Here is a 56508-nt window from a genome sequence, read left to right as displayed (position 1 = left end):
CCAGGTTGATGTGGGCCACACTGCCCCCCTGCAGTGACAGGAACTTATCTATATTCTCGTTGGTAAAAAACTGCTCCATCATCAGATGGGCGATGCCCGCCTTAAACTCCTCGAAGCGCGCCAGCACCACGCCGCTGCCATAGAGGCCTGGCACCTTCTCAAATAACATATGGATCGCCAGCCAGTTGGTGACCGCCCCCGACAGAGCAAACAGGCCGATACTAAAGACGATAGCTTGCTGAAAAAGATAGCCGCAGACTACCAACAGGGCAGCCAGTAAATTAGTGATAAGACTCTTATTCACCGATTTATCTCCAAGGATAAGACAAAAAACGGCGCTATCTTACCACAAGCAAAATCCCTGAAGACAGCCTATTAGTATTGGTTAGCCGCCTGCTCGGCAAACACTGCGCTCGTGTCGCACTCGTCGATGTATATGAAACCGTCACCGCTGAGGTGTTCGCGGCGCACCGCCATCACATTGGTCTCATCGGCCAGCTCCTTGGCTTTCTCAACCAGACGGGTGGCGATACCTTGATGGCGAAAGGCCTCCTCGACATAGAGGTCGTCAAAATACCAAACGGGCTTGAGCAAGCGCGAAGAAAAGGAGGGGTAGAGCTGAATAAAACCGACGATCTCAAGGGCCACCTGAGCAATGAAGATCACCGAATCATTCTCATGCAGACGGGCCTGTAGGAACTCGCCACTGTCGGCCAAGGCAGGCGCTTGCCCCAGGCTCTGACGATAACGATCAAACAGAGGTGTCAGCAGGTTAAAATCATCTTCAATTGCAATTCGTATCAGCATATTCCGTCCTTGAAATCTGTATTCGCCTAGGATGAGGGGCGACAAATACAGTTACATCCTTATGATTTAGTTGATGTTATCATATCAGGATTAAAATAACAGTCCATTGTTACTCCGACCTAAGTCTAGCCTCTGGGACGTTTGCGCAGATCTTTGTACTCGAACGACAGGCTGTGGATACGTTCAATGGGGAATCCATTGAGAAAAGCAATCTCCCGGCTCTCGTTAACCAGGCCCGGCTCGCCGCAAAGAAACAAGTGTTGCTGACGGTCGAATTGGTGACACTTGAGCGCCTCGCTAAAGGGGTTGGCATGGATCACCCGCCGCCCCTTGCTCTCACTCTGCCCTGTGATGCAGGCCTGATAGTGAAACTGACGATGTTCCAACATCATCTTAAGCAGCTTAGGATGCAGATAGAGATCGTTATCATCCCGGGCGCCCACATAGAGGAAGATCTCCCCCTGATGCCCCTGAGCCAGCGCCTGCATCAGCATGGCATGGGCCACACCAAGACCACTGCCGAAGGCGACGATGATCAGCTTGGCATCACGATAGGCGCTGCGGTAATAGCGGCTCCCCAGCGGTCCCTGCACCAGCAATTTCTCTCCTATGCCGGCATGGTGATACAGCCAATCGCTGAACTGCCCATTATATTTGCGCCTCACGTGCAGCTCGAGAAAAGGCTCATCCGGCAGACTGGTAGGCGAATAGCTGCGGGTCAGGCCGTCGAAGCGTCGTAAGTTGATGTACTGCCCCGGGTGGTGCTGCAAGGGTTCGTCTAACGCCAGGCGGACGCGTACCACGGCCTCGTTGATAAACTGCTTCTCCTGGATCTTGGCGCCGACAAAAAGATCCTGCGGCAGGATAGACTTGAGACGCAAGGCTGGGGTGGGCTTACACTGACAGGAGCAGAGATAGTGACGCTGCTTAAGCCCAAGCGTCAGACCACGCTGGGCCCCGATCGCCATTTCGCCATCGACATGTTGCAGCAGACAGGTTTTACACACGCCCTTCTTACAGGAATAATTGACCCGCTGACCATGGCGTATCAGGGTGTCTAATACCGACTCACCGGCCTTAGCCTCAAATGCCTGACCGTCGAGGTAAAATGTTGTCATATATGTCGATTTATCTCGTAGAAATTTAAATAAATTTTATGTTTAGCCGTTCATTATCGATAATAAACCTACTAAAATTATAGCGACTGGTTCACAAACGTGCGGATAGGACTCGCCGTCCCCCCTTCTCTGAATCTTTTCAGTTCGTCTACAACGTCATTAAGGTCATTATGTCTTCCGTCCCATCATTTTTCGCTCAACTCGGACAAAAATACAAACAGCTGCCTAAATATCAAAGGTATATTGGTATCTCAATTACCCTGTATTTAACATGGACCCTGTTACTGGGTCTACTGCTTCCTTACCTGTTAACCCAGCAAATTCCTAAGCAGCTGTCGGATCAGATCTTAAGGCCCGTCTCCCTCGGGGAGGTCAAGATAAACCCCTTTACCCTAGAGGTCGAACTCACTGATTTTGCCATCAAGGAGAAGGACGACCAGGCCTTCGTCGGCTTTAAGCGATTGGGACTCAATATCCAGTTTTGGGACTCACTATTTCAGCAAGGCCTGAGTCTTAGCGACATCACGCTGGAAAATCCCCATGCCGAGGTTAAGCGTCTAAAGAGCGAACAGGCGCTGAGGTTTAATTTCACCGATATCCTGGAGACGCTAGCGAAAAATAGCCCTCAAGCCGAACCAGAAGTCGAAGGCAATGGCACTATTCCCCATTTTATCCTCAAGAACCTGGCAATCGTCGATGCCAACCTGCATCTAGCCGATGAGATCACACGAGGAGAGGTGAGTTACCCCAAGGTCAACCTCAAGGTTGCCAGCTTCGACTCCCATAATCCCATTGTGGCCACCAGAATTAATGACCAAGACCAAGACCAAGACAATGAGAATGACAGCAAAGCCGACAAGGCAGGCACCAACAGCAATGCGGAGGCTAAGGCAAACCGCTACCACATGGAGTTCCATAGCGACCGTGGCGGTAAAATTGCCCTCAAGGGACAGGTACAGCTCACCCCATTCGAGCTTGTTGGCGATATCAGCCTAAATCACATCGATCTGCCCCAACTTTGGGCCTTTGTTGCCGACGCTTTTAATGTCTCGCTGGACAAGGGCTATGTGGATTTCGCCACTGAGTACCGTGTCGCTCAGGAAGGCGACAAGCTAGAGGCCAGCACCAGCGCCGGCGAGCTCAGCTTTAATCAGCTGCAGATCAGCCACGAGCAGCGCGAGCTTATCACCCTTGGGCGTTTTGCCCTCACAGGCATAGAGGCAGATCTGGGCCAACAGCGTGTGGATCTGGCCGCCCTGACCTCGAGCGATCTTACGGTCAACGCCAGACTAGATGATAAGGGCGTAGATCTCGCCGCCCTGTTAACCCCTAAGGCGAGTGCTGTTGAAACGACGTCCTCTGACACAAGCTCTACCGAAACGAGTGCTAACGCAACGAGCACTAGCGAAACCAGTTCCAACGAAACGACAGCCAGCCAGGCCAACAGTGAACAAGTGGCCGAGGCTGAGATTGAGGCTAATGCTGGTGAGCAGACTGCTGAGCAGACGGCTGAGCAGACGGCTGAGCAAGCCGTTGACAGCAATGAGGCGTCAGGCTGGCACGCCAGGCTGGCAAAAATCGAGCTGAGCAACTATCGGCTCAACCTCACCGAGCAGCTGTTTAAAGAGGAGAACCTCTGGCAGATAAGCCAGCTGCAACTTACCACAGGCGCGCTAGATGAGAGCCTGAGTCAACCCATAGACTATCAGCTGGCATTAGCCATCAACCAAAATGCCAAGGTACAGACTAAAGGGCAGATCGATGCCCTGGCCAAGCAGGTCAGCGCCGATCTCTCACTCGAGGGGCTGAGCCTTAACTGGTTCCAGAACTACATTGCGCCTATTGTGAACATCAAGATCGACGATGGCCGCCTGGCGACATCGGGACAACTGCTTGCCGATGCCAACGGCAAACTAAATTATCAGGGCACACTTCAGGTTGACGATCTTCAGGTCAAAGACCTCAAGGCCAACAAGACATTGGTGAAGTGGCAGCAGCTGGATCTCAACCAGCTCGACTTCGATAGAAAGGCCAACAAACTGGCAATCGATCAGGTAACCCTAGACAAGCCCTACGGACGTATACTGATCAACGAAGATCGCACCACCAACTTCCAGGATCTGCTGGTCGCCCAGGCGGCGTCTGAAGATGCGAAATCTGATAAAACAGAACCAGACAGTGCTAAACCAGATAGCGCCAAACCGGCAAAGGCTGAGCAAACGAGTGACAAGATAGGCGATGCGGCCAAGCCGATGGCCCTTAGCATCAACAAGATAGTGTTTAAAGATGGCTCGACCTTCTTTGCCGATAACTCTCTCACTCCTAACTTTGCCGCCAGCATAGAGCAGCTCGAAGGCAATATCGCCAACCTCTCCTCAAGTAGCGACAAGGCCGCCAAGGTCGATATCAAGGGCAAGATAGACAGATACGCCCCGGTCGTCCTCAATGGTGAGATCAATCCCCTGCTGGAGCAGCCTTACCTGGACCTCGATCTCAGCTTCAAGCATGTGGAGCTCACCTCGGTTAACCCCTATTCGGGCACCTACGCGGGTTACTACATAGACAAAGGCCTGATGTCACTGGACCTTAAATATCAGCTGGAGAACAATCAGTTGGTGGGCGACAACCATCTGGTGGTCGATCAACTGCAGCTGGGTAAGAAGAGTAACTCCAGCTTGGCGACCTCCCTACCTGTCACCCTGGCCATCGCCCTGTTACAAGACAGACACGGGGTGATCGACTTAGGCCTGCAGGTCTCTGGCGATCTCAACGAGCCAAGCTTTAGCTTCGGCAGCATTATCGCCACCGCCTTTACCAATGTGATCACTAAGGCGGTGACCGCGCCCTTCAGCCTGTTAGCCGGCCTATTAGGCTCAGACGATGAGCTGGATAAAGTGGCCTTTACCCCAGGTCTGGCGATGCTGCCAGAGGAGAGTCAGACACTACTGAGCAAGCTGGCCAAGGGCTTGGCCGACAGGCCCAAGCTTACCGTCAGCGCCAAGGGCGCCGTGGATCTCATCAACGACAGTCAGGCCTTAATGACGGCCAAGCTGCATCAGGCGCTGGTCGTTGAGGCGCAGCTCGATGATGCCAAGTTTACCGAGGCGCAACTACCGCAGGCACTCACGGCCAGTACCTTCCCCACCACGGGTATATTGTCTGATGCGCTAAAGTCCCTGTACCAGAAGACGCTGCAAAAAGATCCAGACGAAGTACTCAAGGAGATCAAACAGCAACAGGCGCAGCAGGAAATAAACCAAGAGGAGTTACAAACCCGCTGGCATATCACGCTATATAACTACCTGGTCTCGGCGCAGCAGCTTGACGATAACGCCCTGGGTCAGTTGGCGCAGCAGCGAGCGCTGGCGGTTAAGCAATATCTGATCGAACAGGCCAACATCGAAGCGGGCCGGGTATTCGTGCTCGACAGTCAGGCGGCCCTCGACACCAGTGCATCTCAGGCCCTGCTGACCCTGAGCGCCGAATAACCGCGCATAACCCCAAGTCATTTAAGTAAGATAAAAACGGCTAAGCCCAGGCTTAGCCGTTTTTTCTGCCCGCCACTCCTCTAGTTCAAGCTCGAGCCCTAGGGCGTAACCTTGGCTAAATGAGGCGATAGAAATAAAAGGATAAGGTCTCGGTTTGCGGCAAGGCTTTGATCTCCATCACGCTTGCGTTAGAATCCGCCCCATCAAAATTATCTAGGAGTCGTTAATGTTTATTGTTCGCTGGGTATTAGGCCGCATTATCCTGTTTCTGAATTTTGTTTTTACCCCTAAGAAGCGTCAGCGTCCGCTGGCGGAGCAGGCAAGAGTGGACGAGCAGACACAAGGACTTGCGCTATACCAGTACGCGGCCTGTCCCTTCTGTGTAAAGGTGCGCCGCGCCATTCGTCGCCAGGGACTGAATATCGTCACGGTCGATGCCAAGCAGGACGAGCATCAACAGACCTTGGTACAACAAGGCGGCCTGGCTAAGGTCCCTTGCCTGCGTATCGAAGAGGCCGGAGAGACTCAGTGGATGTATGAATCCTCGGATATCATAGACTATCTCAATAAGCGATTCGCCTAAGCTTATGCTTAAGCACTACGGGCACCCTAGGGTGCCCTTTTTATTGGCTGGCTCAAGGCGCTACAGATGGGGCAACATCCCCTTAAGCACTATGTCGTGATAGGTCACCACCCCTAAGATCTTACCCGCCTCGATCACCGGCGCCTTGTTGATGCCGAAGCGTTCGAACAATCTGGCGGTATAACGAATGTCCATGTCGGCGTGTACCGACAGCACAGGTTTAATCATGATCTCATAGACATTGACCCGCTCTGGCGACTTATCTTTGGCCAACACCTTGCGGGCGATATCGCTCATCAGCACCATGCCGTATTCATCGTGTTCATGACGCTTGTTCACCAGCAACATGCTGACATCGTTGCCCACCGCCAGCTTGATCGCCTCGGCCACGGTATGCAGACCATCGACCATCACATAGCTGTCTTTCATGACGTCGCTGTTCTTAATTAGCCTGCTTGGTTTCATAATTGATCCTCAATCTCTTTGCTGAGTTTTTCCACCTGATGGGCGACACCGACGGCGTCTTCCACATCTATCTGTATGGCAATCCCCTGCCCAGGGTTCGTCTCAAACTCCCCTACCCGGCAAATGGTTTCCAAGATGCTGCGGCTCATGTGCTCCTCTACCAACCAGAGGATCACGTCCCGCTGTATATCCAGACCCAGGCCCATGAAGGTCTTCTTCTTCTCCAGCCCTTCACCGCGGGCATGATTAATGACTGTCGCTCCCGTGGCGCCCGCCTCTCTCGCCGCATCGAGCACGGTATCGGTACAGGTTTCATCGACGAAGGCGACGATAAGTTTAAAGCGCATGGTCTCGCTCCTTAGCGGATTTTCGCTGACTTAAGAATTCGACTAACTGGGCGTAGCCCATCACAGTGATCATAGGAAACAGGCTGGCAAAGGCAATCAGGCCGAAGCCGTCGATAAGCGGGTCGCGCCCCGCCACATTGGTGGCCAGCCCCAGGCCAAGCGCCGCCACCAGCGGCACGGTCACGGTGGAGGTGGTCACCCCACCCGAATCGTAGGCCAGAGGCACTATCATCTTCGGGGCATAATAGGTCTGAATCACCACCAGCACATAGCCGGCCATGATGTAGTAATGGATGGGATCGCCCACCACGATGCGAAAACAGCCGAGGGCTATCCCCATGGCCACGCCGATCGCCACCGAGATCCTGAGCCCCTGTATGCCGATGGCGCCACCCGAGACCTCATTGGCCTTAATCGCCACGGCGATAAGCGAGGGCTCGGCAATCGTGGTACTAAAACCAATAGCCGCGGCAAACAGGTAGACCCAGAGATAGTCTTGCCAGATAAAAGGCGTATCGCCGCCCTCAGGGTGGAGAAAATCGGGCGAGGTCAGCTGGCTGGCCATGCTTTGCCCTATGGGAAACAGCGCCAGCTCGAGCCCTACCAAGAACAGGCTGAGCCCTATGATCACATAGACAAACCCCAGCAGCACCCGGCGCCAATTGGCTACGGCTCGCTTGAGTACCCCAAGCTGAAAGCCGAATAAGATGACGGCTATCGGCACCACGTCCCGGGCCGTCAACATCAGGGTATCCAACATCTCGCTCAGATAAGTCATCACAACACCCACATGCCGTAGAGTAAAACGAAGATCATCGGCGTCAGGCTGGCAAAGGCGATCAGCCCAAAACCATCCAACATGGGATTACGCCCCTTGATCACACTGGCCAAGCCTACCCCAAGGGCGGTCACCAAGGGCACGGTAATGGTCGAAGTGGTCACGCCGCCAGAATCATAGGCGATACCTATGATGTTCTCTGGCGCAAAGGCGGTTAACACCATGACACACACATAGCCACCTATGATTAAATAATGAATAGGCCAGCCCTTGAGAATACGGATCACCCCGAGCAGAATCGCCAGCCCCACCGAGATGGCCACCGTCAGCCTGAGCCCCATGGCATAGCGCTCCATGGCATCACTGCTCGACGCTATGGCGCCGGCATTAGCCGCCACCTCGGCGGCCTCATTCGCTACTGCCGTCAAGGCGGGCTCCGCCAGTGTGGTGCCGAAACCCAGCGAGAAGGAGAAAACAACTAACCAGAAAACGCTGCCCTTACGCGCCAGCGCCTGTGCCAGAGACTCACCTATGGGAAACAGGCCCATCTCGAGCCCAAAGACGAAGAAGGTCAAACCGAAGACGATAAATACCAGCCCGAGGAGGATCTCGGCCATATTAGCCGGAGCCTGATGCAGCACGAAGATCTCGAAGAAGGCCACCACACAGATGATGGGCACCAGATCCCGAAAACTGCCGAGTAATGAACGAAACAGGCTGATCAAGGCCGACATGCAAACTCCTTAGCGCAGGGGATCTCCTAACACATTTCCCCTTACCTTGAGTGTGCCAAGACGCTAACAAATAACAACAATTTTCTCACATCTCACCCTATTTACGTGAGCCAGTTCAAGTTACTCAGCCAAAGTCAATTTAGGTAAAGTCATGTAACCTGGGGTGATCTCCCCTGGCAATTGGGTTATGCTCGGCCTGTCACAAATGTTAACCTTCGACGAAAATAAAGATAATAATAAGATGCCGATGCCTTCCCCACTGCTTACCACCACTGTGCTTCTCACCGCTATGCTTAGCCTTGTCGGCTGCGCCAGCAAACGCGATGTCGATGATTTTAAGGTTCGTGTAGAAGATACCTTCCAGACCTCAATCAAGGGCGACGGCATCAAGCTGTTTACCTACAAGGTGAAGTACGCCGAGCTGCCCACCCTGGAACAGCCCCACATGCAGCGAGTGCGTCAGATAGAGAAGATGAAACGCTCGGGGAGCAAGAAACGCTCCATCTATGAGCCAGACCTGAGGAGTTGGACCGAGCAGATAGAACTTGGCCTGGAGAAGACCATCACCATGACAGGCTACTGCCGCGAAGGCTATCTGGAACTGAGCCGTATCATAGAGGTAGGACGCGGAGAGATCCGCGGAGAGTGCAACGATGGCGCCACCGACGCCGACATCAGCAAGTTCGCCGACAAGGGCTAAAAATCTGGCAGAAAAGGGTCAGAGTTCATCCGCAGGCGCTCGAGGCTTAAAGCATCCGTGAGCCAAGAAATGCGCCGTCTGGGCAATCACCCTGGCGTTATTCATCATGAAGGGATGGGTTACCGCCAGGCTAATATGATCCCTCATCCCCTCGAGCCGAGTGCGCGCCACGGTGACCTTGCCATCATTAGGCCCAGGCAATAGGGTCGAGAGCAGCAGGTTAACGCTGCGATTGCCAGCAATCACCCCAAGGTCAAAATCAGCCTTACCGAGACGATTCGGCACGCTACTCGCCTCTGTGCCCAGCTGCATGCCCGCAGGGCCATTAACCAGCATAAATCCAGGCATATTCCTCAGGCGATCCACCACCTCACTGCCGCCATTCGGTGGGCCAAGCATCACCACCCGGCCAAGGGCGGGCAAGGCATGTTGACTCAGGTACTGGCGCACCAGAATGCCGCCCATAGAGTGAGTGACAAAGTGAATTTTCTCTCCACGGCACGCAGACAATGCCTTGTCGATATGCTCCCCGGCCAGCGTCTCGATATCAAACTGAGTCGAGGGATAGCCCAGATTCACGCATTGGTAACCCTTGGCCGACAGAGCATTCGCCATCTTCTCCATCGAGGCCCTGCTGCGCGCCAGTCCATGAAGCAAGACTACAGATTCATTAAGCGACTGCATGTTAATTGGCTGCATGTTATTTGGCTGCATAGTAAAGCGACTCCTTCTCTTCCTTGCCAAGACGGCGCCTACATAGCTGACCTACAGCAAACGATATTCGATAAGGTACAAGGTTTTAATCTCGCCATATATCTCGGTGATTACCGCCTTTAACTGCTCAAGCGTCATGTTCTCTTGCGCGGCATGGCGCTGATTTAAGGCATCGAAGGCGAGCTCTTCGACCCGAACCACCTGAATATCACAAAAATGCCTGTCTGTTTCGAAGGTCGATACCGACAGGCGATCGCCGACGCGAAAGTGCGACTCGCTCTCATCCCTCAAGGTGATAGTTTTGGCGCCACTTAAAATATCGGCCTCGAAGCGCTCAAAGAAGGTGATCTTGGCATCACAGCTTATACGACTCATAATTCCTCTATCTCAACACTCGCCTATAGCCCCAGCGTGCGGATTAGGTTAAAATCCGCCCCTGGTTTGGGTTACCCGACGGGCGACCCCGTAAAGTCCACATATTATCTGAATCAAACACCTGGGTGGAAGTATGAACAAGAAACAAAAGATGCTGAAGAAGACGGCAAAGCGCGCCAAAGCCCGTCACAACAAACATACGCCGCCGACAGTAAAGAAATATATCTCAAAAGGCGATCGCGCCAAGATGCTGGCCCAGGAGCAGGCCGAAGCCGCCGCCAAGGCTAATGCCGCCGAGAAGGCCGCTAAGTCTGAGGACGAACAAGACGTGACAGCTGAGAGCGTCGAACAAGAAGAGGCTCCGGCGCAGCAAGGCTAAGGCTTACGCCTTGTGCCTAATGCATTTAATGTCTAATGCCTAAATGCTAATGGCTATTGCCAATAACTAATGCCTCTACCAAGCGGCGCCACTACGGCGCCGTTTTTGCCTCTATCGCTTTCATAGCCGTTCTAACCATCCCTTGTGTAACAGAAGACAGTTAGTCACGCGTTTCACCTGTAACCAGCTCACTGACGCGATTGCTTGCCTCACAATCTTGCTCCTCACTGATCTGCGCCATCTGGGCACAGGAGGATGACAGTGGATTGGTGCTGCTGGGGCTTAGCTCCTCATCGAGCGCCTCCTGGCTAACGGCTAGCGCCGCACTGGCATGCACCTTGTCAACCAAGCGATAGGCAGTTAATACACCCAGCACGCCGAAGAGGATCGCTCCCAGCACCTGGCCGATCAACACACCTTCGACACCACCCAGTTGGCCGCCATAGTAGACGAAGGGAATGGTGCCCAGGGTTGCCTTACCCACGTTAAACAGGGTCGAGTACTTGGCCTTACCCAGGTTATTGAAGGAGGCGTTTGCCACAAACAGGGCACCGGAGAAGACGAAGAAAACGGCGATGTAGCGACAGAAGAAGCGGATCAGCTCGGCGCTCTCCCCCTGCATGGCAAACAGGGCCACTATCTGCTCCTGCAGCAGCATCAGCAGCAGGGACACAGTCACCACATACAGGGCGCAGAATTGCAGCGCCTTGGTGAGACTCTGGCGCACTCGGGCAAACTCCCGCGCGCCGAAGTTCTGCCCGACTATCGGGCCTATGGCGCCGCTCAGCGCGAAGATCATGCCAAAGGCCACGGGCGTCAACCTGCCCAGCACGGCCCAGGCGGCCACATAACTGTCACCAAACTCGGCGATGGCGCGGGTCACCACGGCGTTGCCTATGGGGGTGGCGATGTTGGTCATCATCGCGGGGCCCGCGATGGCAAAAATTGGCTTGATATCTTCCTTGAAGGCGCTGAGATCGAAACGGCCAAACAGCTTATGCTTGACCACCACGCCCCTTGCGGCCACCAGCAGCACGGCGAGACGCGCCAGCACAGAGGCGAGCGCCGCCCCTTCGATGCCCATGGCAAGCAGGAAGATGAAGATAGGGTCAAACACCAAATTAACCCCGCCCCCTGTCAGGGTCGATACCATGGAGAGTTTGGCATCACCCACCGCCCTGAGCGCGGCTCCAAGGGCCATCGCCAGACAGATGATGGGCATGGAGGGCACCAGAATATAAAGGTAGCCGGCGGCCAGCTCACCGGTGCGGCCCGTAGCCCCCACCAGGGTGAGTAGCTCGGGGATAAAACAGGTGACTATGATGGCGACCAGAGAGGCCACCAGCACTGTCACCACGGCGCTGTTGAGCAGCAAGCGCTTGGCCAGCTCAAACTCTTTGGCGCCCACGGCGCGAGACACCAGGGCGCCGAGGGCGATAGAGAGGCCGATACCAATTGAGGTAGTAAAGAAGGAGATGGTGCCCGCGTAGCCAACGGCCGCGGCCAGCTCCTGCTCCCCCAGCAGACTGAGGAAGAAGATATCGATCAGATCCACCACAAACAGCGCCGAGATGCCGATGGCGGCGGTGGAGCTCATCACCAGTATGTGGCGCATGATAGAACCCTGGACAAACTTAGCCGTGGTCATAACGCTCCCTCATAACCAATCACGCTTACTGCCGAATAGATTGCAAACATAAGGCTCCCTAGAGGTCGGTTTCCAGCTCGTTGCCGCATTTGTCACAGTAGAGCGCCGAGACTTCGTGGCCCATCTTGAGACAGTTGCTGCAGCGGCGCAGATCTTTCTTGCGCACCATCTCCTGGGAGATCTCCGAGGTCAGGATGCCGGTCGGAATGGCGATGATGGAGTAACCTATCAGCATGGTTAGCGCGGCGATCCCCTGCCCTAATGTAGTCTGCGGGGTAATATCGCCATAACCTACCGTGGTGATGGTAACGATTGTCCAGTAGATAGATTTCGGCATGGAGGTGAAACCATGCTCGGGTCCTTCCACCACATACATGATGGCGCTGAGCACCATGACGATCAGGCTGACGGAGAAGAAAAACAGAAACACCTTACGGCTCGACTGCATCATGGCCCGCAGCAGTAAGTTGCCCTCGCTGAGATAACGCAGCAACTTGAGTACCCTGAAGATACGGAACAGTCGCAGCACACGGATCACCAGAGTGAAGTTGGCTCCCGGGAAGATGAGCGCCAGGTAACTGGGCAGAATGGAAAGCAGGTCCACCACACCATAGAAGCTGCGGGCATATTGTGCCGGCTGAGCGGAGCAGTAGAGTCTGAGCATGTACTCTAAGGTAAAGATACCGGTAAAGCACCATTCGGCGATACGGATCCAATCGCCATAACGATTATGTATGCTGTCTATGGTGTCGACAAACACCAGGGCGACACTCAACACGATACAGACGATCAGGCTGATGTCGAAATAACGACCGGCCGGCGTGTCTGTGCCGAAGATAATCTCTCTGAGTTTCTGTTTACGCGCCTCTTGCGGGGTCTCATCCATCTAAATCAACAATCCTTATCTCTCGCCATCGAAGACGTCAATTCCACCCACTATGATGCAACATGGAATTAACCGATCCAGCTTAATCTAAAATAAGGTATGATGAACACCCAAGTAGTGGCTTTATTTTACCGAACCAAGACGATGCAGACATTTTTTAAACAACTCCTGCTGCTTTGCCTGCTCGCCCCGTTAGGGGTTACCTGGGCGCAATCGAGCAGCTTAAGCTCGCCCCATAGCGCCAGCAAGAGCCAGATTGGCAAGGTAGATCTGGTGGTAGTCAATAAGTCTGAGGCCAGCATGCTATTGATGCGCCAAGGTAAAGTATTAAGACGCTACAAGATTGCCCTGGGCGATCGTCCGGTGGGCCACAAGCTGCAAGAGGGCGATCAACGTACCCCAGAGGGGCGCTATATCCTGGATTATAAGAAGGCCGACAGCGCCTACTACCGTGCTATCCATATCTCCTACCCCAACGATGAAGATAAACTCAGGGCCGCCGCACTGGGGATCAATCCCGGCGGACAGATCATGATCCATGGCCAGAACCCCAATTCCTCTCTAACGCCGGATGAAGCCCAGCGCCTCAACTGGACCGACGGCTGTATCGCCATCAAGAACGAAGAGATAGACGAGCTGTGGCGCGCCGTCGATACCGGCACCCCCATAGAGATCTGGCCTTAAGACAAGTGCCGCCCCAGTGCCGAACCCGGGGCCAGCGCCGCTAGCACGGCACTAATACCCAATTTTGAGTCCACACAAGATAATTAAGATGATGACTGAATCTCAAGTTTCCGATGAGCTGACTTTTGACGCGCTCAAGCTGCAGTGGCCTACCTTCAGCCAAGCGATTTTAGATTTCATGAAAGAACTGGGGCTGGATGGCCTGGGCCTTGAGTGCGATCACGCCGCCCTCAGGGTCAACACCAGCCAAGGCGCCGACAGCCTTAGAGAGGCCTTCTGCCGTCAGGGTGAGATCATCTCAAACAATGTGATCAACGGCCGCCCCATACTCATTATCGCCCTCGATACGCCCTGGATGCTGGGCGAGCTGACGATAGAATGTATCGAGCTGCCCTACCCCGGCGATAAACGCTATCCGATCGAGGGCTGGGAACATATCGAGTTGGTGCTGCCGGGCGGCGCGACCACCACAGAGACACTGAGCGAGCAGCTACTCGAGCGGGTGCCGACACTTACCAGAGTGCTGGCTCAGGAAACGGATGTTAAGGTGAAGATGAGTTCGCCCCAGGGGGAACATGAGCGCCTGGCTAACCCTACCATCGCATTCAAGCGGGAAAATCTCTGTATTAAGGTACATCCCCACGGCATTAAGACGGTTATCGCCTCAGAAGCCAAGTAGGCGCTCGCTCTGATACTAAACTAGCACCAGCAAAGTAGACAGGTACCAAACAGTAATCAGCCAAGTGACTATCGAATGATAAGCGACAGTCACTTGGCTTCTGGTTTGCGCCCTAGCTAAGCGGGCTTAATGTTCTGATTGACCCTAAACAGGTTGTTCGGATCGTACTGCTTCTTCAGCTGCCGCAAGCGCCCGTAGGTCTCACCATAGGCTGACTCGGTGCGGTCGGCTTCATCATCGGTCAAGAAATTGATATAGGCGCCGCCACTGGCAAAAGGCTTGGTCTTATCGAAGAACTCCCGCGCCCAGGCGATGCAGCGTTTATCGTCATCGGCAGACTCCCAGCGAACGTGCACATTTAAGACGTACTGGGCATCTCGTGCAGAATACGCCATGGCATCGGCTGCTGGCAGACAAGTGGCGCAACCTATGGACGCGATGAAGATCTCACATTGCTCTGTGGGCAGGGTGCCGGCATATTCGATGGCCGTATCGATAGCCGCTTCAGTCAACTGAGTAAAATTGTGGGATTTCCAGTAGTTACGGGCACCAGGCGTCAATAGTGGATCGAAGGCTTGCTGCCAAGCGGCGAAGGGTTGTACACCGACATGCTCACCCACAGGTGTGCCAAATTGACGAAGCGGTGCAATCAGTTTCTCACCTTCGACAGGATCGCCGGCATAACATATCGCCAGCACTATCACCTCTTTGCCGTGTACCGTTTCGGGTAAAAATGGCAGCGGTGGTGCCTTGCGGGCAACCATCCACACACTCAGTTCATCGGGGGCGTTGGCGGTAAAGTTAACAAACTGACTGATAACAGACTTTGCCTGCTCGAAGGGAAACACTATCAGGCCGCTAAGAACGTCAGGCCCCAGAGGATGGAGTTTAAACTCAAACTGAGTGACTATGCCGAAGTTACCGCCACCGCCACGCAATCCCCAGAATAGCTCTGGCTCACTGGCTTGGCTGGCAACAAGTTGTTTGCCGTCGGCGGTCACCACATTAGCAGAGACCAGGTTATCGATAGTCATGCCAAACTTGCGGCTTAACCAACCAAATCCACCACCCAGGGTTAACCCTGCTATCCCCGTGGTGGAATTGATCCCCACGGGTGTCACCAGGCCATGTTCTTGTGTGGCTGAATCCACATCCTCCAGCGTACAACCGGGCTCGACCCAAGCCATTTGTTTGTCGGGATCCACCCTGACCTGTTTCATCAGTGACAGGTCGATCATCAAGCCATCGTCACAAAGGGCCTTACCCGCGATATTGTGGCCACCGCCACGCACCGAAATCAGTAGTTGATTCTCTCTGCCAAAGTTAACGGCTTTAACTACATCCTCCGCCGAGGTGCACCGGGCAATCATCCCCGGTCTGCGATCTATCATGCCATTCCAGATCTGTCGCACCTCATCGTAGTCGCTGTCTTCGGGCAAAATCACCTCACCACTAAAATCAGCCTTAAAGCTGTCCACCTGAGATTGTTGTAAACCTTTCATATAAGCTGCCTCTTATGCGTCACATCGTCGCGCAAACAATGTATTTGCCAATAAGTGCTATGCTCATTCCCTCAAGTTCAACATCTTTACATCGTGATTCTATTTAGAGTAATACCAATCGTAATAAATAATTAATCATGCTAGCTGGTTAAAGCGCTCGATAACGGTATTAGTATTTTTAATTGTAAAATAATTACTTATCTAAAAATCCTGCTTTGTTCTCAAGCGTTTTTCCTGCGCTATTTGCTATCACATACTTACTGTGATTGGTATAAGGGCTTTCTATAAGGATTAAAATTACTGCATTTCAAAAGAGCATCAGTCTTTATGTTAGTAGAAACTCTCCCGTTTGGATAACCAGACTCATTCGCAAAAACAGCGAGAGCCATTAACGACACCAAACGGGTAAATCCTTTGCCCTTACTGTTTTTCGATATACAAGATGACTTCGCCGACTTTGAAGCCAAACTTGCTCATCTCGGTCTTGTTAAACAAGCGCTTTTCATCGAGCAGAAACATCCAATCATCTAGGGTTACCTCATAGATCTCACCATCGATGGGGATCTCGAGTTGATATTGCCAGAACAGCGCCGCGCCTCGGGTGCGACCGAGGGCGATGCCCACCACATCCTCAGCGCTGCCTTGATAGGAACCATCGCTAAGCTTGGTCAGCTGCCAGGTGCGAGTAGTACGCTCGCCATCGTCGAACACAAACCACTCCTTGATCTCACCGTTATCCCCCTGCCAGTGAGCCAACAAATCGACCTCGAAGCGCCTGATAAGTGTACCCGAGCGGTCAAGCACTATGCCGTAGGCCTTTAGCTTACCGTCGAAAAACTGATCCAGATGCAGCGCCGGGCTGGTATCGCGATAATCCTCGAGTGATGCACTACCACAGCCGCCGAGCAGCAACACAAGACAGGACAAACCTAGTAAAATGATCTTTTTCATTGTCTTAATCCTAATAAGCCTTGCCTGAGCTCAGGCTCAGAGGTGCGCTCAGATAACCAGATAGCCAGAAACGCCTCGCCAAAGGTTTGATCCTGGATCTGTCCCAGCTCCTCGTCACCGAAGTAGAAATGACTGTCGCCCTGTGAGTTCACCCATAGCGTCAGGCTGTCGCCCTGGCGCACGTCGGGCCATAGGTCCTTAATATGTGCCTGCCAAGGCGCTATCTGCTCGTCGGAATACCCCAGGTGACGCCATTGGTCTATGGTCGCCTCAATAAGCGCATCACTGTCGATATCTCGGTAGTAATTAATTCTCAGCGCCTTGTCACCAGCGGCCTGATACTCAGGGGCAGTGCCATACAGCTCGGCGCGATACAAGGTCCAAAATAGATACTGCATCTCGGCGCTACCTATCTTGTGTAACCGGTCGAGATCGGCTGCCTGAACATTCAGGCTAAAGAGTAATAGCAATAGATATTTACCCATGACTCACCTCACTTTCTTACCTGACTCACTTGCTGCGCAGATAACATCCCCTGCCCCCACACCAACAAAGGCAGGAGCAATGCCCAAACCGGCGCCGTGACCAACCAAAAATTGAGATCGGACAGTGGGGTCGCCAACGCCCCCAGGCTCAGACCGGCCCAGTAGCTGCCCGCCCCACCGAAGGCGCCGATAAGCATCAGCCAAGGCAGGCCGAGCCGTGACAGCGCGCGCAGGCTATGGTTAAGACTCATCAAGAAGATCACCCAAAGAAGGGCTAGCCAGAGAGGAAATGCCGACTCGATGCCGCGAAAACAGCCGAGGGCAATCAGCACGCCATCGACCAGCAAGCCTAGCGGCAGCAGCGCCATCAGCCTCAGATCCGCTTTCAGACTGGGCGACAGCAGGCAATGCAAGATGATCAGCCCAGAGATGATGTAGCTGGCCGATTGCGTCAGCCAGGCCGCCGACCACCAGGCCAGCTGGAACAGGCCAAGGTTAATAAGCCAGAACGCTTTCATCCTGAGCCCCAAAATACCTGGGCTTACGGGCAACCAGATGATGAGTGGCGATCAGCCGCTCCTTGAATGCCCCTTCGCAGTAACAGAAGTAGAATAGCCAGAGACGCTTGAAGCTGGCGTCATAACCCAGTGCCTCCAGCTGCGGCCAGGCCTGCTCGAAGGCCTGACGCCAGTCATACAGGGTTCTGGCATAGTGCAGGCCAATATCTTGCAGATCGCAGATCACCATGTCGGTCCGCTTGGCGATCTGCTCGCTCATCACGGCTACCGAGGGCAGACAGCCACCGGGGAAGATATATTTCTGAATGAAGTCGACGCCCCTGCGATACTTGTCATAGCGACCATCGCTGATGGTTATGGCCTGCAGCAGCATCTTGCCGTCTTGCTTGAGTCGCTTTGAACAGGTCTCGAAGAAGGTCCCCAGGTATTCGTGGCCCACGGCCTCTATCATCTCTATGGAGACCAGCTTGTCATACTGCCCCGTGAGGCGACGATAGTCCTGCTTGAGCAGGGTTATCTGCTCGCTAAGGCCAGCCTCTTCTATCCTTGTCTTGGCATATTGATACTGGGCATCGGATATGGTGGTCGTAGTAACCTGGCAGCCATAATGCTGCGCCATATAGATGGCCAGTGCGCCCCAGCCTGTGCCTATCTCCAGCACATGCTCGCCCGGTTTGAGCTCCAGCTTGTCGCAGATGGTACGCAGCTTATTTTGCTGCGCCTGGGCCAGGCTCTGCGCCGCTTCATCATAGAGGGCGCAGGAGTAGAGCATGCTCGAATCGAGAAAGCGCTCGTAGAGCTCGTTGCCTATGTCGTAGTGAGCAAGGATGTTGCGCTTGGCGCCCTGCTCGGTATTGCGCTGACTCAGCCTTAAAAACAGATGCTTGATGCGGGTCAGCCAGGCCACCTTCTGCTCCAGGGCATCCAGCCGGGTTTGATTGCGGGCCATCAGCTGGATCAGGAGGGTAAGATCAGGGCTGGTCCACTTACCGTCGAGAAAGGCCTCGGCGGCGCCTATGCTACCGCCCTGAATAAGGTCCCGATAGAAGCTGGGATCCAGCACCACAATCTCGGCGTTAAGACCAGAGGTTAGCTCACCAAATTGCTGACGAGTGTCGCTTTCGACCAAGGTGATACGTCCCCCCTGGAGCTGCTCCAATAGACGGAGAACCAGGGCGCGATATCTTGGCTTAGCGCCGCGCTTAACGGCCTCGTTAACTGCTGCGCCGCGAGGCTTCACGCCGTTTTCTTGTTTGATTATCTGTTCCATCTCTACCTCGCTAAATGAAATACTCTCTGATTCAGGCTCTATGTTGCGCCGCCCCGTTGGTTACGCCCGCGGTGATCTTTGCTACTTGGCCGACTCACCGACATCGGGATGCGTGATAAAAGGCACGCGCTTAACAAACAGCTTAAGGGCCTGCCAGTAGATCCCCAGGACCATCTTTACCGTCATCGCCGGGATCCTGAGCCAGGTGCTCATCAGGTTGCTTGGGGTGATCCCCTGCCTGTCGAGCGCCAAAGTGGCATCGAACACCTTAGTGACCCCCTCGGTCTCCCGATGGTTTTCGATATGCACCATCGCCTTGGCCGTCGGCGGCGACACCCGCCAGTGGTAGGTCATCTCCATCTCCATGAAGGGCGATACATGAAATGCCTTGTTAATCTTCATCTCACCCTCCAGGCTCAACAGGTAATAGTGCCTCTGATTCCATGGCGTATTACTCACCTCGGCCAACATGTAGCGGCAAACTTGCTGCTCGTCGTAACAGAAGTAGAAGTTGATGGGGCTGAAATAGATCCCCAGGCAGCGGCACTGGGCCAACATCACCACCCTGTTGTCTGCCTGCCAACGTCCACCGAGTGCGACGACTTTCTGGGCAATACGCTGCTTAAGGCTGCCGGGTTCATTTTTGAGGTAATCTTTTTCATAAAAACGTATGGGGTTGAACCAGCGCTGGCCAAACAGCCAGCTGCGGGCGGTGACGGCCGGCAGCTCGTCGAGATCCAGCCCCATCATGTAGAGACGATAGCCGAAGGCATGTGGGATATCGCCAAACCTGCGATGACGCACCTGGCCCGTATAGATGCCGCTATGCTCATCAAGCTCTCGAGGGCTGGACGAGCCTTGACCCAATGCACTCATAGACTCATCCCGAAGCGCTTGGTGACATCCAGGGCACTGCGCACGCCATCTTCATGAAAACCGTTGTACCAGTAGGCGCCGACAAAATGGGTGTGAGCCTTACCGCAGATCTCCAGGCGCCGCTGCTGGGCCGCGACACTGGCCTCGTTCAGCACGGGATGGTGATAGACAAAGCGGCGCAGCACCTTGTCATCCTCTATCTCCTCACTCTGATTCAGGGTGACACAGAAGGTGGTATTACTCTCTATGCCCTGCAGTATGTTCATGTTGTAGGTGACGCAGGCCGCACGCTCGAGATTATCATCCAGCATGTAGTTCCAACTCGCCCAGGCCAGTGGCCGCTTAGGCAATAACTTGATGTCGGTGTGCAGCACGACCTCGTTGCGGCTGTAGGGGATGCTCCCCAGAACCGCTTGCTCCTCGGGCGTTGCATCCCCCAGCAGCGCGAGCGCCTGGTCCGAGTGACAGGCGAAGATCACCTCATCGAATACCTGTGTCTCCCCCCCTTGCATCACTAACCTTACCTCACCGTCGTGGCGATATACCCCCTCAATCTGGCTACCTAAATGTACCGGACAAGAGAGGCCGGCGAGGATCGCCTCAACATATTGGCGCGAGCCGCCTGGCACCACATACCACTGCGGCCTGTCACTGATGTTGAGCAGGCCATGGTTATAGAAGAAACGGATGAAAAACTTAAGCTCGAAGGCCTGCATCTCTTTCAGGCTGGTCGACCAGATAGCCGCCCCCATGGGCAGTATGTAGTGCTCGCTGAAAAATGATGAAAAGCCATGCTGCGTCAGAAACTCCCCCAGGGTCATCCCCTCGGGCACGGCGTCCTGGCCATAACTCTCCTTGCAGAGTCGATTGAAGCTTAAGATCTCACTCAGCAGACGCCAGAAACGGGGACGAAACAGGTTGCGCCGCTGGGCAAACAGGCTATTGAGGCCGTGGCCGTTATACTCGAAACCTGTCTGACGATTATGGACGCTGAAGCTCATCTCGGTGGCCTGTCCCTCAATGCCAAGCATGGCCAGCAGGCGATTGAAGTTGGGGTAAGTTCTGTCGTTAAACACGATAAAGCCGGTGTCTATGGCGTAGTCGCGCCCCTGGTGATTTATATCGACGGTGGCCGTGTGGCCGCCCACATAGTCGTTCTGTTCAAACAGGGTCACCTCATAGTGCTTGTCCAGCAGATAGGCGCAGGTCAGGCCCGAGATGCCCGAGCCGATAATGGCAATTTTCTTCATGGAGACACCATCCTCATGGCGAGACGACGCCAGAGTGAAAAAGGTAACAGCGAGAGGCCACGCATCACCAGGATAAACAGGCGCGGGAAGCGTATGTCACGCTTACCCTTGGCGATACCACGCATTATGGTGTCGGCCGCCTCCTCGGCGCCGATCATCATGGGCATGGCGAAGGTGTTGCGATCGGTGAGCGGTGTCTGCACAAAGCCCGGATGCACCAGGGTCACCTCTATCTGATGTCTCGCCAGATCGATGGCCAGCACCTTGGCCAGATAACTCAGTCCCGCCTTGGAGGTGCCATAGGCTTCGGCTCGTGGCAGCGCGAGCAGCTGAGCGCTGGAGCTCACCAACACCAGGCGACCGCCGGGTCTTAGCCTTGGCAACCAGGCCTGCAGGGCATAGCCGATGGCGATAAGATTGATATTGATGATCTTCTCGAAACGCTTAGCATCGAAATTAAGGGCATCGTCGATATATTCGCAATCCCCGGCGTTGAGGATCAGCAGATCCAGCGGTCCACTAGCCGCAGGCAGCTCGGGATAGCTATCATACTGGGTCAAATCGAAACAGAGGGCATCAATATTTGCCGATGCCTGTGTGAGTGTATCGAGCTTTGCCTGGCTGCGCCCGCAGGCCAGTACCTGGTGACCGGCCTTGGCATAGCCCAGGGCCAGCTGCTTGCCGATCCCCGAGGTGGCGCCCGTTATCATGAGTTTCATCCCGGCCTCCTAGTTCACGGCGCGGCGTTTTACCGCGCGGATCAGGCTGCCGAGCAACGGCAGCTGTTCATATAACATGGCGCCGACATCGAAGTAATCCCTGTGATAGATCACCTTGTTGTCCTTGGCCCGCAGTTGAGAGTGCCCCTCGACCTCAATTGGCTGGCAGCCATTAAGCTGTTTGTGTCTGAAGGTCATGGTCCAGTAGACGGCGGCCTCGCCCTGATGCTCTAAGACCGACGCTATGGTGAAGTCACAGCTTATCACCTGGTGATAAAGCCCTTGAAAATAGCCCAGCAGGCCATCCAGCCCCTCGACGCGATGCAGGGGATCGCAAAACACTATGTCGGGATGATAGATCCGTCGCAGCCCCTCCAGGTTCTCTGTGCCGAGGTCGCTATACACGGCGATAAAGTTTTGTAACCACAAGGCGTTTGCCATCGTCTTTGTCATCCTATTCCACCTTATAAAACGCCAGGGCCCTTGCACGCGCCGCCTTATGGTCCACTATCGGCGCGGGGTAGATCTCACCCTTGCCCTGACTCACCAAATAGTCATGGGGGAAGTGGATCTGCTTGTCGGGCACCTCACTTAACTCTGGTAGATACTTACGGATGAAATCGCCCCGAGGATCAAATTTTTGGCTCTGGGTGATAGGGTTGAAGATCCTAAAATAGGGCTGGGCATCACAGCCCGTGCTGGCCGCCCACTGCCAGCCGCCGTTATTGGCACTAAAATCACCATCGATCAGCTGCTGCATAAAGAAGCGCTCGCCCTTGTGCCAGTCCACCAGCAGGTGTTTAGTCAGAAAACTGGCCACTATCATCCTTAGACGATTGTGCATCCAGCCGGTGCGGCGCAGCTGTTTCATGGCGGCATCGACTATGGGGTATCCGGTGCGTCCCTCGCACCAGGCCTGAAAGTGCGCCTCGTTATTGGGCCAGGGCAGCGACTCATACTTGGGCTGAAAACTCCTGCCCTTGATGAGATCGGGATAGTGAAACAGCAGATGTTTATAGAAGTCGCGCCAAATCAGCTCGTTGAGCCAGGAAAAGGCGGCGTGCTGGGAGTCATAGATCACCTCTGGATGACGCTGCACCAGTTGCAGTGCCAGCCAACGTGGGCTGATGGCGCCTATGGCTAAGTAGGGAGAGAGCCCCGAGGTGCCCTTGATAGCGGGGAAATCACGTAGTTCACTATAGTCGAGCAGCTTCTCCTGCCAAAAAGCGGGCAAGAGCTTAGTCATCACCTGCTCACTATCAGGCCAGATACTGGAGTCCTCCAGGGGATAATCTAAGGTAAAGGCGTCGGCACCGCCTACCAACACCTCATCACTCGTCAAAGGTTTCTCAAGTGTCGGCGTCGGCACACACTCTATGCCTCGAGCGGCGACACATTTAAGCCAGGCCTTCTTGAAGGGGGTAAATACCTTAAACATCTCCCCCTGCTGATTGAGCACGCCGCCGGGTGGCAAGATACAATCGTTTTGCCATAGCCTCAGCTCCAGGCCTGTGGCCATGACGTCGGCGTCACGCTGACGCTCATCGAGTTCCGGCTCGCCATTGGCCAGCAGCAGCGTGATTGCGTTAGCGCGGCAAAAGTCACACAGGACCTTTACCTGTTCGCTAAAGTCAGCGGCCGATAACACCAACAGCTCAATGCCATACTCAGATAGCCGTTTATGCATCAACTTAAGATGGCGTCGAATGAGATCGGCCTTGATCGGCGCCATATCATGGTTATGCCATTGGGCCGGGGTGGCGATAAAGACGGCCTGTTTTACCCCAAGGCGAACCGCCTCACTCAAGGCGGGGTTGTCATGGAGGCGAAAGTCCCTTCTCAGCCAGAGTAATGCGCTCAATAGCCATACCTCAGTCTCAGCTCCTTAGGATGAGGATTGAGATAAGCCTGCTGCTGCAGGTACTCGTTGGGATACTCGATAAGGTGATGTTTAATCAGCGTCAGTGGCACCAACAATGGTGACAGCCCCTCGCGATAGGCGGCGATCTCCTCGGTCAGCTCACGGCGCTTATGCTCATCGAGCTGGCGCTTAAAGTAGCCCTGCAGATGCTGCAGGGTGTTGGTATGACTGCGACGGGACGCCTTATTTTTAAGGGCCTGCATCAAACCAGAGATATAGCGCTCGCCCTGCTCCTCGACACCAATATCGGCGCGGCCCAGCAGACGCCCCAGCTCTCGGTAGCTCTGTACATGATGGCTCATCACCAGGTACTTATGGGCGCTGTGAAACTGTATCAGCTTGTGCCGGGTCAGCCCTTCGGCCTTAAGATCCAGCCACTTCTGATAGGTAAAGATACGGGTGGTGAAGTTTTCGCGAATGATGGGGTCATTCAACCTGCCGTTCTCCTCACAAGGCAGCAGCGGATTGGCCTTCATCACCTGCTCGGCGAACACACCAACACCTGTGGATTCAGAGCCTTTACCATGATGGTGATACACCTTCACCCGCTCCATGCCACAGCTCGGGCTCTTGGCACAAAACACGAAGCCCGCCAGATCCTGATAGCCTTGGGCGGCCTTAGCGCCGAACGCTTTCAGGGCCTCGGTCACATCGCCGCTGCCGTCGGGACGAGAGACGGTGATGATATTGTCCTTAACGATCTGCCTGATGGTTGGCCTAGGCACCGGCAGGCCGATAGCCATCTCTGGGCATACGGGCTTAAACTCGGCAAACTCCGCCAGTTGTTCCATGCAGAAACCGGACTTTTTATGGCCTCTGTCGAAGCGTACCGGCTCCCCCATCACACAGGCACTTATGCCTATCTTCAATTTCTTCTTCATGTCGCCTCCATTTAGCAGACCAGGCATCAAGGAATTAGTAGATAAAACGTCCGATTGGGTTAAGCAGCTGGCTCATCCCCTGGGTAAAATGGATCGCATCGCTGGAAACCGTGAGGCAGACACAGCCCTCTTCGGTCACCGGCTGATGGGTGTGCTGGCCGTCGAGCCAGATAAAGTCGCCCTTGCGATACTCGCCCATCTCATCGGTGAAGCTGCCCTGCAGCAGCAAGGTGATCTCGAACCCTTTGTGGGTGTGACAAGGCACGCTGCCACCTTTATCTATGTGCAGCAGGCTCATCCTGAGATCGCCATCGTCCAGTGCCAGGCGCGAGCGTGACAGCTTACCCATGCCCTGCCACTCCTTGAGGGGAATCGACCTGAGCGCCGTCGGCAGCGCGATACGCTCTCCTCCCACGGCAATTTCGGTAACGGTTTGCGGCAACTGACGCTTGTCATCGGCTTCCTCGGCCGTGATGGCGGCGATACACTCGTCGAAATCTTCTAGCTCGAACTCAAATTCGCCGGCCAGTTCGCTTGTCATATCGGTTACAAGCAACTCATCGCCTGCTGTCTCGTCAGCAAGTTCTCCAAAGGCGTCGATGGCAGCCTGCTGGGTTAACCGCTGCACCGAGCGGGCACATTCGGCGCACAGCTCGACGTGGCTCGACACCAATACGGATACCGAGGCGGGTAAGTTACCGGCAACAAACTGTGCCAGCACGTCAGAAGTGGGATGGTGATTAATCATGCTGCTGGTCTCCCATCTGCTGCTTGAGTTTCGCCAGGGCGAGCCTGAGTCTGGATTTAATGGTGCCTATGGGTACGCCGAACTGCTGTGCCAACTGCTCCTGGGAGAGTTCCTGATAGTAGACACCCTTGACCACGGCGCGTTGTGCCTCGGGCAGGCTGTCGACATAGGCAAGCATCTGCTTCTCCATCAGATGGTCGGCAAATTCAGGTAGTGCCTCTTCGCTCTGCACCTGCTCGATAGGCCAGATGTCGTCACCGAGATTCATCTCCGCCTTGGCCTTGACACGCCTGAGCATATCGAAGGCGGCATTACGCATCACGGTATAGACCCAAGTGGTGGCCGCGCCCTTGTCGCCGTCATAGAGATGCGCCTTGCGCCAGACATTACTCATGGTCTCCTGCACCAACTCGTGTGCCTGAGCCTCGTTGCCTAGCTGCTTGATACCAAAGCGTTTAATCTTAGGCGCAAAAAATTGAAACAGACGGGTAAACGCCTGCTTGTCCCTTGCATCGGCAACCCGCACCAACCAGACAGACAACTCTGGCGGTACCTGCGTCTCTGGATGACTGTTAATGTTCGCACTCCCTTTATCCGGGGCGCCTGCGCTAACAAATGTCTGCATCTGAATTCACGTATGACCCATAGATAATCGTCTATACGCAGGCGCCGGCAACTTGGATCAATTAATTTTGTCCTGACCCAAAATAAATGTATCGAGAAACGACTTTGCCTGAGGAAAACTGTTAGGCAAGATGAATTTCTCCTTCTCATTCAAAGATAAAGGCAATATCTCTAAAAAGCGAGCGCAGACCCAATCCAGCCGATTAAATTCTGGCTGAGGGTAGAGTTGCGCCAATGGAGGATGTTGTACAAACAGCTCGCTGAGGGCCTGCCCCAGCTCGCCGCGCCGAGCACTGGGCGGCTGAGAGGGCCAATGGTCGCGATAGCGACAGCGCGCCATCAACAGGCCGTCGCCACGCACCTCGAATCTGTCCAGGCTCACCAGATGACTGGCCCTAACATCGATAACCAGCAGGCCATCTTCGCCATGATGAAAATCGACGATTTGTACCTTGGTGCCCCAGTCGGGCACATTGAAATCAAAGGCCTTATCGTAGCGGGCGATCACAAAGCCGCTGCCTGTGGACTCAGCCGCCATGGATTCTGTAATCAAGGATTCTGAAACCATAGCAAGATAACGCTGCTCGAAGATCCTCAGGCGCTGCACGCCGCCCGGCAGCACAAACAGCGGCAGGGGGAAAACCGCCAGGGTCTGCTCCGCTAGCCTGGCTGGCTGCTGTTGCCGCGACTCTGTGTGACCCGCTTGCTGCGCCCCAGTGGCAGGGCTGGTTTCATGGGTGATCTTCATACTGACTTACACGACTCTTCTGCTTAAATGCTTTCCAACGCAGAAATCTAAGCGCTGTAACTTTGCTGCTTACGATATCTGCTTGACCTATAACTTGCATACGCAGCGATACCAAGAATCGATCACCCAAACGCCAGATGGGTTAAGAAAGCGAGAAACAGAGGAAGAGATAAAGAATGAGAGACATGAAAAAGGCGACCCTTGGCCGCCTTCACTAATATTTCGTTCCACTCACCTTGTCAGAGAGCGATTTACCATACTTGACCTAATTTGCCTGTTTGGTCTGTTTGGTCTGTTTGGCCTGGTTTTGACGCTCAAGCACACTCGCCATGGACGGTACCACAGTCACGGGATCCAGTCGCATCTGGAACCAGTTGAGACGCCAGTCAAGGTGCGGCCCGGTGGCACGTCCGGTGGCGCCCACCTCGGCAACGGGTTGACCCTGCTTGATGGTCTCACCCGGCTTCACATACAGCTTACTCAGGTGTAGGAAGCTGGAACTCACCCCATAGCCGTGGTCGATGATCATGGTACCGCCAGAGTAGAACATATCGGGCACAGAGAGGGTCACCACGCCATCGGCCGGCGCGACCACCACTGTGCCTGTCTTGGCCGCCACATCCACGCCATAGTGAGGATTGCCCGGCTTGCCGTTATAGACCCGCTGGCTGCCATACACGCCCGAGATGCGGCCGGTCAGCGGCCAGATGAAGTCTTGAGCAAAGGCGGTCTGCCCCGAGAAGGTGGCTCTGGCCGCCTTGACCTGCTTGCTGTCTTTGGCCGCGCGCTCTAGGGCCTTAGGATCTGGCTTCATGATCTTCTTGGCGATGCCATTGACCTTGTCTATCTTGTACTGCTTCTCGCTTATCTTGAGGGGCATAAACTGGGTCAGGCCATCTGGGTAGACAAGTTTAAGCTCTTGATTTAGCGCGGCTTCCCGCTCGAAACCGAAGGCAAACAGCCCCTCGGGACTCACCTTAACCGGCTCGCCGTTGAGCCATACCTGGGTTCCCGCCTGAGCCTGGCCGCGAATAAGCGCCCCCTGCTCCATCTTGCCACTCAAGTTAACCTCGGCCTTAGCGCCCACGGCGCCACCAAGACAGAGCACAGCCACAACTAAGCGCAACAAGTTCAAATTCGACTCCTATCGATTCAGGCTAATAAAGGATTAAGGCTAAGTAAAACGTCTGACAAGCTGCTAGACGTGACGCTCGCCTTTAGAGGCGATGGCGCCCTTACCCACGCCTTCATAGGCGATCACCTTAAATTCGCTCTCTGGGTTTTCGCTCGCCAGCGTGGTGGCGATAAAGTCGGCCAGTAGCTCTACCGTAGTATCGTGTGGGATGATCTCGCAGCGCTTCTTAGGCATGGCCAGCTGAAAATCCCCTTGCGGCGCCACATAGTGGAAACCGTAGTGGGTCTCATCGCTCACGCTTGTCTGCGGTGACAGGTCCAGCTCGTCCACCTCGACCAGGTCATCTTGGCTGCCGAGATAGATATCTTTCCAGCGGCGGGCCCAATACTCGTCCCACTTAGGCGCGGCGATGCCATTTTCAAACACGTTGATCGGGCTGCGATGACCGTGAGCGATACGCTGGCAGTTACCATCGTGTTTCTTCAGGCCATGAGAATAGTGGTAATAAGGGGTCTCGTGCAGCTCGTTACGCAGGGTCAATGCGATGCCCTGCACGTTGTCAGGCAGCACTTCTTTCAAGGCTTTCTGCAAGAAGGCGTTAACGCTGTCAAAATCGATGATCTCAGTGGGGATCAGGGCAAAGGCCTGAGCGGGACAGGCGAGATGGATATCTCCCTGCAGGCTGTTGAAATCCATCCAGACACGATCGCCCTGCTGCTGCCATCTCACCTCGGCGCAGGCAGTAGGGATAAGCAAGCGGTGATCGGCCACATCGTCTATGGTGTTCTTGATGGTGCGCTTTACCTTGGCAAAGTCCAGCACCATGTTCTGATCGTCCAGGCCGCCATCGAGCAGCACGTCGACAATCCAGCTCTCCCCGACCATGCCACGGATAGGGCACAGGTAAGAAAAATCGATTACGGTTAAATCTCTAACAAAAAGTTGCATTTACGCTCCGTCGGCAGAAAAACAGTCCACCTTAATTGATCCCATCGGCAAACGGCCGGAGGACACATTTGTTTCAACAGTACTGTTGTTTCAGCAGATAATTTCAACTCATCTGCGATATTTTAGCAAGTCATGCAGCGGTTAAGCGTTCGTCGTCTAACCAAACCGACTCACATTACACATCATAAATGAAAAAAGCGTCTAACACAGACGCTTTTTTCTGGCGCTGAATAGCCCGTTAATTGGTTATTGACCGCCCTTGAGGCGACGATCCAGCTGATCTTTGAGGTTAGCCGGCACGCCCTTGATCAAGATAGAATCTGAGATGGGGTCATAGATCACCCGCTCGCCCAGATGCTGACCGTCGAAGCTGATGGTCACGCCACCGCCGGTACCGGAGAACTTTTTCAGCTGACGCAAAGTCGGCTTATCGCCGGGAAACTCCTCTTCTAGCTCATAGTCGCCGCCCTGGGCGAAATCGTAGAAGGAGTCCATACCCGCATCGGCCAGTTCATCGGCCAAGTCTTTAAGCTGAATGTCGGCGCCGCTATCGACCCGCTCGGTGCAGTACTCGAACACCTTCTCGCGGCACTGCTGGCGCTCATCCTTGGTCAGCTCGCTGCTGGCCACGAAATCTTCTACCGCATTCATCAGCGACTTGTTCTGCGCCTTGGTGTTTACCCCTTCGACACAGCCCATGAAGTCGAGGAAGAAATCGGCCACCTTACGTCCGGCGCGGCCGCGCACGAAGGAGATATACTTGAGCGAGTCCGGATCGGCCTGCCACTCGGTCAGATCGATACGGGCTGCCAGCTGCACATTGTTGAGATCCAGGTGAGTGTTTTGCGACAGCTCCATATCGTCCAGCACCGTCATCGACGACTTGGCGTTGAGCAGAGAGACAAACAGGTAGTCGCTGGTCATATAGGTATAACAGGCCAGCAGCAGGAAGCCCCCCTGGCTGAAGTCATACTTGGCGAGCTCTTCCTGCAGCAGCTTACCCGCCATGCCGGAAAACTCGACGAACCCAAGCTCGCCACCCAGATACTGGCTCAGGGCCTCTTTAAACTGTGGGTTGGCTTCACCATCTTCGCCGTGGGTACCAAAATGACCAAACCCCTTACCCGACTTACTAGTGTAGGTTTGATGCAGCTCTTCGAGCATGGCTTCGACGGCTTGACTATTTAGCAGCGGTTGTGGACGCAATCTACAGCTGAGCTGGCCTTCGCCATCTTGGGATATCGCGTGAATAATTGCTTGTTCGACGTTAATACTCATAAGCCTCGATAGTGATGTTGGTAGAAATCCGTTATTATATGCCGCTATTTCAAATTAAAGTGAAAAAATTTTTAAATATGGCTATCCAATCTAAATATTCAAACGCCCAGGTCGAAGCCGTTATCGCCGAGATCCTGGCAGTACTCGACAAGCACCAGGCGCCGACCGACCTCAGCCTCATGGTGCTGGGCAACTGTGTGACAGATCTGCTGCTGCGCAAGGTGCCTGAAGAAGCGCGCGCCCAAGTGGCCGAGCAGTTTGCCAAGGCGCTGACCCAGTCGGTAAAAAGCTAACACTAACGGCTAAAAAAGCGGTTTTTGTTCGCAAAAAACTGGCCAATCCGCCTTAAAAAAAATTAAGATAGACAAGTATTTCAACAAATAACGGATCCCTATGATCGAGCGTAAAAAAGAGATGGGCCGTGATCGTGTGTCACGCTTAGTCAGTTGGGGGCATTGGTTTGCCTTCTTCAACGGCTTCTTGGCGATGATAGTCGGCGTCCGTTATATTGAAACCGTGGGCGCGCCCGAGTCTTGGATTGGCTGGGGTTATCTGGCCATCAGCACCCTGGGCCACTTTAGCTTCCTCGCCTTCATCGTCTATCTGGTGGTGCTGTTTCCCATCACCCTACTGCTGCCCTACTCCAAGATATTGCGCGGGCTCGCGGCCTTTGCCGCCACCCTTGGCCTGTGTATCTTGCTGTATGACACCCTAATTTACGACGACTACGGTCTGCACCTTAGTCCATTTGTATTCGACATTGCCTGGGCCGATCTCAACGCCCTGTTGCAGGGCACCTCCTATATAGTGACGCCGCTGGGGATCATCATCCTCGAGCTGACTGCCGCCAACTTCCTGTGGAAGCGGATAGAGAAGATCCGTAAGTCTAACTACGGCCCTAAGGTGGTCTTAGTGATCGGCCTGTGTTTCGTCAGCAGCCACCTGATCCATATCTGGGCCGATGCCGCCGACATCACGGAGATCACCCGCCTGGATGATGCCTACCCACTCTCTTATCCCGCCACCGCTCGCTCCTTCATGGAGAGCCACGGCATAGAGAAGAGCGACAAGCCTCAGGACCCGAGCAAGTTACAACCTAGCCTCAACTACCCGATCTCGCCGCTGCAGTGCAGCGCCAACCCTGAGATCAACATATTGATGGTCGCCATCGACGGCTTCAGGGCCGATCTGGTCAACAAGGACACCATGCCGTTCCTCTATGAATACGGCAAACACAACCACGAATTTAAGCAGCACCTGAGTGGCGGCAATATGCACAACAGCGGCATGTTCTCCCTGCTCTATGGCTTGCAGGGCAGCTATATCGCCGCCGACGATCTTAGCTATCGCTCACCCGTGTTCACCCAGGAGCTGGCCAAACAGGGCTATACCCTGGCACGCTTCGCCCCCGAGACAAGCACTATTCAGCCCCAGGCCATCTATCAGGACCTGACCTCCCACCTGCAGCCGCTGACCAATGGCGTGGCCGATGCCGATATTCAATCCATAGACAGCTTCGACCAGTGGCGCATGCAGCAGGAGAAACCTTGGTTTGCCCTGCTCAACCTGCAGAGCCCGGACAGCTACGATACCCCTATCGGCTTCCTGGGTATCGAGACGGTCAAACCCGCCACGCCACTCAAACCGGCGCAGAAGGTACTGTTTAACCAATATCGCCAGTCGCTCAACTTCATCGACAAGCAGCTACAGCGGCTTATCGAGCGCCTGCCCGACAGCACCTTCGTGATGGTCACCGGCGTCTCGGGCAAGGTCTTTACCGGCGACAACGACAACCAGCGTGGCAACCTGTCACCGGCCAACGTGCATGTGCCTTTGATCATCCACTGGCCCGGCATGGAGTATGACAAGACAGTCACTTACCCCAGCAGCCACTACGGCGTGGTGCCGACCCTGATGACTCAGCTGCTCGACTGCACCAACAAGCCGAGCGACTACAGCGCCGGGCGCAACATACTGCAGCCCCAAAGCGAGAACTGGACCTATATCGGCGACAATCTGGTGTTTGGTATCTACCAGGAAGATGAGATCACTGTGATCGATAGACACGGCAAATACCGTATCTATAACCGCGACTATAGCCAGCGTCTGCGCAACAAGAAGATCAGCGCCCCCGAGCTTATCCAGGTGATGCGCGAAGGACGACGCTTCTATAACCATTAGGGTAGTGAGTCGCTAGCGACTATAAACTAGCCAGTCGATCAGGCTCCACGGCTGAAACACTTGCACAGGGGCAAACGACTTGATAAAGTTCTGCCTGTTCGAAGCAGACCCCAAGTCTTTGCTGCTTTGGATAAAATCGGTATGTAGCGCAGCCCGGTAGCGCACTGTCATGGGGTGTCAGGGGTCGGAGGTTCGAATCCTCTCATACCGACCAAATTCAAAAAAGCCAGCTGAAAAGCTGGCTTTTTGCTGTCTGGGATTTGCTGTTTCCACATTCCTTTGCCTCAATAGCAACGTGCCATCCACGCCTTAAATCTGGATATGGTTAAGCCGGCTTAATAAACCTTCGCCTTGGCAAGGCTACCCTTCATCGATAATTAAGTAAATTAGCTGAGGGGGCAAAGCCAATCGCCAAGGCTTTGGGTTTAGATTTAACAGACATAAAAAGCACTCTCAGTTACATTGAGGTGCCCATTCTGAGTATGGAGGCTTGGCTAGTGAATTGGGAAGGTTAAGGGATTAATTAATACCTTGTTCGTACTTGGCGACAATATCTTTTATAGAACCCAAATACTGAAATAGCTCTTCACTGTACTCTTTCAGCTTTGTGTAATCTCGACATTTTAAATATTTATTTGTCTTGCTTGATAGTATTCTAACAAGCTCACTCAACATCTGGGCTTTTGTTTCAGAGCCATCTACCATACATAACTTATCAATAATTCGAGCTTCAGCTCTCAAACTATCAATGATGCCTATCAACTGGCTCTCTTTTCGTTCTAGAAAATCTATTGTGCTCTCTGCAACATTTTCTTTTTTACCAAGATAAACCTTAAGCAACGAGATGTGTAATAGTTCGGCAGCAGAATTAAGCTTTTCTTCATAAGTAAGTAATTGCTTATTAAAGTCGGTTAATTTTGTAAGTCTGGCTGCACTGTATAATTGTCTTCGCCAACTATCAACACCTCTAAATGCTGCATATGCACCAATAAAAGCTGCTAACGCAGTCAACACTTGACCGAGTTCAACCAATGTTTTTAAAAACGGTTGTAAAGATTTTATAAAGTGAAATAAGCAAGCCACCAAGACAAACACAATGACAAAAATTAAAATTTTTTTCCAAGCGCTGTTATACAACTTTTCTATGCCTATCATTTTGCTTCCTCATAATACCTATCAGGCCCATTTACTTTACCATGAAGCGAGTTTAAAACTCGTTAAAACTCCCTTAAATCGATAAATTCCTTTTGCCATAATATACGAAGTAGGCGCGGCTTAATTACAACAGAGGCTTTTTAGGTTTTGATATCCTCTAATCTGCATCGTAGAATCATGTTCATACATTTTGTCCCCCCATGGAAGGCACATGACAACCAATCACTCAAAGCAAGAGCAAGACGCTATCCAACAGCAAATCAGACCCGATGTGGACAAAGACTTCTCATTTAAGTGGTTAATCATTCTGCTTGCCCTACTAGGTGCATGTATTCTTGCGCTCTATTTCATGAACTTCAGCGGTAGCTGGGGTAATCAAGCTGACTTTGGCGCTTTCGGTGACTATGTTGGGGGAGTGCTTAACCCAGTTCTAGGATTTGCTACTGTTGGCCTACTGATCTGGTCACTTAAAATGCAACGCGATGAGCTATCCCTGTCACGGCAAGAGCTAGCCTTGACCCGGCAAGAACTGAAAGAGACCAAAGAAGAAACCGCTTTGAGTCGGCAAGCAATGGAAGCGCAGGTCGCTCACTTAAAGCAAGAAGCAAAGTTGAATGAGTTACGTGGCATGTTAAGCGCGCAACTTGACATCATCAATGAATGTCTTTCAAATTCTGTTCATATAGGCGATGGACTCAATACCACCTTCAGAGCAATCTTAAATAACGAATCAATAGTTCAAAACCGCCACCAGCAGTTGAGACATTTATTTCGTGCGACAACTAAAAATCCTGTTCAGAAAATCGGCAAGAGATTAGAAATTCAAATCAAGCTGTTCGCTTTTTTGTGTCTAGAATATTCAAAAGAATCCAACTCACCAACTTATGCATTGCCTTACTTAACTAATGCATTGTCCTTGCTAGAGAATTTCAACGATTTTCAACCACAAAATATACTCAAGGACTTAATGGAAGACATTGGTGCCAGAATAACTGAGGGTAAGGAACAGGCTACCTCTCCATCAGAAAGTCTGTAATTATCAAAAGAACGCTCAGGCCACCTTCTGCCGATAAACCTATATAAGGACGAGCAGACACCGCGACTGGCGCGGCTGGCATATCGTCGGTACCACCGATGGATGGCTGCATAGAACCTATTGCTGCCTACTTCGATCCAGAAGTCTACGCTTTAACTGAAGCCAAATTACCGGGGCTCAACTACTGTATATCTCACCTATACCGAGTAGCATAAAAGCGTTCCCTAACGCGAACAAGCAACATCTTCAACCACAAAAGAGTGATAAGAAACATTTGGTTAGCATTTAACTGGGGATTCCCTTACACTCCTATTTAAGCGTGTCAGTATCGATACAGGCCTAGAAAATAGCCCTGAATGCGGCCGATAAAGCCTATTCGGGGCTCGGGCAGACAGCATTCGCTGTGGCAGTTCTGTAAGCATTTTTTGCGTCATCTGCGTCGTCAATGAAAGATTAGGGAAGAATGTAATTGATCAATAAGAATCACCTTGGGTTTGCCGTGCTACTGGGTTTACTCGGCTTGCTGGTTAACCTGGCACCTATTCCCCTTTTTGGTAACCAACAGCTGATCATTGGTAACCTCTTCTTCGTGATCGTGGCCATCTTCCTCGGCCCCTGGTATGCCCTATTAACCTCCCTGCTGTGCGCCACCGGCCTCCACCTCGCCTGGGACAGCTGGCACATGTATCTGCTCTTTCCCTTAGAGGCGCTGTGGCTGGGCTATGCCCGGCGCAAGGAATTTTATACCCTGTATGCCGATATCACCTTCTGGCTGCTGCTCGGCATGCCGCTCTTCTATCTGTACGCCAACCTGGTGTTTCAGATGCCAAACAGCTACATGACCTTTATCACCCTCAAGCAGGGGATCAACGGCATGCTCTATACGGCGATCGGAGCCATCTGCGTCACCATGTTACCTAATCATCTGCATATTCAAGGCAAGCTGATTAACCAAAAGCGTAAGAGTTTCAACGCCCAGCTCACCTACACCTTTACCCAGGTAATGACCTTGGTGCTGTTAGTCTCGGCGCTGATCTTCAACAACAACTCCATTGAGCAGCAGCAAAAGGATGTAAAACTCAACCTGGAAGACTCGGCGGCGCACCTTGGCAAGGCCACCGAGAGCTTTATTCAGGGGCATATCAGTGCCATAGATAATGCGGCGCGCTGGTTGAGCCTGTCTAACTATGATTCGGCCCAGTGGCAGAGCCTGTTATCTAAATTGCACCAGAGCTACCCGTTTTTTATCTCTATGCTGATCGCCGATGATGAGGCGCTCATCTCTGCCGCCAGCCCTATCTCTAGACTGGACAAGGATGTGGTTAAGAACAAAGACCTCAGCATCCGCGACAGACACTATTTTCAGGAAGCCTTTTACAATCAGCTGACCTTTATCTCTCCAGCCTTCCTCGGCCGGGGCTTTGGCTCAGATCCCATCGTCGCCATCAGTGCGCCGATTTATTCCAGAGACAACCACGTCACGCCCATAGGGATCATCGAAGGCTCATTAAACCTGACCAAGTTTGCCAGCATAGATGAACGCAACCGTGAATATCATGAGCAGGCCATGGTACTCACCGACGAGAATGACTTGGTGATATACGCCTCGGAATCGCTACAACTGGCTCCCTTGACGCCACTTAAGGTAGCTACTTCGGGGCAGCGCTACCGCACCAGCCTGAACATGATCAATTTTCGCAAGCTCGACAGCCTAAGCCCCGAGTTTGCCTACACTAAATATGTGCTGAAAAACGGCTGGTCACTCTATGTAGTGATGCCTTTCGAGCCACTGATAAAGCAAGTGGAGCAGCAATACCTGACTACCTTTAGCCTGCTGTTTGTCGCCTTTATCATCACCATATTACTGATCAAGGTGATCAGTTACCGTCTGACCCAACCACTAGAGACCATCGCCAAGAAGTTTAGCCAGTGGGGCATGACCCAACATCAAGATGAGGTGATGTCTGACACCACCCCCAAGGAGATCTACGCCCTCTCCAGCAGCATTCAGAAGAGTAAACAGGAGCTGATCAGCTATCAGCTGGAGCTGGAAGAGAAAGTGGCCCTACGCACGGTAGAACTGGAAGATGCCAACCTTAAACTCCAGGCGCTGGCGGAGCGTGACGAATTGACACACCTCTACAATAGGCGCTATGTGGAAAACCATTTCGCCAATATTCACGACATGTGCAAGCGCAGCTATGCGGCATTGGCGTTCTGCATCATAGATATCGACCACTTTAAGAAGATCAACGACACCTATGGCCATCAGATGGGCGATAAAGCCCTGGTTGCCCTGGCCGAGCTAATGCAGCAGTTCTTTAAGCGAGACACGGATATCGTTTCTCGCTATGGCGGTGAAGAGTTCTTGCTCGTGCTGCCCCAATGCAACGCCCTGCAGGTAGAGCAACACCTGAACCAGTTTAGAGAGCAGGTCGCAGCCTATCAGATTGAGGTACCGGGCCGGCAAGCGATCGGCATGACCATTAGCATAGGCGCGGTGATCAGCAATGCCGGCTATATGAGCGACATAGATCATTGGTTCAAGATGGCCGACCTTAACCTCTACGAGGCTAAGGAAAATGGCCGAAATCGCGTGGTCTGTTCGCTGCTATCGGCCGACGATCAGTTCAGCTAACATCGGCGACAAGCCGCCAGGCTTTAACTAATAGACTTTAATGGCCAGCCTTTAACTCACAGGGCTTAGCCCCGCATCGAACTAGACTAGCTTAGTGGCGATTGGCTTAATGACTTAATCGCATACCGGCTTAGCGGCTTAGCGCCCCTTGGCGCGCATCGATAAACCTATCGACCCTGTCTAGCACATAGGGAAAGAAGGGGTTCCATTTCTGCCGCAGCACCTCACCTGCCGAGACCCCAAGCACGCCGCGCTCCCCTCGGGCGGCCGCGGCGCCAATCTGCACCCTGTGTCTGCCCTTCTCAAACGCCGTACCATACAGGCTGTCACTCGCCGGATAAGGCAGCGCCACATGGGAGAGCGAGTAGATCCCCTTGGGCCAAGCCAGCCCTAATGGCTGATGGCTAGCCTCATAACCTGGCCGATATCGATTGGCCTCCACCTCATCAAAACGCCTTAACGCCGCTTTCTGCGCTGATAGCGGCTGTTGCTGCAACTCAGCATTGCGATTTTGCACTAGGGTGAGATCAAACCTGGGCGCATCCAAACCGAGAGCGGGCAGCAAGGCGGCCAGCGGGTCGTTAGCGACTAAGGCGAGGCTCAGGGGCTGACGGTTGATGTCAAACAGCACCAACTGATGTTGCTTTGCGGGCAGGCGCCCATAGAGATCGCTCACCACCGCCTGGGTCGAGACAGTGCCATCGGCCACCGACTGAAAGGTCAGGATATCGGCAAGTGCCGACAACTTCTCCTCGGGCAGCGTCTGTATCAGCTGTTGATTGCGCTCGGCCAGTTGATAGACAACATCGCCGGCATTGACCGCAAAGGAGTTGTATTTAAAGGGATCGTACTCGGTTTGAATCGAATTCCAGCTCAGCTTTTCCAGCCCCAGCATACGCCCTAACCTGTCTTGCCACTTGGCACCGGCCGCCACGGGTGACAGACCTATGGCCGGCGAGAGGAAGATCATGCCGCGATAGCTAAGCCCCTGCCCCAGGCTTAGCTGCTCAAGCTCATGGTTTAACGCCAGCGCCGCCCCCGTCGAGAAGGCCACCACATAGATGGGTTTATCAACCAGCTGCCGGCTAAGATGTTTGCTCGCCAGCTCAACGGCCCTGGCCATCTCCTGCCACTTGAGCTCTACCAGGCCAGAGGGAATGGTGCCGTGGCCCGGTAATCTTAGCCCCAGCAGGTGGGCGCGCGTCCTGAAATGCTCGGCAAAGTGAGACAAGGCATAGGGTGAGTCTGACATGCCATGCAGCAGCAAGACGCCAAACTCGGCATCAGGATTGGCCCACTCATAACTGCGATTCCAGGCCTGGGGCCAATTATCTGGGTCGGCAAAGCTGCCATGCCAATAACGATTGAGCGGCTGCTCTAGTCCTTGGGTGCGACGATAGATCTTTTGCTCTACTTCTTCGAACAGCTTGGCCTCTAAAGCCTGATAGGCGGGGAAATCCTTGACCTCGCTATCTAGGCGAAACTGATGTTCGAGCATGGTCGAATGCCAGATGGACAGGTCGGGACGGGCATTTAAAAACCAGATCCCAAAGGCGAGCGCGGCCATAGTGATGCCGAGACAGGCATAGGTGACGGCGATGGTAAGATGTTTAGTCGAGTGGATGAGCAATGTTTTCATGACGAATAACCGCTAGGCTCCCTGTGTGCGCTAACGAGCGCCAAGTCCGTTAATCATTAACATACACGGCTTTATTGCGTAAACTCCAGCCCCAAAGCCCAAGGAATGAAGAATATGTCTGATAATGTGAAGCCCTTAGGACAAGATGGTGCCAAACGTTGCTTTTATCTGCCTACGCCTCCTCAACTAGCCGACGACTGGCAGCTTGATACGCCAGACAGCCTAGATGAGCTGATCGCCCTCAATGGCAACAACTGGCGCAAGATCTTAGTGATCATGGCCAAGCTCAGCGCACCGGATGAAGACTGGCGCGGCTACATGAAAAGGCTATTAAAAGCCGACGAGCAGATACGTTTCGGCGCCGATGCCCTGTCACCCATGGCAAAGGAACATTATGTGTGCGGCCAGCAAAGCGCCATCAAGCTGGGCTTAACACCTTTAAGTGAGCCCAAGACCTTTACACACCAGCGAGAGAACAACAGTCAGATCTACCTGCTGCCCTATCTGGATTATCGCCAGTGCCCCAATGCCCTGATAGAGGGGTTGCGCGAGCTTCGCGAATCGCTCACCAGATAACCCAACCCTTAGCACTCAACGAGATAAGCAAGGGGTTTGCATTAGGTCGAGCGAATCTCACCAAAGAAAAAGGCGCCCGAGGCGCCTTTATCGATTCAATTTCCTGCGACTCATTCAGCTAGATAAGTCATGCTGGCGCTAGTCGTATAACGTCGGGATAGGCTTACGCTTATGTTGGGTCGCGTTGTAGATGGCGATCAAGCGCGCCTCTACCGCGGCGTCTACCGATTTGCCTTCGAGGAAATCATCAATCTGATCATAGGTCAGGCCCAAGGCGACCTCATCTTCGAGCTGTGGCTTGTCACACTCAAGATCCGCCGTCGGCGCCTTGTTCACCAGCACGTCTGGCGCACCCAGCGCAGCGGCAAGCTGACGCACCTGACGCTTGCTCAGGCCAAACAGCGGCGCCAGATCGCAGGCACCGTCGCCCCACTTGGTGTAGAAGCCGGTGATGTTCTCGGCACTGTGGTCTGTGCCCACCACCAGGCCACCAGTCAGGCCGGCAATCTCATACTGGGCGATCATACGCATTCTGGCCTTGACGTTACCCTTCACAAAGTCGACATTGCTGTGAGGGTGAGAGATGACGCCGGCCACTTCAAGTCCCGCCAGGGTTTGATGATGGATCCCTTCGACACCTTCACCTATGTTGACCGTCACCAGCTTGCTGGGCTGAATGAACTGACAGGCCATCTGCGCCTCATCTTCATCCTTTTGCACCTTAAAGGGCAGTCTCACCGCGATAAACTGATAGCTGCCTTCATACTCGCCTTCGCTATTCAGCTCATCCACCGCCAGCTGGCACAGACGACCCGCCAGTGAGGAGTCTACCCCACCGCTGATCCCCAGCACTAAACTGGTGGCGCGCGCCTCTTTGAGCTTTGCTTTGATAAAGGCGATACGTCTTTGCACCTCATATTCCACCTCAATATGCGGCTGCACCTTCATTTCACGTATGATCTGTCCTTTCACTGGTCCGACTCCACTTAGGTTAACTGTCAGCATGATTCTAAGCTGACCATTATGAGCCAATTTATCGGGAAATTCACGACCTAAGCTCGCCCCAATCCAATAAATGGGCCGAGAGGCTGCAATTATTTACTAGTCAGGGGAAAACGCCCTGATCTACACTGGCTAATCAGACGATCGGACGGTCCGGTCAGGAGTCAAGCGAAACGGGATGATGGCAACAAGCGCGGTAGAGAGAATCGATTATTGGCAGGCGAGCATCTTGAAAGAGATGGAGCTGAGCCGCGCGCAGTTTACCCATTTTGCCTTCGAGAAACATGTGCATCTGGACTACCACATAGGCGTGGTCAGCCATGGCGGCCAACGCTACCATCACAGAGGCAGCGAGTACCGCCTGACGCCGGGCAACATATCCACCCTCAACCCGGACGAGAGCCATAACGGCCAGAGCATCGCCGATAACGGCTACGAGGCCTTAGTGATGTCTCTGCCCACCAGCTATGTGCAGCAGGTTGGCGAGGCGCTCAACCAGGGCGAGCTCTACTTCAGCACGCCTATCCTAGACGACCCTAAGCTGAGGGCCTATTTCATCCACCTGCACAGACAGCTTACTCTACATCAGGCCAACATCACGCCGCTGGAGGCGGAGACGCTACTGCTTGGTTTTATCAGCGAGCTGTTTTATCGCCATGGTAAGCTACGTAATCTGCCGAGTAGCCAGGCCAGATTGAGCGGCGCCCAGCTCGACAACATCAAGCAGCAGTTCCATCAAGGACTGGATCAGGAGTTCGAGCTGGAGCAGCTGGCGCTCTCCATCGGCCTGAGTAAGTTTCAATTCTTGCGTCAATTCAAGGCGGCCACCGGCATGACACCCCACGCCTACCTGAAGCGCCTGCGCCTGGAATATGCCAAGAAGGCGCTGATGCGGGGCGACAGCGCCATCAGCACCGCCTATGACTTAGGGTTCTTCGATCAGAGCCATTTCAACAAGGCGTTCAAGCGGGCGTTTTTGATCACCCCGGCCCATTTTCAGAAACGGGTCACGCCCTGATAGGTTAGCCCACAGGCAAAAACATCTGGCCTAAAAGCAAACGCGCAATATTTTACAATCCCGGCGCCGCGGATAGGATTACTATGGCGACATCTGCTTAACGCTAACGAACGAGAATTAAATACCGATGGAATTACAGCTGCAACTGCTTTTCTCTTTGGCCGTCATACACACGGTCGCCCTGGCAAGCCCAGGCCCGGATTTCGCCCTGGTGGTCAGGCTGGCCGCCCAGGAGCACAGACGTACGGCTGTCGCCGCCGCGCTGGGACTGGCGGTAGCCATCACGCTGCACACCCTCCTGAGCCTTACCGGGGTTAGCCTGCTCATCAAGGGCTCACCCAACCTCTTCATGGCGGTGCAGTTGATTGGCGCCAGCTACCTGGGCTGGATGGGCATTGGCGCCATACGCGCCGCCATCGCCCACTGGCGCGATGAGGCCCATCTGAATGCGGCAAGCATCACGGGGCGCGGTCTCGGCGCGGCACAGGGCTTCATGCAGGGCGTGTCGACTAACCTACTCAACCCCAAGGCGCTGGTGTTTTTTATCACACTGTTCTCGACCCTGATCACCCCAGAGGTAACCCTAAGCACTAAAGTGGCCGCCACCGCCATGATGTTCGCCCTCTCTCTGGGGTGGTTTAGCCTGATCGCTCTGGTGCTATCTCATCCCAAGATGCAGCTCAAAATGAAAAGAGCAACCCCAATGATCAACCTGTTGACCGGATTGCTCTTTATCTTTGTCGCCGGGGTCATTCTCACCGGCGCCCTCGCCCGTTAAGCCCTCGACCATCAATACAGCGGCGCTGGGGCTCACTCGGGTGAGGGTCTAGCTCAGCCCAGGCTGCGGATATAATCCAGCGCCGAGCTTACCGCCATCACCTGTGCCAGAATGCAGTTTTCATCGTCCACCAACGGACTGTCGGGATAGACCTCTGTGGTGGTGTTGTATCTGGCATCGCTGAAACCACAGCACAGGCCCAGCGCCTTGGTCGCATAGTTGATCACCCCAAACTGAGTGATGGGCTCGCCTATTAATCGTCCCTGCTCGTCGGCGGGGGCGATATGGGTGACCTTAGCCACGGCCTCGATGATGGCCGCCTGCATCTCATCGTTGGGATTTTCGCTATCGCCCACCAAGTAGAAGCCGTCGGGGATATTCCAGTTGGTCTGTACCTTGGCGTCTCTGGCCGCCAGAGCCGGGCGAAACTCGCTGTTGTCAGTGTCAGTGGTCTCGTGCAGATCTATGTGCGCCATCAGCGGCTGGTTGAAACTCGCCACCCACTGCATCAGCGCGCGGGACTCCTGAGCCGGGCTATCGGCATAGAAAGAGCGGTTAGGGTCAATCGCCTCAGGGTTCCAGCGATTGATGGTCTCGTAACCCCAGGGGCTGACACAGGGGGCTACCAGGATATTGAAATCTTGGCTGTACTCACTTGCCTTGGCGATTAAAAAACGTAGCGCTCCCTGCACGCCACTGGTCTCGTAGCCATGTACACCGCCGGTGACCAGAATGGTCGGCTTAGCCTGGTCCCAGTCGCGTGATTTAAAACCATAAAGTGGATATAGCCCCTCATCATAGTTCAGCTCGCCATACTGCTGCGCCTCGAAGGTCTCGCAGACCTGGCTGAACTTGCTCAGCACCTCCAGCTCGTAGGAGCGCTTCTTCTGCTGCGCGGCGCGCCACTGCGTCTTTTCCGCCTCACCCCATGGCTTACCCGCCTCGCCAATCCAATAACCTTGCTTCGCTGTATTATCGTTTTCCATCTTATTCTCTGCCTCGGCCTCGGCCAAACCATTTTTGTTCGTTTGAATTGACCTATGATAACCAAACTCGGCCTGCCTGTGACAAAGCTTAAGAAAATTCAACTAACCGCTCCTGTAAAGGGCTGTTTAAACCGCCACTAAAGTTGCAGTCAAGGCGCAAAGAGGGGCTCATAGGATAGGCACGGCAGGCATTCTTTGTTAGTATCGCCGCCGAGGAGAGACGATGAAAATTTTTAGTTATCAGCCCCCGGCTATTCCCTGGCTCGACATTCGCTATCAAGATCGCGACATCATTATCATCAATAAGCCATCAGGCCTGTTGTCCAATCCCGGCCGCGCCGAGGAGACCCATGATTGCGCCATCAACCGCCTGTTACAGCGATTTCCCGAGGCCATCCTGGTGCACAGGCTAGACTGCGCCACCTCTGGCATTATGGTGTTCGCCCTCAACAAGAAGGCCGAGTCTCACCTCAAGACCCAGTTTCAAAATCGCACCACAGAGAAATATTATGTGGCCGAGGTCGCGGGTCTAATGAGCCAGGACAGGGGTAAGATAGAATTGGCGATGAAGCCAGACAGTGAGCAGCCGCCGCTGCAGATGATTGCCAGCGATGGCAAGGCAGCGACCACCTATTTTGAGGTGCTGGAGCGACGCAGCAACAGTACCCTAGTGAAGCTCAAGCCGATCACCGGCCGGACCCACCAGCTCAGGTTACACATGAAGGCCCTAGGCCACACCATACTGGGTGATGACTTCTATGGCGACGACGCCATTATCGCCGCCGCGCCGCGTCTACACCTGCACGCCGAGCACCTAAGCATCACTCATCCTTACAAACAGACCAGGCTGAGTTTCTCGAGTCTTCATCCCTTCTAGGCTAGATAGCCGTGCAGATTGCGGCTTATCGCCATGACACAAAAAAGGCGCCTATCTGGCGCCTTTCTTTTAACCCTTATGCCGCGCGTTTAGCGGTATAGAAGCATTCGTTGCTGTTGCAAAATTGCAGGTTATTGTCGTGAGATAGGAGGAAATACTCACCAAACAGGTTGCCACCTAAGTCTTCTAGCTTGAGGCCGTTATCGAGCTGCGTTGCCTGCATCTCATCTAAGCTATGGCAACCGTCGTTATACCAGGTCTCTAGAAACAGCTTTTCGCCTTGACGATAAAGGGTGATCTTGTCGCCCAGAGAGGGGCGCTCATCTATCCACTGGCCAATAATTTCGCGTGCTTCCATATCTTGCTCCTGCCAACGTAAACGTTTTCGCTTTTCAACAACCGACATTTCGATAACTTGAAGTAATGACTGTGAACCATTCGCACTGGCATTGCCTAACATTACCCTAAGCTCAGAACTCATATTTATTTAACCTCTAAATTATCGCAAATGTTAAAACATTGTAAAAAAGCAACTATAAACCAACAAGTTAAACCAACCTGTCGCCTCCTTTATGTGAAATTGTAACCTAGAGCGGAAATAAAAACGCGATCTAAATCACTTTTAATGCATTATTTAAGTAAAGTGTAATGCAAAATTTTTTCAACAGGCCAAAGCCATCACTCTCTAAACCTTATCGGCCGCTTCGGCTCATGCCACGAGGGCTAAATAGCCCAAACACAAATCCAGGCACAAAGTAACAGCACGAAATCTAGTCACGAAATCCTGTTATAAAAACCGGGCACAAAAAAGGAGCCAATCGGCTCCTTTTCAATTCGAAAACTTGTCACTCAGGCTAACGCTGGCTTATATCTCCACCTGACGCTCGGCCGCCTCGCAAGCCGCCGCGGTGAAGAGCACGTCGGTCGAGCTGTTAAGCGCCGTCTCCGCCGAGTCTTGAATCACCCCTATGATGAAGCCCACGGCCACCACTTGCATGGCGACATCGTTAGAGATACCAAACAGGCTACAGGCCAGCGGAATAAGCAGCAGCGAGCCACCGGCGACGCCAGAGGCACCACAGGCAGATACCGCCGCCACAACGCTCAGCAAGATAGCGGTCAGGATATCGACCTGGATCCCTTCGGTATGCACGGCGGCAAGGGTCAACACGGTAATAGTGATCGCCGCGCCCGCCATGTTGATGGTCGCGCCCAGTGGGATAGACACTGAGTAGGTGTCTTCATGCAGGTCGAGCTTCTCGCACAGGGCCATGTTGACCGGAATGTTTGCCGCGCTCGAGCGGGTAAAGAAGGCGGTCACGCCGCTCTCTCTTAAACAGGTTAACACCAGAGGATAAGGGTTGCGGCGGATTTTAAACCAGACGATAAGCGGGTTGATCACCAGGGCGATGATTAACATGGAGCCCAGGAGTACCGCAAGCAGCTTGGCATAGCCGGCAATCGCCTCGAAGCCTGTGGCCGCGAAGGTGTTAGCCACTAGGCCGAAGATACCGATAGGGGCCAGACGGATCACGAAGCGCACCATCTGCGATACCCCATGGCTCACATCGGCAAATACCGTCTTGGTGTTCTCTGAGGCGTGATGCAGGGCGATGCCCAGGCCTATACCCCAGGCCAAGATGCCGATGTAGTTACCTGTCATTAGGGCATTGACCGGATTATCCACCACCTTGAAGAGTAAGGTATTGAGTACCTCACCTATTCCCTCCGGTGGCGTCGCGCCTTGGGCGCCGCTTACCAGCACCAGAGTGGTGGGGAAGAGGAAGCTCATGGTCACAGCGGTAATGGCCGCCGCAAAGGTGCCAAAGAGATAGAGCACTATGATAGGTCGCATATTGGTCTTGGTATTTTTCTTCTGATTGGCAATCGAGGCCGCCACCAGAATAAATACCAAAATAGGCGCGATCGCCTTTAACGCGCCGACAAACAGATCCCCTAAGAAGGCAACACTCCCTGCCGAGGAAGGTGAAAAACTCGCCAGGGCAACCCCGGCAATGATCCCCAAGATAATTTGCAGCACTAAGCTGCCATCTGCCAACTTGGCAAATAAGGAACGATTTTGATTCATTGATTGACCTATCATTATAATTAATTGAATTTAACCTTTGCTCATCGCCTTCAACGTTCGCTGAGCAGAACAGCTTTCTTTATGGTATTTATCGTCTCTCGTCACGATACCGCTTGGCCACTACGGCCTAAAAGTACCAGGGATGAGAGTAAAAGCTGACATCAAACACAGGATCCGGCCCAAGGTTAAACTTCCTTCATCCTGTGTTTTATAGAAACTCCCCCGTCTTGTCTAGCAAACCGCTCGATTTCGCTTTAGTTATTACCCACTAGCATCATAAAGATAACAAAAATCTAATTTTTAACTCGCCTGATGCCGCTTGGCGCCCCTGAGCATGGCCTCGATCAACTCGTGGGCATCGAACTTGGTCAGCGCCTCGTTGGCACCCACCTGATGGGCCTGGCTCACGCTGATCTCACTCGACAGCGAGGTGTGCAGTATGATGTAGGCGTCGGCTAAGGCAGGTGTGTTCTTCACCTCGAACGCCAGCTCATAGCCGTCGAGTCCCGGCATCTCGATGTCGCTCACCAGGAGATCCACGGGTCTTCCCTCCTTCGCGGCCTCCTCCATGATAGAGAGCGCCTCCCGACCGTCCGAGGTGACCAGATAGGGAATATTGATGCTATCGAGCGCGTCACTGAGCTGCTTGCGTGCCACCATGGAATCGTCCACCAGCAGGATATTGAGCGGTTTTAAGATCTCCCGCTGCACATCTGTCAGTATTGCCCGGGTGCTTTCCGGACTGGTGGGGAATATCTTCGACAGCAAGAGCTCCACATCCAGCAGCTGCACCAGCTTGTCATCGACCCGGGTCACCCCGGTCAGGAAGGCGTTCTTACCTAGGTTATCCGGCGGCGACTCGATATCACGCCAGTTGCACTCGATGATCTTATCTATACTGCGCACCAGAAAGCCCATCACCATGCGCTGGCAGTCTGTGATGATGATATAGGCGTTGGCGAACTCCTGCTCTGTGATAGGCGCATAGCCCACGGCCGAGGCCATGTCGATGATGGGAATGGTGTGACCCCTCACCGTCGCGGCGCCCAGAATAGCGGGATGAGACTGAGGGATGGCGCTGAGTTTAGAGAAAGGAACCAGTTCACGGATCTTGAGCGTGCCGAGGGCAAACAACTGAGTATGGGACAAGCGGAACAATAATAGGCCTTGAGATTGGCTCGCCTTACTTTTCATATTCTTACCGACACATAAATGCTTAATTAGCGATAAGTTTAACCCTAGCATAGCCAGATTAAATTGACGATGCTCATGCCCCGATAAATTACCCCTACAATTGTGACTCTATGGGCAGCAAACCGATGAAGTCGGCCATGAAACGCCGCCAGAAGCTGGCATCAGGGTCGGCATAATAGACTTTACCGTTTAAATCATCATGCCAGATCAACTCTCCCTGTTGCAGCCCTAAGCGATAGCTGCTGCGCTTAAGGGACGCCTCGATCTCATCCACCATCTCTCCGGCAAATCTGGGCTGGTCGACAATCAGCCCCATCTCGGTGTTGATCCAGGCCGATCTAGGGTCGAAATTAAAGGAGCCGACAAACACTGAGCTTCTGTCGAGCACAAAGGTCTTGGCATGCAGGCTGGTGCGCGAGCTGCCCTTCCAGGCGCTGGGACGGTTATTGATATCCACCTTCACCTCATACAGGGCGATACCATTTTCCAGCAGACGCTCACGATAAGCCTTGTAGCCGGCATGCACCGCCAACACATCTGTGGCCGCCAGGCTGTTGGTGACTATGGTGATCTTAATGCCCTGTTTGGCCGCCTCAATTAAGGCCTGACAACCGCCTTCGGTGGGCACAAAATAGGGCGAAACGATCAGCGCCTCCTCGCGGGCCCTGGCCAGAAACTGACTTAAGTCGGTTAGCAACCACTCCTGCCGGTCCTGTCTGTTCGCCTTCTGTGGCGGGTCATAGAGCAGCTGGGCGTCGCCCCAATACCAGTAAAGTCCCTTGCCGGTGATCTGTGTCAGCAGCTCGCTCAGCTCCAGACGATTGAGATACTCGTCATGGAGGAAGTTCTGTTTGTTTCTGGCCATGGTCTTAGCCGCCGCTTGATACATCGCACTGGTCGCCGGCGGCACCAGGTTGATCACGCTCTCCACCTGTTCGCTGTTCCAGTAACGGTCGAATTGTTCGGACACCTCATCGACCACATCGCCTATGGTGAGCAGGTCGAAATCCCCAAAATCCACATCATCGTTCTTGGAGAAATATTCATTCCCTATGTTGCGCCCGCCCACTATGGTGATCTGATTATCCACCGTGAGGGATTTGTTGTGCATTCTATGGTTGAGGCGGGAAAACCCGGTCAACATGGCGAAACTGCGAAAGGTGCGCTCATAGGAGGGATTAAAGAGGCGGATCTCGATATTGGGGTGGCTGGCCAGCAATATCAGGCCATCGTCTAGGGTCTTGGTGGTGAGGTCGTCTAACAATACCCTCACCCGCACGCCACGATCGGCGGCGTCGATCAGATGCCAGATCAGCAACCGGCCGGTTTCATCGTCGTGGTAGATATAATATTGCAGATCTATGCTTTGGCTCGCCGCATCCACTATCGCCAAACGCGCCACGAAGGCATCGACACCGGAGGAAAGCGGCAGTATGCCCGTCTTGTTTGGATGCGCCTTGAGGTCGCCTTCGAGGTAACGATAGAGGCCAGAATCGGTCGGGGCAGCCAGCTTGTGGCTTGGGATAAGTTGCTGGGGCGGCGGTAAACTGCTGCAGGCCGACACTAGGCTCAGGGTCAAGGCCAGAGTCATCAAATTCGAGGCCAATCGCATCATGCTTTTGCGTACCACAGAGAGGTTCATCACTTGCCCTAACACCATGAATTTATGCGCCTAGGCCTAACATAGGCGTTAGGCTTACTCCTGTAAAGCGTACAAGACGTCGTAGACAAATTGATCCCAACCCTCGGCACTGAAGGCGATATCTCGCACCGCTCTCACCTGGCTGACCGCATGTAGCGGCGCGGCGCCATTCTCCATCAGATAATAGGCCATCAAGAGCCCGGTTCTGTCTTTGCCTGAGCGGCAGTGGATCATCACAGGCAGGCCATCGGCCTCACACTGGCGAATGAAGGCCAGCGCCTTGGGCAGCTGGGCCACGCAGTGCGCCTCGTCGCCCTCCATGGGGGGAATGTTGCCCGACAGCGGAATACAGGCGTAGCGTAAATCTAACCGTGCCATCTCATCGGGCTCGCAGAGATCGCCGCCATTAACCGACAGTATGGCACCGACCCCTTGTCCCTTGAGTTCACTTAGCTCCCAGGGCACCAGGTTGGGGCCACAACGACCTGCGATCTGGCCTTCGACTAACCAAAAAAGCTGCTGCATCTCTCTTCCACTCTGTTAGTTGAACACCCTACTATGAGGGACGCTTCCAGATCCCGTCATTGATCTTGGGTAACTTTTTACGCTTTTTCTTGCCCGTGCCCTCGGGTTTGGCCATAGGCTTCGCCTGACGTGATGGGCAATCGGCCGGCGCCTCAGCGTCGGCCTCGAAACCAGGATACTGCTCCCTTGGCAGGCGCAACTTGTTCTTCTTCTCTATCACCTTGAAGTGATGATATTCGTCGTGGCTGATAAGGGAGATCGCCTCGCCGCGCTCACCTGCGCGGCCGCTACGACCGATACGATGCAGATAATCGGCGGGGCTTCTTGGTAACTCAAAGTTGATCACCACGGGTAGCTTGTCGATGTCGATACCGCGCGCCGCGATATCGGTAGCGATCAGCACTGTGATCTCACCGCTCTTGAATCCTTCGAGCACACGGCTACGGGCGCCCTGCGCCTTGTCACCATGGAATACCTGAGCAGTGATGCCGCGCTTCTCCAGCTTCTGCGCCAGGTGATCGCAGCTGCGCTTGGCGCTGGCAAACACCAATACCTGACGCCACTGACGCACCTTGATAAGCTCCGCCAGCAGAGCCGTCTTGTTACTACGATTGACGGTATAGACGCGCTGGGCGATATCGGCGCTCTGCGCCTCCTGCAGTTGGATCTCCACGGGATCGTTCAGCAGCTTGGCCGTGAGACTCAGCACCTCTTCGGGAAAGGTTGCGGAGAACAGCAAAGTCTGTTTCTGAGTGGGTAACTGTTTGAGGATCTCACCAAGCTCCTCGGTAAAGCCCAGGTTCAACATGCGATCGGCTTCATCGAGTACCAGCACCTTGAGCTGAGAGAGCTTAACGGCATTGCTGCCAAGCAGATCCAGCAGACGACCCGGCGTCGCCACCAATATATCGGCGCCGCCTCGCAGGGCCAGCATCTGACTATTGACCGAGACACCACCGAAGACGGCGACAACCTTGGCTCTGGGCGCCAGTTCGGCGCCGTAGCTGGTAAAGCTATCGGCAACCTGCTGGGCAAGCTCGCGGGTTGGCACCAGCACTAAGGCGCCGATATGATTGCCGCCGGAGGCTCTCTGGCCCACCAGTTTCTGCAACAGTGGCAAGGCGAAGGCGGCGGTCTTACCCGAGCCCGTCTTGGCACCGGCCAGCAGATCGCGACCGGCTAATATCGCGGGGATTACCTCGGCCTGAATCGGCGTCGCCTGCTGATAACCAAGATGATGTAGCCTGGCTTGCAACGCCTTAACCAGGTTTAACTGATTAAAATCTGTGGTCGACAGTGGCAGGTCCGATGGCGCAGTCGGTTTCGGAGCAGATGGAGCCTGATCAGATGGTGTCATTAAATTTAGCTACCCGTACAAAATAGAGCCGCGCATTGTACCTAAATTTACGGGTAAACACCTCATCTTTCGCTACTCTCTTAACTCAAGACTCTCGCCTTGAGAATCTTGCCTTAAGAGATAAGAGCTAGGTTTTATTCTGCGTCTGCCTGGCGACCCACAGCCTTAGCCTCTAATGCCAGTAACTGCTGCTTAATGGCTAGGCCATAGGCATAGCCTGTCAACGCCCCATCCTTGCCTATGATGCGATGACAGGGAATGATGATGGCGATTCGGTTGGCGCCGTTAGCGCTGCCCACCGCCCGCACCGCCTTGGGATTATCTATCGCGCTAGCGATATCCGAGTAGCTTGCCGCAGCGCCAAAGGGGTGAGCGAGCAGCGCCTGCCACACCTGATGCTGAAACGTTGTCCCTACCGGCGCCAGGGCCACATTAAAGGCGGTAAGCTGACCGGCGAAATAGGCCGCTAACTCATCCTCAGCCTGCTCAAGGTGCGCCTGAGCCTTAATCTGCGCTTCCTGGTTACATTCAATTAGCGTCACCTGCCGCGCGGTAAAATCATCATCTTGCCCGGGCAGAAAGCTCAGGTGCGACAGACCAAACTGATTGGCCGCCAGGCTCACCTTCCCCAGGGGAGTCGCTATGATGCGCTCGGCGAGCGCATCATAGCCGCTTAACCCAGCGTCCCGATTTAAGGGAATATATTTAGCCTCTATGCTCATCTGACTCATTTTTAGTTCCTTAATCAATATTGAGGTTTATCGCTGACGCTTTTGCTCACTGCTGATTCCAGAGCTGCAGGGTGAGATAACTGCCCCAGGGGGCAACCTTCCGTAGCACCTCTTGGCTAAGCCCTTGATAGTATGCCTGCGCCCTTTTTTTAGCCACCTTAGGATCTTCGTCTTCAGCAGGCTCACCATCACGACTAGACGGCTCGGGCGATAGATTCGCCAGCAGTTGTTGTTTAACCACGAGGTCCCCAACGAGTAGCACGTCCGGCAGGCTCTGCCCGCGCAGGCGCACATAATCTAGGGTCCAGGGGCCTATCCCCTTGATCTGCAGCCAGTCGTCTATGTTTGCCTCAGGGTTGGCCACCACAAAACATGCAAGCGCCCGAATCGCCTCTTTTCTGATCCCCGGCATCTTAAGCCCATCCAGGCTGGCATTCACGAGCGCCTCTGGGCTTGGGAACAGACGCACCTGACGATCATTTAGGCTAATCGTCTCGCCATAATCGGCCACCAGCTGCCCCAAGAGCTTGATCGCCTGGGTCACGCTCACCTGCTGACCTAAGATGGCGCGACAAGCCGCCTCGAAAGGCGACCAGACGCCGGGCAGACGCAGACCAGGTGATACCTGAGGCAGAGCCTTACCCAGCGCTTGCAGCTTATCGCCTATGGTCAGCATGTCGGCGTCGAGATCCAGGATGCGACGAATATGGCTGATGATCCCCTTGAGCAGGCTGAGAGAGTCCGCTTCAGCGAGATGAATGGTGACATGAAAGCAGGCCTCTTGCTCGCTGTGGACAGCGCAGAAATAGCCCGTAGCAGCGCCGAGCACGAAGCTGCGGCCATAGCTGTGTTCATCGATCCACTCCATCTCGGGTACGGCGCGCTGGGCAAAGAAGCTGCGCAGATGTTGCCAATCATAGGGCGGGCGATAGGCAAGCTTGAGTGTCAGGCCCTGGACTGGCAGCGATGGCTGGCCCGTGGCCTTACGGATCTCACTCGGAGTCAACTGCAGCTGCTCACGGAAAACCTCGTTGAAACGCCTCACGCTGTTAAAACCGGCGGCGAAGGCCACCTGAGTGATCGGCATCTTGGTTTGATGCAACAGCTGCTTGGCAAACATCAACTGTTGATACAGGGCATATTGCTTGGGCGAAGTGCCCAGGCTGTCGTGAAACAGTTGCCTCAGATAACGCTCGCTGATCCCTAATCGCTCGGCGAGCCCAGTCATAGGGATAGCTTGGGGGCCGCACAAGACGCCGGCGTCGATCAGGCTCATGGCGCGATTCAAGCTGGTCTGCTTGCCAAGCCAGGGGTTAGAGCCCGGCGCACTGTCGGGACGACAACGCAGACAGGGTCTCAGGCCAGCCTGAGCAGCCGACAGGGCATCGTCGAAATACCTGACATTCGCCTCCTTGGCAGGCACTGCCGGGCAGATAGGACGACAATAGATGCCGGTGGAGAAGACACCGACGAAGAACAGGCCATCGAATCTGGCATCTCGTGACAGACGCGCGATGCGATACTGTTCCGCCTTGGGATGCTGCGCCTCAAATTGAACGGCTTTGCTGGTTTCAGCACTAAACTCTGGTGTTTGCTGACTCACTTGAAGATGACTCGTTTTGCTTTGATAAGGCCACTCTAATGCAGCCAGGGTTTGGATACTAGCGGAAAACGGCACTCATGGTGAGAATAACTATCGCCACAACAATTCATCGCACTCGGATGACGCCTGCTATATGATGAGTGATAGCAATCAGATCGACTATCATCCTAATAAGCCTAAATTTTATAAGGACTTAAATGTTTAAGCGTTTCGAATCATGGGTTTCCGCCCTACCCGATCAAGAAGCGGTGCAGCCGCCGCGCGGGATCTACCAGTTTTGCAGGCATTACACGCGCGGCTTCGAACTGCCGCTGGCCTTGATGTCAATACTGACCGCGCTGCTGGCGATCCTCGAGGTCTCACTGTTTGCGTTTATGGGCGACCTGGTGGATCTGCTCGCCAGCCACAGCCCTGAGACCTTGTTTGCCGAGCAGGGTGATAAGTTACTATTGATGGCCGTCTTGGTGCTCGTGGTGATCCCTGTGCTGGTGTTGCTGCACGCCCTGGTGATCTACCAGGGACTCCTGGGTAACTACCCCATGTCGATCCGCTGGCTCGCCCACCGATATCTGCTTAAACAGAGCATCGCCTTCTATCAGAACGATTTTGCCGGGCGCATCGCCACCAAGGTGATGCAAACCTCACTGGCGGTGCGCGAGACGGTCACTAAGCTGCTGGATGTCTTGGTCTATATTCTGGTCTATTTCCTCTCCATGCTGGTGATCATCGCCGATGCCGACCTGCGTCTGATGCTGCCCATGCTGGTCTGGCTGATGATCTATGTAGGGCTGCAATTTTACTACCTGCCTAAGCTGAAACAGGTCTCGACTGAACAGGCCGACGCTCGCTCCACCATGACGGGACGCATCGTCGACAGCTACACCAACATCGCCACTGTGAAGCTGTTTTCCCACACCCAGAAGGAGGCTCAGTATGCCAAGGAGAGCATGACAGGCTTTCTCGATACGGTTTATCGCCAGATGCGTCTGGTAACCGGCATCAACGTCAGCGTGCAGGTGATTAATTACTTACTCGCCTTCAGCGTTGCCGCCGTCTCCATCTGGCTGTGGCGCGACAACGCCATCTCCATAGGCGCTATCGCGGTTGCGGTCAGCCTGTCCCTCAGGCTCAACGGCATGTCGCAATGGATCATGTGGGAGATAAGCTCACTGTTTGAAAACATAGGTACAGTGGCCGACGGCATGAATACCCTGTCACGTCCCACCAGCGTGCAAGACAGCGACAATGCCAGCCAGCTGACCGTCTCCCAAGGTGAAATCGCCTTTAATCGCGTCAGTTTCCACTATGGCGAGGCCAGCGGCGTCATCGAAGATCTCGACCTTAAGATCAAGCCAGGCGAAAAGGTGGGGCTGGTTGGACGCTCGGGCGCCGGCAAGTCCACCCTGGTTAACCTCTTGATGCGCTTTCACGATGTGGAGCAAGGCTGCATCACCATAGATGGACAGAACATTCGCGAGGTGGCGCAAGACTCCCTGCGGGCCAACATAGGCATGGTGACTCAGGATACCTCCCTGCTGCATCGCTCCATCCGCGACAACATACGTTACGGTAAGCCGGATGCGAGCGATGAAGAGCTGGAAAATGCCATCCGCCAGGCCCAGGCCTTCGATTTTATTCAAGGACTTAGCGATCCCGAAGGCAATCATGGCTTGGATGCCCAGGTGGGCGAACGAGGAGTGAAGTTGTCGGGCGGTCAGCGTCAGCGCATCGCCATCGCCCGCGTGCTGTTGAAGAACGCACCTATCCTCTTGTTGGACGAGGCCACATCGGCGCTGGATTCGGAGATCGAGGCCGCCATTCAGGAGAGTCTCTATCAGTTGATGGAAGGCAAGACGGTGATTGCCATCGCCCACCGCCTGTCGACCATTGCCGCCATGGACAGGTTGATCGTGTTGGATCAAGGCAAGATCGTCGAGCAAGGCACACATCGGCAGCTGATCAAACAGGGCGGGATCTACGCTCAGCTCTGGGCCCATCAGACCGGTGGTTTCCTCGGCGTCGAGTAGCCCTAATTACCGAGTCATATCAATCATCGACAGGCATCGCCGCCGTTAGCACGTGGTGCCTGTCGATGCACGGCTTAGTTCATAGAGCTTGCCCTGTTTTTCATATACACTTGATCTAAAAACAAATAGTCTTTCACTTTTACTTTATCTGGCTCTTTCACTTAGCCGGAAACCAGGCCGGTTCCGTAAAGACCCAATCATTGTCTTTTACCGGCGTGTGACAGCTGATGCAGACCTGCATGCCGCCCTCAAAGGGTGTCTGATCCTCGCCAACCCAACGTGCCCAGCCCCAGCCATAGGTATCAGCATACTTTACTGAGTCTTTAAACATAAACTCGGCATGGACGAAGGCCTTGGGTCCTATCGCCTGCGGCCAATGGCTCAATTCACCAGCCTTCCACACTACCTTGGCCAAGATGACACCATCGGGCCAAGGCGAGTGCTTACCACTGCGGGCGGCATTGACGGCGATCTCGTTACCCAGGATCGCCCTCACCGTGTTGTTATCGGTGCGATGGGAGACAGCAATACTCGACCAGGTGTGCCAGCCTTGAGGATAGGCGATCTTATGGGACGGCAAAGGTGTGGTTTCCTCAGCGAAACTCACTGATGAAAATGCTAATAACAGCAGTAAAAGAAATGTCTTCATTGTCTGACTCACTCTGTTGCTCAAATGCACTGATGGTTAGTTTGTCAGTGTAGACGCAATAGATACGCTTTGCCCGAGCCAGCGGTTTAGTATTCGTAGCAAACAGATAGAAGCAAGATAGAGATAAATGACAGATGAAAAAAAACCACCCTATTGGGTGGTTTTTTCCGCGTAACTAAACGCTTATTTGGTGGAGCCTAGCGGGATCGAACCGCTGACCTCAACACTGCCAGTGTTGCGCTCTCCCAGCTGAGCTAAGGCCCCGAAACTGATTGTGACTATACAGTAAAACCTGAACAAACACAACGTCTTATTTCAAAATTTATCAAAATAAGTTGTGGTATCCCATAGGGGATTCGAACCCCTGTTACCGCCGTGAAAGGGCGGTGTCCTAGGCCTCTAGACGAATGGGACACTGTTGATACCTTATACTCTGTATCGAGTGAATACTCATTGAAGCCAGTAGGCTATTGCTTCAACGCTATCGAATCGTCAACTTATGCAGTCAACCACTCAAGAAAGTGGTATCCCATAGGGGATTCGAACCCCTGTTACCGCCGTGAAAG

Annotated in this window: 56 protein-coding genes and 3 tRNA genes (1 of these 59 only partly in view); 16 read left to right on the top strand and 43 right to left on the bottom strand. The window is 53.9% G+C overall.

All coding sequences use genetic code 11. The features are described from left to right. From L2731_RS08925 to L2731_RS08915, 3 genes are all read right to left on the bottom strand, one after another. Positions 1-304, bottom strand: partial view of a DUF445 domain-containing protein gene (locus L2731_RS08925; protein WP_249252764.1) — the start only. 401 nt of this gene lie to the left of the window's left edge; the window shows 304 of its 705 coding nt (coding positions 1-304); it begins with the start codon at positions 302-304; its stop codon lies off the left edge, out of view. A 71-nt stretch (positions 305-375) separates the two neighbouring features. Then, positions 376-807 carry a GNAT family N-acetyltransferase gene (locus L2731_RS08920; RefSeq protein WP_249252762.1) on the bottom strand — a complete coding sequence of 144 codons (432 nt, stop codon included), beginning with the start codon at positions 805-807 and terminating at the stop codon, positions 376-378. A gap of 125 nt (positions 808-932) precedes the next feature. Further along, complete coding sequence (locus L2731_RS08915) at positions 933-1925, bottom strand: FAD-binding oxidoreductase (protein ID WP_239850181.1); 993 nt, start codon at positions 1923-1925, stop codon at positions 933-935. Between the two features lie 170 nt (positions 1926-2095). On the opposite strand from L2731_RS08915, the gene L2731_RS08910 reads away from it, so the two are divergent. Beyond that, complete coding sequence (locus tag L2731_RS08910) at positions 2096-5413, top strand: DUF748 domain-containing protein (protein ID WP_249252759.1); 3318 nt, start codon at positions 2096-2098, stop codon at positions 5411-5413. 226 nt (positions 5414-5639) lie between these two features. Further along, positions 5640-5996 (top strand): glutathione S-transferase N-terminal domain-containing protein, encoded by a 357-nt coding sequence (locus L2731_RS08905; protein WP_041511706.1) that lies wholly within the window; start codon positions 5640-5642, stop codon positions 5994-5996. 60 nt (positions 5997-6056) lie between these two features. Here L2731_RS08905 and L2731_RS08900 read toward each other — a convergent pair whose 3' ends face one another. Genes L2731_RS08900 through L2731_RS08885 form a run of 4 tightly spaced genes read right to left on the bottom strand, consistent with a single transcriptional unit; the run spans position 6057 to position 8320 of the window. After that, the gene (locus L2731_RS08900; protein ID WP_041511707.1) at positions 6057-6461 is read right to left on the bottom strand and encodes a CBS domain-containing protein; all 405 of its coding nucleotides are present in this window, start codon (positions 6459-6461) and stop codon (positions 6057-6059) included. Next, the gene (locus tag L2731_RS08895) at positions 6458-6808 is read right to left on the bottom strand and encodes a P-II family nitrogen regulator (protein ID WP_041511708.1); all 351 of its coding nucleotides are present in this window, start codon (positions 6806-6808) and stop codon (positions 6458-6460) included. The genes L2731_RS08900 and L2731_RS08895 overlap by 4 nt, the downstream gene beginning before the upstream one ends. Continuing rightward, positions 6798-7586, bottom strand: coding sequence for a DUF1538 domain-containing protein (locus L2731_RS08890; protein WP_249252757.1), 789 nt, complete (start codon positions 7584-7586; stop codon positions 6798-6800). Before L2731_RS08890 ends, L2731_RS08895 begins: the two co-directional genes overlap by 11 nt. After that, a complete protein-coding gene (locus tag L2731_RS08885) occupies positions 7586-8320 on the bottom strand; it encodes a DUF1538 domain-containing protein (RefSeq protein ID WP_249252755.1) in 735 nt (244 codons plus the stop codon). The genes L2731_RS08890 and L2731_RS08885 overlap by 1 nt, the downstream gene beginning before the upstream one ends. 241 nt (positions 8321-8561) lie before the next feature. On the opposite strand from L2731_RS08885, the gene L2731_RS08880 reads away from it, so the two are divergent. After that, a complete protein-coding gene (locus L2731_RS08880; protein WP_249252753.1) occupies positions 8562-9020 on the top strand; it encodes a hypothetical protein in 459 nt (152 codons plus the stop codon). Positions 9021-9038: 18 nt separating this feature from the next. Here the strand turns inward: L2731_RS08880 and L2731_RS08875 are convergent, their stop codons facing one another. Together L2731_RS08875 and yqfB are read right to left on the bottom strand one after the other, a co-directional pair. Then, positions 9039-9734 (bottom strand): esterase/lipase family protein, encoded by a 696-nt coding sequence (locus L2731_RS08875; protein ID WP_239850177.1) that lies wholly within the window; start codon positions 9732-9734, stop codon positions 9039-9041. 51 nt (positions 9735-9785) lie between these two features. Continuing rightward, positions 9786-10109 (bottom strand): N(4)-acetylcytidine aminohydrolase, encoded by a 324-nt coding sequence (gene yqfB / locus L2731_RS08870; protein WP_239850176.1) that lies wholly within the window; start codon positions 10107-10109, stop codon positions 9786-9788. A 133-nt stretch (positions 10110-10242) separates the two neighbouring features. Here yqfB and L2731_RS08865 point away from each other — a divergent pair, with 133 nt between their 5' ends. Further along, positions 10243-10488 carry a DUF2986 domain-containing protein gene (locus L2731_RS08865; protein WP_239850175.1) on the top strand — a complete coding sequence of 82 codons (246 nt, stop codon included), beginning with the start codon at positions 10243-10245 and terminating at the stop codon, positions 10486-10488. A 160-nt stretch (positions 10489-10648) separates the two neighbouring features. On the opposite strand, the gene L2731_RS08860 is transcribed toward L2731_RS08865, so the two are convergent. Both L2731_RS08860 and L2731_RS08855 read right to left on the bottom strand, forming a co-directional pair. Next, positions 10649-12136, bottom strand: a complete 1488-nt coding sequence (locus L2731_RS08860) for an MATE family efflux transporter (RefSeq protein WP_249252751.1) — start codon at positions 12134-12136, stop codon at positions 10649-10651. A gap of 58 nt (positions 12137-12194) precedes the next feature. Next, on the bottom strand, positions 12195-13022 hold the full coding sequence (locus L2731_RS08855; protein ID WP_239850173.1) for an ion transporter: 828 nt from the start codon (positions 13020-13022) through the stop codon (positions 12195-12197). Between the two features lie 144 nt (positions 13023-13166). Here L2731_RS08855 and L2731_RS08850 point away from each other — a divergent pair, with 144 nt between their 5' ends. Both L2731_RS08850 and L2731_RS08845 read left to right on the top strand, forming a co-directional pair. After that, complete coding sequence (locus L2731_RS08850; RefSeq protein WP_249252749.1) at positions 13167-13706, top strand: L,D-transpeptidase family protein; 540 nt, start codon at positions 13167-13169, stop codon at positions 13704-13706. Between the two features lie 88 nt (positions 13707-13794). Next, entirely contained in the window at positions 13795-14385 is a 591-nt protein-coding gene (locus tag L2731_RS08845) for a VOC family protein (RefSeq protein ID WP_249252747.1), read from the top strand. 116 nt (positions 14386-14501) lie between these two features. Here L2731_RS08845 and L2731_RS08840 read toward each other — a convergent pair whose 3' ends face one another. The 17 genes from L2731_RS08840 to yejK all read right to left on the bottom strand — a co-directional run bounded on the left by L2731_RS08840 (position 14502) and on the right by yejK (position 30239). Beyond that, positions 14502-15887: an FAD-binding oxidoreductase gene (locus L2731_RS08840; RefSeq protein WP_249252745.1), complete on the bottom strand. Its 1386-nt coding sequence runs from the start codon at positions 15885-15887 to the stop codon at positions 14502-14504. A gap of 420 nt (positions 15888-16307) precedes the next feature. Further along, on the bottom strand, positions 16308-16838 hold the full coding sequence (locus L2731_RS08835) for a DUF3833 domain-containing protein (RefSeq protein WP_249252743.1): 531 nt from the start codon (positions 16836-16838) through the stop codon (positions 16308-16310). After that, the gene (locus L2731_RS08830) at positions 16835-17323 is read right to left on the bottom strand and encodes a chalcone isomerase family protein (RefSeq protein ID WP_249252741.1); all 489 of its coding nucleotides are present in this window, start codon (positions 17321-17323) and stop codon (positions 16835-16837) included. Before L2731_RS08830 ends, L2731_RS08835 begins: the two co-directional genes overlap by 4 nt. Positions 17324-17331: 8 nt before the next feature. Beyond that, positions 17332-17841, bottom strand: a complete 510-nt coding sequence (locus L2731_RS08825) for a DUF2878 domain-containing protein (RefSeq protein ID WP_249252740.1) — start codon at positions 17839-17841, stop codon at positions 17332-17334. Further along, complete coding sequence (locus tag L2731_RS08820) at positions 17819-19111, bottom strand: SAM-dependent methyltransferase (RefSeq protein WP_249252739.1); 1293 nt, start codon at positions 19109-19111, stop codon at positions 17819-17821. Before L2731_RS08820 ends, L2731_RS08825 begins: the two co-directional genes overlap by 23 nt. Before the next feature lie 81 nt (positions 19112-19192). Then, on the bottom strand, positions 19193-19987 hold the full coding sequence (locus tag L2731_RS08815) for a DUF1365 domain-containing protein (protein ID WP_249252738.1): 795 nt from the start codon (positions 19985-19987) through the stop codon (positions 19193-19195). Further along, entirely contained in the window at positions 19984-21237 is a 1254-nt protein-coding gene (locus L2731_RS08810; protein WP_249252737.1) for an NAD(P)/FAD-dependent oxidoreductase, read from the bottom strand. The genes L2731_RS08815 and L2731_RS08810 overlap by 4 nt, the downstream gene beginning before the upstream one ends. Further along, the gene (locus L2731_RS08805) at positions 21234-21956 is read right to left on the bottom strand and encodes an SDR family NAD(P)-dependent oxidoreductase (RefSeq protein ID WP_249252736.1); all 723 of its coding nucleotides are present in this window, start codon (positions 21954-21956) and stop codon (positions 21234-21236) included. Before L2731_RS08805 ends, L2731_RS08810 begins: the two co-directional genes overlap by 4 nt. Positions 21957-21965: 9 nt before the next feature. Next, the gene (locus L2731_RS08800; protein WP_249252735.1) at positions 21966-22409 is read right to left on the bottom strand and encodes a nuclear transport factor 2 family protein; all 444 of its coding nucleotides are present in this window, start codon (positions 22407-22409) and stop codon (positions 21966-21968) included. A 1-nt stretch (position 22410) separates the two neighbouring features. Beyond that, positions 22411-23817 (bottom strand): deoxyribodipyrimidine photo-lyase, encoded by a 1407-nt coding sequence (phrB, locus tag L2731_RS08795; protein WP_249252734.1) that lies wholly within the window; start codon positions 23815-23817, stop codon positions 22411-22413. Continuing rightward, a complete protein-coding gene (locus L2731_RS08790; protein ID WP_249252731.1) occupies positions 23814-24758 on the bottom strand; it encodes a YbgA family protein in 945 nt (314 codons plus the stop codon). Before L2731_RS08790 ends, phrB begins: the two co-directional genes overlap by 4 nt. Before the next feature lie 34 nt (positions 24759-24792). Beyond that, positions 24793-25506 carry a ChrR family anti-sigma-E factor gene (locus L2731_RS08785; protein WP_249252730.1) on the bottom strand — a complete coding sequence of 238 codons (714 nt, stop codon included), beginning with the start codon at positions 25504-25506 and terminating at the stop codon, positions 24793-24795. Beyond that, a complete protein-coding gene (locus tag L2731_RS08780) occupies positions 25499-26131 on the bottom strand; it encodes a sigma-70 family RNA polymerase sigma factor (RefSeq protein WP_249252729.1) in 633 nt (210 codons plus the stop codon). The genes L2731_RS08785 and L2731_RS08780 overlap by 8 nt, the downstream gene beginning before the upstream one ends. A 57-nt stretch (positions 26132-26188) precedes the next feature. Beyond that, the gene (locus L2731_RS08775; RefSeq protein WP_249252728.1) at positions 26189-26878 is read right to left on the bottom strand and encodes an LON peptidase substrate-binding domain-containing protein; all 690 of its coding nucleotides are present in this window, start codon (positions 26876-26878) and stop codon (positions 26189-26191) included. 265 nt (positions 26879-27143) lie between these two features. Next, positions 27144-27992: a M23 family metallopeptidase gene (locus tag L2731_RS08770; protein ID WP_462939100.1), complete on the bottom strand. Its 849-nt coding sequence runs from the start codon at positions 27990-27992 to the stop codon at positions 27144-27146. Positions 27993-28076: 84 nt separating this feature from the next. Then, entirely contained in the window at positions 28077-28961 is an 885-nt protein-coding gene (locus L2731_RS08765; protein WP_249252726.1) for a 6-carboxytetrahydropterin synthase, read from the bottom strand. Positions 28962-29207: 246 nt separating this feature from the next. Further along, positions 29208-30239 carry a nucleoid-associated protein YejK gene (yejK, locus tag L2731_RS08760; protein ID WP_011865271.1) on the bottom strand — a complete coding sequence of 344 codons (1032 nt, stop codon included), beginning with the start codon at positions 30237-30239 and terminating at the stop codon, positions 29208-29210. A gap of 77 nt (positions 30240-30316) precedes the next feature. On the opposite strand from yejK, the gene L2731_RS08755 reads away from it, so the two are divergent. From L2731_RS08755 to L2731_RS08745, 3 genes are all read left to right on the top strand, one after another. Beyond that, positions 30317-30532, top strand: coding sequence for a YejL family protein (locus L2731_RS08755; protein ID WP_011865270.1), 216 nt, complete (start codon positions 30317-30319; stop codon positions 30530-30532). Positions 30533-30632: 100 nt separating this feature from the next. Then, the gene (locus tag L2731_RS08750; protein ID WP_249252725.1) at positions 30633-32420 is read left to right on the top strand and encodes a DUF3413 domain-containing protein; all 1788 of its coding nucleotides are present in this window, start codon (positions 30633-30635) and stop codon (positions 32418-32420) included. A 137-nt stretch (positions 32421-32557) separates the two neighbouring features. Continuing rightward, positions 32558-32634, top strand: a tRNA-Pro gene (locus tag L2731_RS08745). A gap of 305 nt (positions 32635-32939) precedes the next feature. On the opposite strand, the gene L2731_RS08740 is transcribed toward L2731_RS08745, so the two are convergent. Beyond that, a complete protein-coding gene (locus L2731_RS08740; RefSeq protein ID WP_249252724.1) occupies positions 32940-33575 on the bottom strand; it encodes a hypothetical protein in 636 nt (211 codons plus the stop codon). Between the two features lie 211 nt (positions 33576-33786). Between L2731_RS08740 and L2731_RS08735 the strand changes: the two genes are divergently transcribed. Both L2731_RS08735 and L2731_RS08730 read left to right on the top strand, forming a co-directional pair. Beyond that, a complete protein-coding gene (locus L2731_RS08735) occupies positions 33787-34611 on the top strand; it encodes a hypothetical protein (protein WP_249252723.1) in 825 nt (274 codons plus the stop codon). A 469-nt stretch (positions 34612-35080) separates the two neighbouring features. Further along, positions 35081-37249 carry a sensor domain-containing diguanylate cyclase gene (locus L2731_RS08730; RefSeq protein ID WP_249252721.1) on the top strand — a complete coding sequence of 723 codons (2169 nt, stop codon included), beginning with the start codon at positions 35081-35083 and terminating at the stop codon, positions 37247-37249. 130 nt (positions 37250-37379) lie between these two features. Here the strand turns inward: L2731_RS08730 and L2731_RS08725 are convergent, their stop codons facing one another. Continuing rightward, on the bottom strand, positions 37380-38888 hold the full coding sequence (locus L2731_RS08725) for an alpha/beta hydrolase (RefSeq protein WP_249252719.1): 1509 nt from the start codon (positions 38886-38888) through the stop codon (positions 37380-37382). 114 nt (positions 38889-39002) lie between these two features. On the opposite strand from L2731_RS08725, the gene L2731_RS08720 reads away from it, so the two are divergent. Further along, complete coding sequence (locus tag L2731_RS08720) at positions 39003-39464, top strand: DUF6942 family protein (protein WP_249252718.1); 462 nt, start codon at positions 39003-39005, stop codon at positions 39462-39464. 138 nt (positions 39465-39602) lie between these two features. Here L2731_RS08720 and nadE read toward each other — a convergent pair whose 3' ends face one another. After that, complete coding sequence (gene nadE, locus L2731_RS08715; RefSeq protein ID WP_345773695.1) at positions 39603-40436, bottom strand: NAD(+) synthase; 834 nt, start codon at positions 40434-40436, stop codon at positions 39603-39605. Positions 40437-40644: 208 nt separating this feature from the next. Between nadE and L2731_RS08710 the strand changes: the two genes are divergently transcribed. Beyond that, positions 40645-41484, top strand: a complete 840-nt coding sequence (locus tag L2731_RS08710; RefSeq protein ID WP_239850125.1) for an AraC family transcriptional regulator — start codon at positions 40645-40647, stop codon at positions 41482-41484. 127 nt (positions 41485-41611) lie between these two features. Continuing rightward, positions 41612-42262 carry a LysE family translocator gene (locus L2731_RS08705; protein WP_249252717.1) on the top strand — a complete coding sequence of 217 codons (651 nt, stop codon included), beginning with the start codon at positions 41612-41614 and terminating at the stop codon, positions 42260-42262. A 53-nt stretch (positions 42263-42315) separates the two neighbouring features. Here L2731_RS08705 and L2731_RS08700 read toward each other — a convergent pair whose 3' ends face one another. Beyond that, positions 42316-43248, bottom strand: a complete 933-nt coding sequence (locus tag L2731_RS08700; protein WP_249252943.1) for a M14 family metallopeptidase — start codon at positions 43246-43248, stop codon at positions 42316-42318. A gap of 223 nt (positions 43249-43471) precedes the next feature. Here L2731_RS08700 and L2731_RS08695 point away from each other — a divergent pair, with 223 nt between their 5' ends. Continuing rightward, positions 43472-44125 carry an RluA family pseudouridine synthase gene (locus L2731_RS08695; RefSeq protein ID WP_239886230.1) on the top strand — a complete coding sequence of 218 codons (654 nt, stop codon included), beginning with the start codon at positions 43472-43474 and terminating at the stop codon, positions 44123-44125. 76 nt (positions 44126-44201) lie between these two features. On the opposite strand, the gene L2731_RS08690 is transcribed toward L2731_RS08695, so the two are convergent. The 8 genes from L2731_RS08690 to L2731_RS08655 form a co-directional block, all read right to left on the bottom strand. Beyond that, positions 44202-44606 carry a hypothetical protein gene (locus tag L2731_RS08690; protein WP_239850122.1) on the bottom strand — a complete coding sequence of 135 codons (405 nt, stop codon included), beginning with the start codon at positions 44604-44606 and terminating at the stop codon, positions 44202-44204. A gap of 384 nt (positions 44607-44990) precedes the next feature. Next, a complete protein-coding gene (gene sstT, locus L2731_RS08685; protein WP_041511737.1) occupies positions 44991-46214 on the bottom strand; it encodes a serine/threonine transporter SstT in 1224 nt (407 codons plus the stop codon). A gap of 300 nt (positions 46215-46514) precedes the next feature. Further along, a complete protein-coding gene (locus tag L2731_RS08680) occupies positions 46515-47408 on the bottom strand; it encodes a chemotaxis protein CheV (RefSeq protein WP_249252716.1) in 894 nt (297 codons plus the stop codon). A gap of 94 nt (positions 47409-47502) precedes the next feature. Further along, positions 47503-49068, bottom strand: a complete 1566-nt coding sequence (locus L2731_RS08675) for a phospholipase D family protein (RefSeq protein WP_249252715.1) — start codon at positions 49066-49068, stop codon at positions 47503-47505. A gap of 36 nt (positions 49069-49104) precedes the next feature. Next, positions 49105-49575, bottom strand: a complete 471-nt coding sequence (locus L2731_RS08670) for a dual specificity protein phosphatase family protein (RefSeq protein WP_041511740.1) — start codon at positions 49573-49575, stop codon at positions 49105-49107. A 31-nt stretch (positions 49576-49606) separates the two neighbouring features. Beyond that, positions 49607-50932 carry a DEAD/DEAH box helicase gene (locus L2731_RS08665; RefSeq protein ID WP_239850118.1) on the bottom strand — a complete coding sequence of 442 codons (1326 nt, stop codon included), beginning with the start codon at positions 50930-50932 and terminating at the stop codon, positions 49607-49609. A gap of 134 nt (positions 50933-51066) precedes the next feature. Next, a complete protein-coding gene (locus tag L2731_RS08660; protein WP_249252714.1) occupies positions 51067-51663 on the bottom strand; it encodes a methylated-DNA--[protein]-cysteine S-methyltransferase in 597 nt (198 codons plus the stop codon). A 46-nt stretch (positions 51664-51709) separates the two neighbouring features. Then, complete coding sequence (locus L2731_RS08655; protein WP_249252713.1) at positions 51710-53266, bottom strand: DNA-3-methyladenine glycosylase 2 family protein; 1557 nt, start codon at positions 53264-53266, stop codon at positions 51710-51712. A gap of 197 nt (positions 53267-53463) precedes the next feature. Between L2731_RS08655 and L2731_RS08650 the strand changes: the two genes are divergently transcribed. Further along, the gene (locus L2731_RS08650; RefSeq protein ID WP_249252711.1) at positions 53464-55293 is read left to right on the top strand and encodes an ABC transporter ATP-binding protein; all 1830 of its coding nucleotides are present in this window, start codon (positions 53464-53466) and stop codon (positions 55291-55293) included. Positions 55294-55450: 157 nt separating this feature from the next. Here L2731_RS08650 and L2731_RS08645 read toward each other — a convergent pair whose 3' ends face one another. The 3 genes from L2731_RS08645 to L2731_RS08635 form a co-directional block, all read right to left on the bottom strand. Continuing rightward, positions 55451-55942: a cytochrome P460 family protein gene (locus tag L2731_RS08645; RefSeq protein WP_239850115.1), complete on the bottom strand. Its 492-nt coding sequence runs from the start codon at positions 55940-55942 to the stop codon at positions 55451-55453. A gap of 188 nt (positions 55943-56130) precedes the next feature. Then, a tRNA-Ala gene (locus L2731_RS08640) sits at positions 56131-56206 on the bottom strand. 74 nt (positions 56207-56280) lie between these two features. Next, positions 56281-56356, bottom strand: a tRNA-Glu gene (locus L2731_RS08635). Positions 56357-56508 lie beyond the last annotated feature (152 nt).

Source organism: Shewanella aquimarina, assembly GCF_023349185.1.
GTDB classification, from domain to species: Bacteria; Pseudomonadota; Gammaproteobacteria; order Enterobacterales; family Shewanellaceae; genus Shewanella; species Shewanella aquimarina.
Note: the sequence above shows the minus strand (reverse complement) of the source record. Positions and strands in the feature narration are given on the sequence as shown.

Excerpts from the sequence above, each read along its gene's own strand:
- L2731_RS08865 (WP_239850175.1), top strand. The coding sequence starts at position 10,243 with ATGAACAAGAAACAAAAGATGCTGAAGAAGACGGCAAAGCGCGCCAAA.
- L2731_RS08660 (WP_249252714.1), bottom strand. The coding sequence starts at position 51,663 with ATGAGTCAGATGAGCATAGAGGCTAAATATATTCCCTTAAATCGGGAC.
- L2731_RS08815 (WP_249252738.1), bottom strand. The coding sequence starts at position 19,987 with ATGAGTGCATTGGGTCAAGGCTCGTCCAGCCCTCGAGAGCTTGATGAG.
- L2731_RS08705 (WP_249252717.1), top strand. The coding sequence starts at position 41,612 with ATGGAATTACAGCTGCAACTGCTTTTCTCTTTGGCCGTCATACACACG.
- L2731_RS08885 (WP_249252755.1), bottom strand. The coding sequence starts at position 8,320 with ATGTCGGCCTTGATCAGCCTGTTTCGTTCATTACTCGGCAGTTTTCGG.
- L2731_RS08810 (WP_249252737.1), bottom strand. The coding sequence starts at position 21,237 with ATGAAGAAAATTGCCATTATCGGCTCGGGCATCTCGGGCCTGACCTGC.
- L2731_RS08785 (WP_249252730.1), bottom strand. The coding sequence starts at position 25,506 with ATGATTAATCACCATCCCACTTCTGACGTGCTGGCACAGTTTGTTGCC.
- L2731_RS08695 (WP_239886230.1), top strand. The coding sequence starts at position 43,472 with ATGAAAATTTTTAGTTATCAGCCCCCGGCTATTCCCTGGCTCGACATT.
- L2731_RS08645 (WP_239850115.1), bottom strand. The coding sequence starts at position 55,942 with ATGAAGACATTTCTTTTACTGCTGTTATTAGCATTTTCATCAGTGAGT.
- L2731_RS08920 (WP_249252762.1), bottom strand. The coding sequence starts at position 807 with ATGCTGATACGAATTGCAATTGAAGATGATTTTAACCTGCTGACACCT.
- L2731_RS08875 (WP_239850177.1), bottom strand. The coding sequence starts at position 9,734 with ATGCAGCCAAATAACATGCAGCCAATTAACATGCAGTCGCTTAATGAA.
- L2731_RS08900 (WP_041511707.1), bottom strand. The coding sequence starts at position 6,461 with ATGAAACCAAGCAGGCTAATTAAGAACAGCGACGTCATGAAAGACAGC.
- L2731_RS08735 (WP_249252723.1), top strand. The coding sequence starts at position 33,787 with ATGACAACCAATCACTCAAAGCAAGAGCAAGACGCTATCCAACAGCAA.
- L2731_RS08850 (WP_249252749.1), top strand. The coding sequence starts at position 13,167 with ATGCAGACATTTTTTAAACAACTCCTGCTGCTTTGCCTGCTCGCCCCG.
- L2731_RS08740 (WP_249252724.1), bottom strand. The coding sequence starts at position 33,575 with ATGATAGGCATAGAAAAGTTGTATAACAGCGCTTGGAAAAAAATTTTA.
- L2731_RS08835 (WP_249252743.1), bottom strand. The coding sequence starts at position 16,838 with ATGAAAAAGATCATTTTACTAGGTTTGTCCTGTCTTGTGTTGCTGCTC.
- L2731_RS08710 (WP_239850125.1), top strand. The coding sequence starts at position 40,645 with ATGATGGCAACAAGCGCGGTAGAGAGAATCGATTATTGGCAGGCGAGC.
- L2731_RS08700 (WP_249252943.1), bottom strand. The coding sequence starts at position 43,248 with ATGGAAAACGATAATACAGCGAAGCAAGGTTATTGGATTGGCGAGGCG.
- L2731_RS08650 (WP_249252711.1), top strand. The coding sequence starts at position 53,464 with ATGTTTAAGCGTTTCGAATCATGGGTTTCCGCCCTACCCGATCAAGAA.
- L2731_RS08725 (WP_249252719.1), bottom strand. The coding sequence starts at position 38,888 with ATGAAAACATTGCTCATCCACTCGACTAAACATCTTACCATCGCCGTC.
- L2731_RS08910 (WP_249252759.1), top strand. The coding sequence starts at position 2,096 with ATGTCTTCCGTCCCATCATTTTTCGCTCAACTCGGACAAAAATACAAA.
- L2731_RS08780 (WP_249252729.1), bottom strand. The coding sequence starts at position 26,131 with ATGCAGACATTTGTTAGCGCAGGCGCCCCGGATAAAGGGAGTGCGAAC.
- L2731_RS08750 (WP_249252725.1), top strand. The coding sequence starts at position 30,633 with ATGATCGAGCGTAAAAAAGAGATGGGCCGTGATCGTGTGTCACGCTTA.
- L2731_RS08765 (WP_249252726.1), bottom strand. The coding sequence starts at position 28,961 with ATGCAACTTTTTGTTAGAGATTTAACCGTAATCGATTTTTCTTACCTG.
- L2731_RS08820 (WP_249252739.1), bottom strand. The coding sequence starts at position 19,111 with ATGGAACAGATAATCAAACAAGAAAACGGCGTGAAGCCTCGCGGCGCA.
- L2731_RS08830 (WP_249252741.1), bottom strand. The coding sequence starts at position 17,323 with ATGGGTAAATATCTATTGCTATTACTCTTTAGCCTGAATGTTCAGGCA.
- L2731_RS08690 (WP_239850122.1), bottom strand. The coding sequence starts at position 44,606 with ATGAGTTCTGAGCTTAGGGTAATGTTAGGCAATGCCAGTGCGAATGGT.
- L2731_RS08670 (WP_041511740.1), bottom strand. The coding sequence starts at position 49,575 with ATGCAGCAGCTTTTTTGGTTAGTCGAAGGCCAGATCGCAGGTCGTTGT.
- L2731_RS08755 (WP_011865270.1), top strand. The coding sequence starts at position 30,317 with ATGGCTATCCAATCTAAATATTCAAACGCCCAGGTCGAAGCCGTTATC.
- L2731_RS08895 (WP_041511708.1), bottom strand. The coding sequence starts at position 6,808 with ATGCGCTTTAAACTTATCGTCGCCTTCGTCGATGAAACCTGTACCGAT.
- L2731_RS08890 (WP_249252757.1), bottom strand. The coding sequence starts at position 7,586 with ATGACTTATCTGAGCGAGATGTTGGATACCCTGATGTTGACGGCCCGG.
- sstT (WP_041511737.1), bottom strand. The coding sequence starts at position 46,214 with ATGAATCAAAATCGTTCCTTATTTGCCAAGTTGGCAGATGGCAGCTTA.
- L2731_RS08790 (WP_249252731.1), bottom strand. The coding sequence starts at position 24,758 with ATGAAGAAGAAATTGAAGATAGGCATAAGTGCCTGTGTGATGGGGGAG.
- L2731_RS08845 (WP_249252747.1), top strand. The coding sequence starts at position 13,795 with ATGATGACTGAATCTCAAGTTTCCGATGAGCTGACTTTTGACGCGCTC.
- L2731_RS08915 (WP_239850181.1), bottom strand. The coding sequence starts at position 1,925 with ATGACAACATTTTACCTCGACGGTCAGGCATTTGAGGCTAAGGCCGGT.
- yqfB (WP_239850176.1), bottom strand. The coding sequence starts at position 10,109 with ATGAGTCGTATAAGCTGTGATGCCAAGATCACCTTCTTTGAGCGCTTC.
- L2731_RS08860 (WP_249252751.1), bottom strand. The coding sequence starts at position 12,136 with ATGACCACGGCTAAGTTTGTCCAGGGTTCTATCATGCGCCACATACTG.
- L2731_RS08680 (WP_249252716.1), bottom strand. The coding sequence starts at position 47,408 with ATGAAAAGTAAGGCGAGCCAATCTCAAGGCCTATTATTGTTCCGCTTG.
- L2731_RS08665 (WP_239850118.1), bottom strand. The coding sequence starts at position 50,932 with ATGACACCATCTGATCAGGCTCCATCTGCTCCGAAACCGACTGCGCCA.
- L2731_RS08805 (WP_249252736.1), bottom strand. The coding sequence starts at position 21,956 with ATGAAACTCATGATAACGGGCGCCACCTCGGGGATCGGCAAGCAGCTG.
- L2731_RS08800 (WP_249252735.1), bottom strand. The coding sequence starts at position 22,409 with ATGACAAAGACGATGGCAAACGCCTTGTGGTTACAAAACTTTATCGCC.
- L2731_RS08720 (WP_249252718.1), top strand. The coding sequence starts at position 39,003 with ATGTCTGATAATGTGAAGCCCTTAGGACAAGATGGTGCCAAACGTTGC.
- L2731_RS08675 (WP_249252715.1), bottom strand. The coding sequence starts at position 49,068 with ATGGTGTTAGGGCAAGTGATGAACCTCTCTGTGGTACGCAAAAGCATG.
- yejK (WP_011865271.1), bottom strand. The coding sequence starts at position 30,239 with ATGAGTATTAACGTCGAACAAGCAATTATTCACGCGATATCCCAAGAT.
- L2731_RS08840 (WP_249252745.1), bottom strand. The coding sequence starts at position 15,887 with ATGAAAGGTTTACAACAATCTCAGGTGGACAGCTTTAAGGCTGATTTT.
- L2731_RS08880 (WP_249252753.1), top strand. The coding sequence starts at position 8,562 with ATGCCGATGCCTTCCCCACTGCTTACCACCACTGTGCTTCTCACCGCT.
- L2731_RS08855 (WP_239850173.1), bottom strand. The coding sequence starts at position 13,022 with ATGGATGAGACCCCGCAAGAGGCGCGTAAACAGAAACTCAGAGAGATT.
- L2731_RS08825 (WP_249252740.1), bottom strand. The coding sequence starts at position 17,841 with ATGAAAGCGTTCTGGCTTATTAACCTTGGCCTGTTCCAGCTGGCCTGG.
- L2731_RS08905 (WP_041511706.1), top strand. The coding sequence starts at position 5,640 with ATGTTTATTGTTCGCTGGGTATTAGGCCGCATTATCCTGTTTCTGAAT.
- L2731_RS08775 (WP_249252728.1), bottom strand. The coding sequence starts at position 26,878 with ATGAAGATCACCCATGAAACCAGCCCTGCCACTGGGGCGCAGCAAGCG.